Annotated in this window: 56 protein-coding genes (1 of these 56 running past the window's edge); 17 read left to right on the top strand and 39 right to left on the bottom strand. The window is 44.6% G+C overall.

Going from position 1 to position 57,671, the window contains the following annotated elements; translation table 11 throughout:
* The 9 genes from bamA to rpsB all read right to left on the bottom strand — a co-directional run.
* Positions 1-1,926, bottom strand: the 5' portion of a protein-coding gene (bamA, locus tag APB76_RS04660) for an outer membrane protein assembly factor BamA (RefSeq protein WP_049842799.1). Its footprint begins 486 nt before the window's first position; the window shows 1,926 of its 2,412 coding nt (coding positions 1-1,926); it begins with the start codon at positions 1,924-1,926; the stop codon falls past the left edge of the window.
* 37 nt (positions 1,927-1,963) lie between these two features.
* Positions 1,964-3,322: a sigma E protease regulator RseP gene (gene rseP, locus APB76_RS04655; RefSeq protein ID WP_049842800.1), complete on the bottom strand. Its 1,359-nt coding sequence runs from the start codon at positions 3,320-3,322 to the stop codon at positions 1,964-1,966.
* Positions 3,319-4,527: a 1-deoxy-D-xylulose-5-phosphate reductoisomerase gene (gene ispC, locus APB76_RS04650; protein WP_049842801.1), complete on the bottom strand. Its 1,209-nt coding sequence runs from the start codon at positions 4,525-4,527 to the stop codon at positions 3,319-3,321. Before ispC ends, rseP begins: the two co-directional genes overlap by 4 nt.
* Positions 4,528-4,568: 41 nt before the next feature.
* On the bottom strand, positions 4,569-5,411 hold the full coding sequence (locus tag APB76_RS04645) for a phosphatidate cytidylyltransferase (RefSeq protein ID WP_049842802.1): 843 nt from the start codon (positions 5,409-5,411) through the stop codon (positions 4,569-4,571).
* Between the two features lie 11 nt (positions 5,412-5,422).
* Entirely contained in the window at positions 5,423-6,178 is a 756-nt protein-coding gene (locus APB76_RS04640; RefSeq protein ID WP_049842803.1) for a polyprenyl diphosphate synthase, read from the bottom strand.
* A gap of 96 nt (positions 6,179-6,274) precedes the next feature.
* On the bottom strand, positions 6,275-6,832 hold the full coding sequence (frr, locus tag APB76_RS04635; protein ID WP_054961977.1) for a ribosome recycling factor: 558 nt from the start codon (positions 6,830-6,832) through the stop codon (positions 6,275-6,277).
* 101 nt (positions 6,833-6,933) lie between these two features.
* Entirely contained in the window at positions 6,934-7,665 is a 732-nt protein-coding gene (pyrH, locus tag APB76_RS04630) for a UMP kinase (protein ID WP_038139540.1), read from the bottom strand.
* 150 nt (positions 7,666-7,815) lie between these two features.
* Positions 7,816-8,658 (bottom strand): translation elongation factor Ts, encoded by an 843-nt coding sequence (tsf, locus tag APB76_RS04625; RefSeq protein ID WP_054961978.1) that lies wholly within the window; start codon positions 8,656-8,658, stop codon positions 7,816-7,818.
* Positions 8,659-8,789: 131 nt separating this feature from the next.
* A complete protein-coding gene (gene rpsB, locus APB76_RS04620) occupies positions 8,790-9,518 on the bottom strand; it encodes a 30S ribosomal protein S2 (protein WP_049842806.1) in 729 nt (242 codons plus the stop codon).
* 354 nt (positions 9,519-9,872) lie between these two features.
* Between rpsB and map the strand changes: the two genes are divergently transcribed.
* From map to APB76_RS04605, 3 genes are all read left to right on the top strand, one after another.
* Entirely contained in the window at positions 9,873-10,751 is an 879-nt protein-coding gene (gene map / locus APB76_RS04615) for a type I methionyl aminopeptidase (protein ID WP_049842807.1), read from the top strand.
* 104 nt (positions 10,752-10,855) lie between these two features.
* Complete coding sequence (gene glnD / locus APB76_RS04610; RefSeq protein WP_054961979.1) at positions 10,856-13,477, top strand: bifunctional uridylyltransferase/uridylyl-removing protein GlnD; 2,622 nt, start codon at positions 10,856-10,858, stop codon at positions 13,475-13,477.
* A gap of 140 nt (positions 13,478-13,617) precedes the next feature.
* Entirely contained in the window at positions 13,618-14,001 is a 384-nt protein-coding gene (locus tag APB76_RS04605; protein ID WP_049842809.1) for a DUF3461 family protein, read from the top strand.
* A 200-nt stretch (positions 14,002-14,201) separates the two neighbouring features.
* Here APB76_RS04605 and pgpA read toward each other — a convergent pair whose 3' ends face one another.
* From pgpA to APB76_RS04535, 14 genes are all read right to left on the bottom strand, one after another.
* Entirely contained in the window at positions 14,202-14,708 is a 507-nt protein-coding gene (pgpA, locus tag APB76_RS04600) for a phosphatidylglycerophosphatase A (protein WP_054961980.1), read from the bottom strand.
* 12 nt (positions 14,709-14,720) lie between these two features.
* Positions 14,721-15,686 (bottom strand): thiamine-phosphate kinase, encoded by a 966-nt coding sequence (gene thiL / locus APB76_RS04595; RefSeq protein ID WP_049842811.1) that lies wholly within the window; start codon positions 15,684-15,686, stop codon positions 14,721-14,723.
* Between the two features lie 74 nt (positions 15,687-15,760).
* Positions 15,761-16,228, bottom strand: a complete 468-nt coding sequence (gene nusB / locus APB76_RS04590) for a transcription antitermination factor NusB (protein WP_049842812.1) — start codon at positions 16,226-16,228, stop codon at positions 15,761-15,763.
* Positions 16,228-16,698, bottom strand: a complete 471-nt coding sequence (ribH, locus tag APB76_RS04585; protein ID WP_004415274.1) for a 6,7-dimethyl-8-ribityllumazine synthase — start codon at positions 16,696-16,698, stop codon at positions 16,228-16,230. The genes nusB and ribH overlap by 1 nt, the downstream gene beginning before the upstream one ends.
* A gap of 208 nt (positions 16,699-16,906) precedes the next feature.
* Complete coding sequence (ribBA, locus tag APB76_RS04580) at positions 16,907-18,016, bottom strand: bifunctional 3,4-dihydroxy-2-butanone-4-phosphate synthase/GTP cyclohydrolase II (protein ID WP_054961981.1); 1,110 nt, start codon at positions 18,014-18,016, stop codon at positions 16,907-16,909.
* Positions 18,017-18,075: 59 nt separating this feature from the next.
* Positions 18,076-18,729 (bottom strand): riboflavin synthase, encoded by a 654-nt coding sequence (locus APB76_RS04575; protein WP_049842814.1) that lies wholly within the window; start codon positions 18,727-18,729, stop codon positions 18,076-18,078.
* A 2-nt stretch (positions 18,730-18,731) separates the two neighbouring features.
* Positions 18,732-19,838 (bottom strand): bifunctional diaminohydroxyphosphoribosylaminopyrimidine deaminase/5-amino-6-(5-phosphoribosylamino)uracil reductase RibD, encoded by a 1,107-nt coding sequence (gene ribD, locus APB76_RS04570; RefSeq protein ID WP_054961982.1) that lies wholly within the window; start codon positions 19,836-19,838, stop codon positions 18,732-18,734.
* Between the two features lie 12 nt (positions 19,839-19,850).
* On the bottom strand, positions 19,851-20,300 hold the full coding sequence (gene nrdR, locus APB76_RS04565) for a transcriptional regulator NrdR (protein ID WP_049842816.1): 450 nt from the start codon (positions 20,298-20,300) through the stop codon (positions 19,851-19,853).
* A gap of 104 nt (positions 20,301-20,404) precedes the next feature.
* Positions 20,405-21,655, bottom strand: a complete 1,251-nt coding sequence (locus tag APB76_RS04560) for a glutamate-5-semialdehyde dehydrogenase (protein WP_054961983.1) — start codon at positions 21,653-21,655, stop codon at positions 20,405-20,407.
* Between the two features lie 11 nt (positions 21,656-21,666).
* Complete coding sequence (gene proB, locus APB76_RS04555) at positions 21,667-22,800, bottom strand: glutamate 5-kinase (protein WP_054961984.1); 1,134 nt, start codon at positions 22,798-22,800, stop codon at positions 21,667-21,669.
* Positions 22,801-22,965: 165 nt separating this feature from the next.
* Positions 22,966-23,355, bottom strand: a complete 390-nt coding sequence (gene crl, locus APB76_RS04550) for a sigma factor-binding protein Crl (protein ID WP_049842819.1) — start codon at positions 23,353-23,355, stop codon at positions 22,966-22,968.
* 103 nt (positions 23,356-23,458) lie between these two features.
* Positions 23,459-24,706 (bottom strand): esterase FrsA, encoded by a 1,248-nt coding sequence (gene frsA, locus APB76_RS04545; protein ID WP_049842820.1) that lies wholly within the window; start codon positions 24,704-24,706, stop codon positions 23,459-23,461.
* A gap of 100 nt (positions 24,707-24,806) precedes the next feature.
* Entirely contained in the window at positions 24,807-25,271 is a 465-nt protein-coding gene (gene gpt / locus APB76_RS04540) for a xanthine phosphoribosyltransferase (protein WP_049842821.1), read from the bottom strand.
* Positions 25,272-25,506: 235 nt separating this feature from the next.
* Positions 25,507-26,796 carry an NCS2 family permease gene (locus tag APB76_RS04535; RefSeq protein WP_054961985.1) on the bottom strand — a complete coding sequence of 430 codons (1,290 nt, stop codon included), beginning with the start codon at positions 26,794-26,796 and terminating at the stop codon, positions 25,507-25,509.
* Positions 26,797-27,827: 1,031 nt separating this feature from the next.
* Between APB76_RS04535 and APB76_RS04530 the strand changes: the two genes are divergently transcribed.
* From APB76_RS04530 to APB76_RS04515, 4 genes are all read left to right on the top strand, one after another.
* Positions 27,828-29,300 carry an aminoacyl-histidine dipeptidase gene (locus APB76_RS04530; protein WP_054961986.1) on the top strand — a complete coding sequence of 491 codons (1,473 nt, stop codon included), beginning with the start codon at positions 27,828-27,830 and terminating at the stop codon, positions 29,298-29,300.
* Between the two features lie 543 nt (positions 29,301-29,843).
* Complete coding sequence (locus APB76_RS04525; protein WP_049842824.1) at positions 29,844-30,284, top strand: ATP-dependent zinc protease family protein; 441 nt, start codon at positions 29,844-29,846, stop codon at positions 30,282-30,284.
* On the top strand, positions 30,284-31,189 hold the full coding sequence (gene rimK / locus APB76_RS04520; RefSeq protein ID WP_049842825.1) for a 30S ribosomal protein S6--L-glutamate ligase: 906 nt from the start codon (positions 30,284-30,286) through the stop codon (positions 31,187-31,189). Before APB76_RS04525 ends, rimK begins: the two co-directional genes overlap by 1 nt.
* Entirely contained in the window at positions 31,149-32,240 is a 1,092-nt protein-coding gene (locus APB76_RS04515) for a succinylglutamate desuccinylase/aspartoacylase family protein (RefSeq protein ID WP_054961987.1), read from the top strand. The genes rimK and APB76_RS04515 overlap by 41 nt, the downstream gene beginning before the upstream one ends.
* 57 nt (positions 32,241-32,297) lie before the next feature.
* Here the strand turns inward: APB76_RS04515 and APB76_RS04510 are convergent, their stop codons facing one another.
* The 3 genes from APB76_RS04510 to APB76_RS04500 form a co-directional block, all read right to left on the bottom strand.
* Complete coding sequence (locus APB76_RS04510; protein ID WP_054961988.1) at positions 32,298-33,662, bottom strand: sodium-dependent transporter; 1,365 nt, start codon at positions 33,660-33,662, stop codon at positions 32,298-32,300.
* A gap of 251 nt (positions 33,663-33,913) precedes the next feature.
* Positions 33,914-34,657 (bottom strand): YggN family protein, encoded by a 744-nt coding sequence (locus APB76_RS04505; RefSeq protein ID WP_054962066.1) that lies wholly within the window; start codon positions 34,655-34,657, stop codon positions 33,914-33,916.
* A 55-nt stretch (positions 34,658-34,712) separates the two neighbouring features.
* Positions 34,713-35,189, bottom strand: a complete 477-nt coding sequence (locus APB76_RS04500; protein WP_049842828.1) for a GreA/GreB family elongation factor — start codon at positions 35,187-35,189, stop codon at positions 34,713-34,715.
* Positions 35,190-35,268: 79 nt separating this feature from the next.
* Between APB76_RS04500 and APB76_RS04495 the strand changes: the two genes are divergently transcribed.
* Entirely contained in the window at positions 35,269-37,206 is a 1,938-nt protein-coding gene (locus tag APB76_RS04495) for a RecQ family ATP-dependent DNA helicase (RefSeq protein ID WP_054961989.1), read from the top strand.
* Here APB76_RS04495 and dinB read toward each other — a convergent pair.
* Entirely contained in the window at positions 37,203-38,267 is a 1,065-nt protein-coding gene (gene dinB / locus APB76_RS04490) for a DNA polymerase IV (RefSeq protein WP_049842934.1), read from the bottom strand. The two genes, APB76_RS04495 and dinB, sit on opposite strands and share 4 nt — an antisense overlap.
* A gap of 153 nt (positions 38,268-38,420) precedes the next feature.
* On the opposite strand from dinB, the gene APB76_RS04485 reads away from it, so the two are divergent.
* On the top strand, positions 38,421-39,635 hold the full coding sequence (locus APB76_RS04485) for a GGDEF domain-containing response regulator (RefSeq protein WP_054961990.1): 1,215 nt from the start codon (positions 38,421-38,423) through the stop codon (positions 39,633-39,635).
* 69 nt (positions 39,636-39,704) lie between these two features.
* On the opposite strand, the gene nqrM is transcribed toward APB76_RS04485, so the two are convergent.
* The 9 genes from nqrM to bolA form a co-directional block, all read right to left on the bottom strand.
* Complete coding sequence (nqrM, locus tag APB76_RS04480) at positions 39,705-39,938, bottom strand: (Na+)-NQR maturation NqrM (RefSeq protein WP_049842831.1); 234 nt, start codon at positions 39,936-39,938, stop codon at positions 39,705-39,707.
* Between the two features lie 21 nt (positions 39,939-39,959).
* Positions 39,960-40,964 (bottom strand): FAD:protein FMN transferase, encoded by a 1,005-nt coding sequence (locus APB76_RS04475; RefSeq protein ID WP_049842832.1) that lies wholly within the window; start codon positions 40,962-40,964, stop codon positions 39,960-39,962.
* A 245-nt stretch (positions 40,965-41,209) separates the two neighbouring features.
* Positions 41,210-42,436 (bottom strand): NADH:ubiquinone reductase (Na(+)-transporting) subunit F, encoded by a 1,227-nt coding sequence (nqrF, locus tag APB76_RS04470; protein WP_054961991.1) that lies wholly within the window; start codon positions 42,434-42,436, stop codon positions 41,210-41,212.
* Positions 42,437-42,469: 33 nt separating this feature from the next.
* Positions 42,470-43,066 carry an NADH:ubiquinone reductase (Na(+)-transporting) subunit E gene (nqrE, locus tag APB76_RS04465; RefSeq protein ID WP_004744903.1) on the bottom strand — a complete coding sequence of 199 codons (597 nt, stop codon included), beginning with the start codon at positions 43,064-43,066 and terminating at the stop codon, positions 42,470-42,472.
* A 7-nt stretch (positions 43,067-43,073) separates the two neighbouring features.
* Positions 43,074-43,706, bottom strand: a complete 633-nt coding sequence (locus tag APB76_RS04460; protein WP_049842834.1) for an NADH:ubiquinone reductase (Na(+)-transporting) subunit D — start codon at positions 43,704-43,706, stop codon at positions 43,074-43,076.
* Positions 43,706-44,476, bottom strand: coding sequence for a Na(+)-translocating NADH-quinone reductase subunit C (locus APB76_RS04455; RefSeq protein ID WP_049842835.1), 771 nt, complete (start codon positions 44,474-44,476; stop codon positions 43,706-43,708). The genes APB76_RS04460 and APB76_RS04455 overlap by 1 nt, the downstream gene beginning before the upstream one ends.
* Positions 44,466-45,710 carry an NADH:ubiquinone reductase (Na(+)-transporting) subunit B gene (locus tag APB76_RS04450; protein ID WP_049842836.1) on the bottom strand — a complete coding sequence of 415 codons (1,245 nt, stop codon included), beginning with the start codon at positions 45,708-45,710 and terminating at the stop codon, positions 44,466-44,468. The genes APB76_RS04455 and APB76_RS04450 overlap by 11 nt, the downstream gene beginning before the upstream one ends.
* Before the next feature lie 5 nt (positions 45,711-45,715).
* Entirely contained in the window at positions 45,716-47,056 is a 1,341-nt protein-coding gene (locus APB76_RS04445; RefSeq protein ID WP_054961992.1) for a Na(+)-translocating NADH-quinone reductase subunit A, read from the bottom strand.
* Between the two features lie 433 nt (positions 47,057-47,489).
* Complete coding sequence (gene bolA, locus APB76_RS04440; protein WP_049842838.1) at positions 47,490-47,798, bottom strand: transcriptional regulator BolA; 309 nt, start codon at positions 47,796-47,798, stop codon at positions 47,490-47,492.
* 138 nt (positions 47,799-47,936) lie between these two features.
* On the opposite strand from bolA, the gene APB76_RS04435 reads away from it, so the two are divergent.
* The 4 genes from APB76_RS04435 to APB76_RS04420 all read left to right on the top strand — a co-directional run bounded on the left by APB76_RS04435 (position 47,937) and on the right by APB76_RS04420 (position 51,708).
* Positions 47,937-49,067, top strand: a complete 1,131-nt coding sequence (locus APB76_RS04435; protein WP_054961993.1) for a methyltransferase — start codon at positions 47,937-47,939, stop codon at positions 49,065-49,067.
* Positions 49,068-49,129: 62 nt separating this feature from the next.
* Positions 49,130-49,699, top strand: coding sequence for a YajG family lipoprotein (locus APB76_RS04430; RefSeq protein WP_054961994.1), 570 nt, complete (start codon positions 49,130-49,132; stop codon positions 49,697-49,699).
* Positions 49,699-50,244, top strand: a complete 546-nt coding sequence (locus tag APB76_RS04425) for a peptidylprolyl isomerase (RefSeq protein WP_049842841.1) — start codon at positions 49,699-49,701, stop codon at positions 50,242-50,244. The genes APB76_RS04430 and APB76_RS04425 overlap by 1 nt, the downstream gene beginning before the upstream one ends.
* Before the next feature lie 72 nt (positions 50,245-50,316).
* Entirely contained in the window at positions 50,317-51,708 is a 1,392-nt protein-coding gene (locus APB76_RS04420; protein WP_049842842.1) for an AmpG family muropeptide MFS transporter, read from the top strand.
* Between the two features lie 52 nt (positions 51,709-51,760).
* Here APB76_RS04420 and APB76_RS04415 read toward each other — a convergent pair whose 3' ends face one another.
* The 3 genes from APB76_RS04415 to APB76_RS04405 are packed head-to-tail and all read right to left on the bottom strand — an operon-like array spanning position 51,761 to position 53,642.
* On the bottom strand, positions 51,761-52,423 hold the full coding sequence (locus APB76_RS04415) for a ChrR family anti-sigma-E factor (RefSeq protein WP_054961995.1): 663 nt from the start codon (positions 52,421-52,423) through the stop codon (positions 51,761-51,763).
* A 1-nt stretch (position 52,424) separates the two neighbouring features.
* Positions 52,425-53,003, bottom strand: a complete 579-nt coding sequence (locus tag APB76_RS04410) for a sigma-70 family RNA polymerase sigma factor (protein ID WP_054961996.1) — start codon at positions 53,001-53,003, stop codon at positions 52,425-52,427.
* A 57-nt stretch (positions 53,004-53,060) separates the two neighbouring features.
* Positions 53,061-53,642 carry an LON peptidase substrate-binding domain-containing protein gene (locus APB76_RS04405; protein WP_054961997.1) on the bottom strand — a complete coding sequence of 194 codons (582 nt, stop codon included), beginning with the start codon at positions 53,640-53,642 and terminating at the stop codon, positions 53,061-53,063.
* A gap of 343 nt (positions 53,643-53,985) precedes the next feature.
* On the opposite strand from APB76_RS04405, the gene APB76_RS04400 reads away from it, so the two are divergent.
* From APB76_RS04400 to csdA, 4 genes are all read left to right on the top strand, one after another.
* Positions 53,986-54,807, top strand: a complete 822-nt coding sequence (locus APB76_RS04400; RefSeq protein WP_054961998.1) for a nucleoside-specific channel-forming Tsx family protein — start codon at positions 53,986-53,988, stop codon at positions 54,805-54,807.
* Positions 54,808-54,920: 113 nt separating this feature from the next.
* Positions 54,921-55,811 (top strand): 2-dehydropantoate 2-reductase, encoded by an 891-nt coding sequence (gene panE / locus APB76_RS04395; protein ID WP_054962067.1) that lies wholly within the window; start codon positions 54,921-54,923, stop codon positions 55,809-55,811.
* Entirely contained in the window at positions 55,808-56,407 is a 600-nt protein-coding gene (locus APB76_RS04390) for a DJ-1 family glyoxalase III (RefSeq protein ID WP_054961999.1), read from the top strand. Before panE ends, APB76_RS04390 begins: the two co-directional genes overlap by 4 nt.
* Positions 56,407-57,618, top strand: coding sequence for a cysteine desulfurase CsdA (gene csdA, locus APB76_RS04385; RefSeq protein WP_054962000.1), 1,212 nt, complete (start codon positions 56,407-56,409; stop codon positions 57,616-57,618). The genes APB76_RS04390 and csdA overlap by 1 nt, the downstream gene beginning before the upstream one ends.
* Positions 57,619-57,671 lie beyond the last annotated feature (53 nt).

Here is a 57,671-nt window from a genome sequence, read left to right as displayed (position 1 = left end):
ATCATTGCCATCTGTCTTACCGTAACCATTCCCGTAACCTAAGCGGCCACGCATTAATAAGGTAAACTCATGCTTCTTAGTTAACGGCACATACTGTCTAACGTCATACTGCAGCTTAAAGTATTGTGCGTCAGAACTTGGTACGGTTGCCTTAGCAAATGCACGCTGATAGTTACCTGCTGTTGGGAAGTAACCTCGGTTCAAATTGTTGCGCGTCCACGACACATTCAAATCAAAGTCGTTGGTAATAATATCACCGTTCGGCTGACCAATACTTTGGGCAAACAGCTGGGCCTGATCGTAAGTCGGTACATTGCCAATCTTGTTGTGAGTTAAACCCACACCAAATTCGAAACGGTTAAGTTCATCAAATGGGAAACCCCATGTCAGACTCGCGCCATAACTTTCGTTGGTATAGTCAACGATGTTCGCTTCTTTCGCTTCGAATTCGTTGTAGAAGATCTTACCACCCAAACTGACACCATCGAGATTCCAGTATGGATCTCGGTAGTCTAAACTGACATTTTTCTGATAGTCATTCATCATCGCGTTGATACCAACGCGGTTACCACTACCTGCGAAGTTATCTTGCTGCAGACCTACTTGGAAACTAATACCTGATTCAGTACCGTAGCCAACACCAAAGTTGATACTTCCTGAGTTAGCTTCCTTAACGTTGTAAACCAAATCTACTTGGTCTTCACTACCAGGTACGCGTACGGTTTGTACATCCACCGTTTCAAAGTAACCTAAACGGTTAAGACGATTTTTACCTGTTTCAATCGATTTCGAGTTGAGCCAACTGCCTTCCATTTGACGCATTTCGCGGCGCAATACTTCATCTTTAGTTGCATTGTTGCCGACAAAACGAATGTCACGGACATAGATACGTTTACCCGCTTCTACATTCACCACCAAAGAAACTGATTGGTTCTCATCATCAAACTCAGGAATGGTACGCACTTGTGGGTAAGCATAACCCGCTTCACCAAGTAGTCGCTTAACATTCTCTTCTAAACTAGTGACCGCTGAACCGTTATAGGTTTCCCCCGCTTCGAACGTCACCAGTTTTTCAAATTCTTGTTCTTTACCGATTAACTCACCACGGAATTTGACATCTTTGACCGTGTACGGCAGACCTTCATTCAACCCTAGGGTGATATAAACGCCTTTTTTATCGGGTGAAATGGCAACCTGAGTAGAATCGATCTGAAACTTCAGATAACCACGATCTAAATAGTAAGATTTTAGCGCTTCGATATCACCTGCTAAGACTTGCTTTTGATACTTATCATCAGAAAGGAAGTTCCACCAGGCAACATCAACGTTCAGCTCAAAACGGTTTACTAGCTCTTCATCAGCGAACGTTTCGTTGCCAATAAAGTTGATCTGTTTAATCTTCGCCGACACGCCTTCAGTAAAGACAAACTTAAGGTCACTACGGTTACGTGGCAGTGGTGTGACAACGGCTTTTACCGTCGCGTTGTATTTACCAACGCTGTAGTAGAAGTCTTCAAGGCCTTTTTCAATCGTTGATAGCGTTGTACGATCAAGAGCTTCACCCATCCGAATACCTGAAGCATCTAAGTTTTGCTGCAGCTGTTCTTCTTTAATCGCCTTGTTCCCTGAGAAGGAAATACTCGCGATAGTTGGACGCTCTTTTACTTGAACAACAAGTACATCGTTGTCGCGTAGAACTTTAATATCTTCAAAGTTGCCCGTAGCGTATAAAGCTCGGATCATCTCAGAGACATCTTGGTTCCCTACGGTATCGCCAATTCGTACTGGCATTTTCAATAGTGCCGCACCCAGTGCAACACGTTGTAAGCCTTCAATTTTAATATCTTGAACTACAAAGTTCTCGGCACCGTTTGCGCTCACGCTTGTCGCTAACAGGGTCGCAAACAGAATATTTTTCATCGCCATTTTGTTTTAGTTATTCCTTACTTCAACCTTTACTCGGTTATAGACGAGCAAAATCATTGAAAATTGCCACTGCCATAAGAGAGAAGATAATTGCACCGCCCACACGGTAACCCATTTCCTGAAACTTTTCTGGAACTGGGCGTCTTATTACAGCCTCAATAGCAAAAAACAATAAATGTCCGCCGTCCAACATTGGCAACGGTACAAGGTTAATAATCCCTAAGTTCACACTGATTAATGCAAGGAACCCTAGGAAGTAGACTAAGCCATAATCGGCTGTTGTCCCGGCTCCTTTCGCGATCGAAATAGGCCCACTCAAGTTATTAAGACCAACATCACCAACAATCAGTTTTTTCAACATGCTAATGGTTAAGTCAATGACCTGGCCTGTTTTTTCAACCGCCTTTCCGACTGATTCAATTACACCAAATTGCAGATCGAAGCGATAATTTTCTGGCCATTCTGCGACCTCAGGTGTAATTCCAGCAAAACCTATCACTCGTTGATTGGATAGCTCACGGCTATCAGGTGTAATCACTAATGATAAAAGCTCTCCATCACGCTCCACTTCAAGGTTCAATGGCTTGTTTGGGCTTTTGTGAATGCTTTCTACCACCTGCTGCCATTGGCCGATCTCAACACCATCAACCTTGGTCAGTAAATCACCTACTTTTAAACCAGCCCGCTCACCAGCCCCACCTTCTGACACATTAGTCAGCTTGGCTGTCACTGGCGGTGTAAATGGAACAAAGCCCAAGGCTGACATAGCAGACTCTTTCTCTGGGTCAAAGTTCCAATTCGTTAAGTCAAAATACTTAGTTTGCTCTATTCCCACCCCCTCTGCAGGAGCAACAGTCATGGTTAACTGATTATCACCAATATGAGAAATGAGCCCCATATTGACCGATTCCCAATCCGCAGTTTTGACGCCGGAAACGGCTTTAAGTTCCATTCCCGGCTCCAATCCCGCTTCGGCAGCAATAGAGTAAGGCGTAACTTGACCAACAACTGGTTTAACCGCAGGAACGCCAATTAGGAATACTAACCAGTAAGCAAATACCGCAAACAAGAAATTGAAAATGGGACCGGCAGCAACAATCGCCGTTCGCTTCCAAAGTGGCTTACGGTCAAAAGCAAACTCATGCTCACCTTCAGCCAGCTCGTCTAGTCGACCATCGAGCATTTTCACATAGCCGCCTAGAGGGATGACAGAAATGCTGTACTCTGTGCCATCCTTGCCGACTTTACTCCAAATTGATTTACCAAAACCAATCGAGAACTTTTCAACTCGAACGCCACATCGACGCGCTACCCAAAAATGGCCGAATTCATGTACTGCGACTAAAATGCCGAGTGCAATAATAAAGGAAACAAAATTCCAGATGATACCCGTCATAGTGTACGTCCACTTATGATATTGGCTGCTAACTCTCTTGCTATTCTATCTAGCTCAAGAATACTTTCCAAGTCAGCACAATGTGACTGACTGACTGAGGCGCAAAGTTTACTAACTACTTGTTCGTTTACTATTGCAATATCAGTAAACTTAAGTCGATGACTCAAAAAGGCATCGACTGCAATTTCATTAGCTGCATTAAGTAGAGTGGTTGCATGCTGCCCTTCGTAACACGCGTCAATCGCAAGCTTAAGGCACGGGTAACGAGCAAGATCAGGCTCAAGAAAGGTCAGCTCCCCTACCTTAGTAAAGTCGAGTGGTGCGACACCTGCCTTAACTCTCTCTGGATAAGACAGGGTTAATGCGATTGGTGTTGCCATATCGGGCTCGCCCATTTGCGCCAACACGGAGCCATCTCGATATTGGACCATAGAATGGATAACTGATTGAGGGTGAATGAGCACTTTTAGCTGATCACGAGAGGTGTTAAACAACCATTTCGCTTCAATATACTCCAACCCTTTGTTCATCATGGTCGCAGAGTCAACAGAAATCTTTGGCCCCATTGACCAATTAGGGTGAGCAATGGCTTGCTCCGGGGTTACTTCGCTTAAAGCGCTGATATCGCTGTAGCGGAAAGGACCACCAGAGCCAGTCAGTAGTATATTGGAAATCCCATGTTGCGTAAGATCACAGCGGCCTAAATGAGTTTGTACCTCACTAGGTAAACACTGAAAAATAGCATTATGCTCGCTGTCTACAGGGAGAAGTTCAGCGCCATATTCTTCAACCGCATCGATAAACAGTTGCCCAGACATTACCAGCGCTTCTTTGTTTGCAAGCAGCACGCGTTTACCTGCTTTTACTGCCGCCATGGTTGGTAATAGACCCGCAGCACCAACAATTGCTGCCATAACGGTATCAACCTCATCGCAAGATGAAATCTCACACATGGCATCAACACCGGCTCTCACTTCGGTACCAATTTTTAGTTCGATTAACTGAGCTTTTAGTTTCAGTGCAGCTTGTTCATCAACCATGACTGCATACTTAGGCTGCCACTTCTGACACAGCTGACGCATTTTGTCGACGTTCTGCCCGGCAGCAAGCGCTACTACTGAGAACTTTGCAGGGTTTTGCTCAATGACTTTGAACGTGCTTGCTCCAATTGAGCCAGTCGCACCTAAAATCGTTAACTTACGCATAGCAACAAACCATTAATGAATAGGGCAAGCCGAAGCTTGCCTTAAAATGTGAAGTAGAGGAATGCAAACACAGGGAAAGCGGCAGTCAAACTGTCTATACGGTCAAGTACACCGCCATGCCCTGGAATAATGTTGCTACTGTCTTTTATACCAGCTACGCGCTTGAACATGCTCTCAACCAGATCACCAAGCACTGAAATCACTACCGTCACCAGAGTGATACCAACCATAATAAACCCGCTAGCAAATTGAATATCAAACCAGAATGCCGTTCCCCAGCCGACTAGGATTGCAGTAATAATTCCGCCAATTAGGCCTTCTATAGTCTTATTTGGGCTAACGTATGGAGCCATCTTATTCTTGCCCATGCTCTTACCCGCGAAGTAGGCACCACTATCTGCAGCCCAAACAATGAAGCAAACGTACAGGACCAGTTTAGCACCGTGATAAGGGTCTGCATCGATGCCTTCTGCACGCAGAAGAAGCACACTCCAGAAGAATGGCAATAGAGTTAAAATGCCGAACCCATAACGCAAAAAGTTAGAACTTTGCCATAGAGAAGAAGATTTAGGATAAGTAATGGCAAGTGCGCTCGCGACTAACCACCAAATACAACCGATCCCTAGAATAATATAATGCGGTTGGGTGACCAAATTTAGGTTCAATGTATCGGACGGTACAAGCCATACCGTAACAGCACTGACTAACACTGTAGGAATCAGGGCGAACATCCGTGACGATGTATCAACAAATTGAGTCCATTCCCAGAACCCGATCAGCGTTACGGCGCCAATCGCGACCATAAACATAGGTAGAGAAAGTTTGAATATGCCTAATATTACCAATGGCGCTAAGATAAGCGCCGTTATAATTCTTTGTTTCAAGCTTTGATCCTTTATTCGCTTTCCATCAGAGCTTTAACTTGTTCACCTGTGCAACCAAAACGGCGCTCACGGTTTACAAACCAAGTTACGGCTTCAATCAAGCTATTTTCATCGAACTCTGGCCAGTAAATCGGAGTGAAGTACATTTCAGCGTAAGCCATCTGCCACAACATAAAGTTACTGATGCGGCATTCTCCACTGGTTCGAATCATCAAATCAACTTCAGGTAAATCTGCCATAGTGAGATGCTTGGTGATTAGCTCTTCGCTAATATCATCTTGATTCAACTCACCTGCGGCAACCTTAGCTGAAATTGCTTTCGTCGCCTGCATAATATCCCACTTACCGCCATAATTAGCTGCGATATTGATGACCATGCCTGAATTGCCTTCGGTCAAAGCTTCAGCCTGTGCAATCTTCTTTTGCAAACGCTCGTTAAAGCGCGACGTATCACCAATAATACGTAAGCGTAAGTTGTTCTTATGCAGTTTTTTTACTTCAGTTGAAAGTACGGTAATAAATAGCTCCATCAACACACCGACTTCCTCTTCAGGTCGTCGCCAGTTTTCACTGCTAAACGCAAACAAGGTAACGGCTTTGATACCTAGCTTTGCAGAAGTTGAAATCGTTTTACGTACGGCAGCAACACCGTTCTTATGCCCAAAGACACGTGGCTTACCTTGTGCTTTGGCCCAACGACCATTGCCATCCATGATGATTGCGATATGTTTCGGGAGTAAATCAGGAGAGAGTTGTGAGTTTTGCATAAGACGTTGATGAATAATCAGCAGGGGACAGAGAGTAGCATAAAAAAGCGCTGTGCTGCGAGCACAGCGCTCTTTATTGAGAAAGTTTATGGAGAATTAGACTTCCATCAACTCTTTTTCTTTCGCTGCTAACACTTCATCAACTTGTTTCACAGCTGCATCAGTAATTTTCTGAATCTCTTCTTGACCTTTACGATCTTCGTCTTCAGAAATTTCTTTGTCTTTTAGTAGCGTTTTGAGATCACCGTTAGCGTCACGACGAATGTTACGAATCGCAACACGGCCGCCTTCAGCTTCACCACGTACGATTTTAACTAGGTCTTTACGACGCTCTTCCGTTAGCGGTGGAAGTGGTACACGAATGATAGTACCAGCGGACATAGGGTTTAGACCTAGGTCAGACATCATGATCGCTTTTTCAACTTTTTGTGTTAGCTCTTTATCAAATACCGTGATTGCCAGTGTACGAGCATCTTCAGCGACTACGTTCGCAACCTGGTTTAGAGGCGTTGGCGCACCGTAGTACTCCACAGAGATTCCAGACAGTAGACTTGGGTGTGCACGGCCTGTGCGAACTTTAGAAAGGTTGTTTTTTAGCGCTTCTACGCTTTTATCCATGCGCTCTTGAGCGTCTTGTTTGATTTCGTTAATCACAATATCACCTTAATGTGTAAATCTTTCTTGAAGAAAGCTTAATCGGGAGTTTTCAAAAGGCAATACCGCAGTACAATTCATTTATACTGCGGCGATAAGAATTACTCAGCGTCGCTGATCAGCGTGCCTTCTGCTTCACCCATAACCACGCGACGTAGTGCGCCTGGCTTATTCATATTGAATACACGGATTGGCATTTTGTGGTCACGTGCCAATGTAAATGCTGCCAAATCCATTACTTTTAGTTCTTTTTCAAGAACAGCATTGAATGAAAGCTTATCATACAGCTCTGCGTCTGGGTTTGCTACTGGGTCTGCGGTAAATACACCATCAACTTTTGTCGCTTTTAGAACTACATCCGCTTCAATCTCAATTCCGCGCAAACATGCAGCAGAGTCAGTGGTAAAAAATGGGTTCCCCGTACCTGCAGAGAAGATAACCACACGGCCTTGACGTAGTTCGCGAATTGCATCTGCCCAGTTGTAGTCGTCACACACACCCTTAAGAGGAATTGCAGACATTACGCGAGCGTTTACATAAGCACGGTGCAGGGCATCACGCATCGCTAGACCATTCATTACCGTTGCTAGCATCCCCATGTGGTCACCGACAACACGGTTCATACCAGCTTCAGCAAGACCGGCACCACGGAAAAGGTTACCACCACCGATAACCACACCAACTTGAACACCAAGTTCAACCAGCTCTTTTACTTCTTGGGCCATACGATCAAGAACCGCAGGATCAATGCCGAAACCATCTTCTCCTTGAAGAGCTTCGCCACTCAGTTTTAACAGAATACGTTGATACGCTGGTTTAGGGTTCGTAGTCATGGAGTTTACCTTCCAAAAGAGAGTTGTTGATTAACAGTCATGGATTGAGACTTCAAAAGTCTACATCCATCACGGCTAAACGATTGTCCGTTAGTCGTAAAAAGACCGCAGCCTTGGCTACGGTCTAAACTTTGTGCGTATCTCTAAGGATTAACCTTTTTGAGCAGCAGCGACTTCTTCAGCGAAGCTCATTTCTTCTGCTTTCTCGATACCTTCACCTACTTCTAGGCGAACGAATGTAGCAACAGAAGCGCCTTTCTCTTTCAGCATTTCGCCTACAGATTTCTTAGGCTCCATGATGAATGCTTGACCAGTTAGAGAGATTTCGCCCGTGAATTTCTTCATACGGCCAACAACCATTTTCTCTGCGATCTCAGCAGGCTTGCCTTCGTTCATAGCAATTTCAACTTGAACTTCTTTCTCTTTAGCGACTACGTCAGCTGGCACGTCTTCTGGGTTAACGTACTCTGGCTTAGAAGCAGCAACGTGCATTGCAACGTGCTTAAGAGTTTCAGCATCGCCTTCACCAGCAACAACTACACCGATCTTCTCGCCGTGACGGTAAGAAGCAATAGCAGTACCTTCAACGTATTGAACGCGACGGATGTTGATGTTTTCACCGATCTTAGCAACTAGAGCAATACGCTCTTCTTCGAATTTAGCCACTAGCTCTGCAACAGAAGCTTTAGATGCAAGAGCGTCTGCTGCAACTTTCTCTGCAAATGCAGTGAAGTTACCATCTTTAGCAACAAAGTCAGTTTGGCAGTTAACTTCAAGAAGAACAGCAACACCATTTTCTTCTTTGATGATGATTGCGCCTTCAGCAGCTACGTTACCTGCTTTTTTAGCAGCTTTAGCAGCACCTGATTTACGCATGTTTTCGATTGCTAGTTCGATGTCAGCGTTTGCTTCAACAAGCGCTTTCTTACATTCCATCATGCCCGCGCCAGTACGTTCGCGCAGTTCTTTAACTAGAGCAGCAGTAACAGCCATTCTCTATTCCTCAGTTGATTCTGTATTTGGTAAAAAACAGGGGCCTACATTTTCGGCCCCTGCTGATAACTATAACTCAGTTTATGCGACAACTAAGTTGCACATAATCTAAGTGTGACTCGGAGCCGCTATTATTCAGCTTCTACGAAACCATCTTTTTCAGCAGCTACCGCTACGTCTTTGTTACGACCTTCAGTTACTGAAGTTGCAGCAGCGTTTAGGTAAAGCTGAACTGCACGGATCGCATCGTCGTTACCTGGGATGATGTAGTCAACGCCGTCTGGGTTAGAGTTAGTATCTACTACAGCGTAAACTGGAATACCTAGGTTGTTTGCTTCTTTAATCGCAATGTGTTCGTGATCAGCATCGATTACGAATAGAGCGTCTGGTAGGCCGCCCATATCTTTGATACCACCAAGAGATTTCTCTAGCTTCTCCATTTCACGAGTGCGCATTAGAGCTTCTTTCTTAGTTAGTTTGTCAAAAGTACCGTCTTGAGCTTGAGCTTCAAGTTCTTTTAGACGCTTGATTGACTGACGAACAGTTTTGTAGTTTGTAAGCATACCGCCTAACCAGCGGTTGTTTACGTAAAACTGGTTGCTTGCGATTGCAGCTTCTTTAACAGCTTCAGATGCAGCGCGCTTAGTACCTACGAATAGAACTTTACCTTTCTTCTCGCCAACTTTAGCTAGTTCAGCTAGAGCGTCGTTGAACATTGGTACAGTTTTTTCTAGGTTGATGATATGAACCTTGTTACGAGCACCAAAGATGAATGGCTTCATTTTTGGGTTCCAGTAACGAGTTTGGTGACCAAAGTGAACACCAGCTTTTAGCATATCGCGCATTGATACAGTTGCCATTTTAAAATCCTCTATGGGGTTAGGCCTCCACATCCCCCATAACTCCGACTAGGCTTCTGCCCAGCACCCCGGAATATGTGACGGAATGTGTGTGATTTAAAGATAAAAGTTAGTTGGAAGTAATAAGCTTCGCCACTCAATAATTTATTAAGCAAAGAAAACTGACCACATTTCCGGCGCGCTTTATACCATATTTTTACCCTTGGTGGCTAGTAAAAAACGCTCTGCACTGTAGCAAAATACACTAAACCCGGCCTTAAACCTATTAGAAGAATCATTCTCATTATGAGGCGTTCCTGCTAGAATGCGCCCATTCGGCGCCTCAGAGTGCAACCAAATAAGTAGAGAAAGCCAATGTCAATCAAGATTAAAACAGCTGAAGAAATCGAACGTATGCGAGTAGCGGGCGCTTTGGCCGCAGAGATCCTAGAGATGATCGAACCTCACATCAAAGAGGGGGTGACAACAGACGAATTGAATCAGATTTGTCACGACTACGGGATTGAAAAAGGTGCATACTCTGCCCCACTTGATTACCACGGATTTCCAAAATCAATCTGTACTTCAATCAACCATATCGTCTGTCATGGTATTCCCGCCTCTGCAGACGAAGTGGGTAGCAACGGCCAAGTGAAACCTGCGGTACTAAAAAACGGCGATATCATTAATGTTGATATCACAGTAATTATCCCGAATGATACTAATGCGGACCTGTCAGTACGCCCGGAAGGCTACCATGGTGACACATCAAAAATGTTCTTTGTTGGTGATGTTTCACCGGCAGACAAACGCCTATGTATGGTAACTCAAGAAGCTCTTTACGTGGGTATGCGTAAGGTGAAACCAGGCGCGACCGTAGGTGATATCGGCACGTCAATTGAAAAGTACATCAAAGAGAACAACAAAAAGAACCCACGCAACAAGTTCTCTATTGTCAAAGATTTCTGTGGTCACGGCATTGGCAATGAGTTCCATGAAGAGCCGCAGATCGTGCACTACAAGAACCAAGATCGCCGCGTTTTAAAAGAAGGCATGTGTTTTACTATCGAACCTATGATTAATGCAGGCAAGTTTGGTGTTACCGTCGATGCAGAAGACGACTGGACGGTATACACAGGCGATAACAAAAAATCGGCGCAGTATGAGCACACCATCTTGGTTACCAAGACAGGTTGTGAAGTTTTAACATTACGTAGCGACGATACCATTCCACGAATGATGAGCAACGCTTAATCAAAATCAGCCTACAATATCCCCGCTTCGTCGGGGATATTTTTTTATTGGCACCATTTTGTTAGATTAGTTCTCTATAGGACTATTTTGCATGGATTCGCTGTATGCCCTTTCAATCACCACTCACGTTTAAAGACACCCAGATTTCGATTAGCGAGCTAAAAAGCCAACTCGAACACTTTGCTAATTATCAAAAACAAGAGTTCCTCGCTCACCACCCAGTGACTGATTTAGTCTTAGGTAGAGCGGAGTATATTGATTTGCTGCTCAACCGCCTATGGGACCATTTCGGTTTCGCTAACTTACCAAACATCAGTCTCGTCGCGGTAGGCGGATATGGCCGAGGAGAGCTACATCCTCTGTCGGATATCGATATTCTCGTCGTTTCGCGTAAGACTCTTCCTGAGTCACTTGCGGGTAAAGTAAGTGAGTTCATTACCTTACTGTGGGATTTACGCTTGGAGGTAGGTCACGCGGTTCGAAGTGTCGAAGAGTGTGCAGCTATTGGTAAAGACGACCTTACCGTTGCCACAAACCTACAAGAAGCCCGGCTACTGTGTGGCTGTGAAGATACCTTCCACCAACTAAGGGGGGTTATTCACTCCGAGTCATTCTGGCCCAGTGAAGTCTTCTACAAAGCAAAAGTACAAGAGCAACGCGACCGCCACGCGCGATTCCATGATACCACCTACAATTTAGAACCTGACATAAAGTCCACCCCTGGTGGTTTAAGAGATATACATACCCTGAGTTGGGTTGCTCGTCGCCATTTTGGGGCGACCTCTCTACTTGAGATGAGCCAATACGGCTTCCTTACCGACGCAGAGTACCGTGAACTGGTCGAATGTCAGGACTTCCTATGGCGAGTTCGTTTCGCCCTACACATAGAACTAAAACGCTATGACAACCGACTCACATTTGCTCACCAAACACAGGTAGCGGAGAACTTAGGCTATTCGGGTGAAGGCAATCGTGGTGTCGAGATGATGATGAAGGAGTTCTACCGCACTCTTCGTCGCGTTGCTGAGCTAAACAAGATGCTGCTTAAGCTGTTTGATCAAGCGATCCTCAACAATGGCATTGAAGCAGATCCAGAAATCCTCAGTGACGACTTCCAACGCAGAGGGCACTTGATCGAAGCTCGTAAGCCTGCACTATTCCAAGCTCGCCCTGAAACGATTTTGGATATGTTCCTGCATATTGCCAATGACTCTACCATTGAGGGCGTAGCGCCGCCGACAATGCGCCAATTGCGTACCGCACGCCGACGACTGAATAAGTTTCTGCATACCATTCCTGAAGCAAGAGAGAAATTCCTCGATCTATGCCGACACCCAAATGCGCTGCACAAAGCCTTTAGCTTGATGCACAAACTTGGTGTCTTGGCGGCTTACCTCCCACAGTGGAGCCAAATCGTCGGTCAGATGCAGTTTGACCTGTTCCACGTTTACACCGTTGATGAGCATAGTGTGAGGTTGTTAAAACACATCAATACCTTTAGTGATCCTAGTAATCATGGCAAGCACCCTATCTGTTGCGAGGTATATCCGCGTATTCACAAGAAAGAGTTGCTCATCATCGCCGCTATTTTCCACGATATAGGTAAAGGTCGAGGTGGTGATCACTCTGTGATTGGTGAAGGTGAAGCTTACGATTTCTGTATCGAACATGGCTTATCGAAGCCAGAAGCTAAGCTGGTCGCATGGTTAGTAAGACATCACTTACTGATGTCTGTCACCGCACAGAGACGTGATATCTACGATCCAGAAGTGATCACCGAGTTTGCGAAACAAGTGCGCGACGAAGAGTACTTAGAGTATCTGGTCTGTTTAACCGTTGCCGATATCTGCGCGACAAACCCTGAGTTGTGGAACAGTTGGAAGCGTACCTTGCTTGCTGAGCTGTACTATTCCACTCAGCGTGCTCTGCGCCGCGGGTTAGAGAACCCCGTCGACGTCAGAGAGCGTATTCGTCATAACCAACATCTTGCTTCAGCCCTGCTGCGCAAAGAAGGCTTTAACTCACGAGAAATTGAAGTTCTTTGGCAAAGGTTTAAAGCCGACTACTTCTTACGCCATACCCATAAACAAATTGCTTGGCACTGTGCACACCTATTGCGTCATCAAGACCACTCACAGCCGTTGATCTTAATATCGAAAAAAGCCACCCGCGGCGGCACTGAAGTTTTTGTTTACAGCAAAGACCAACATGCCCTGTTTGCGAGTGTGGTAGCAGAGCTTGACCGCAGGAACTTTAACGTTCACGACGCCCAAGTTATGACCAGTAAAGATGGCTATGTGCTCGATACCTTTATGGTGCTGGACCAAAATGGCGATGTTGTCGATGAAAGTCGACACAAAGCAGTTATCAAGCATCTTGCTCACGTTTTGGAAGACGGACGCCCAACCAAAATCAAGACCCGACGTGTGCCGCGAAATTTACAGCACTTTAAGGTCAACACGAAGGTTGACTTCCTACCGACCAAGAGTAAGAAACGCACCTTGCTAGAGTTTGTCGCTCTTGATACCCCAGGCTTGCTCGCTACAGTCGGCGCCACCTTCGCTGATTCGGGGGTTCACCTCCATGCCGCTAAAATTACCACTATCGGCGAACGCGCCGAGGATCTATTTATTATCACCAGTGAAAATGGTGGCAAATTGAGTGAAGAGCAACAGCAAGAACTCAGAGACAAACTAATAAAAAACGTCGCAGAACTAGCACCTTGAGAGATCTCGACCACAAGTTACTAACTTGAAAAAAAAAGCACTGTCTACCACGATCATAGGCTGCTACATTAATAGTGAATTGTTCATTCCCTGCTCATTTTGGGGTGGGGATAATTACTGCAACACAATAGAGGTAGCCTATGTATCCACACCTCACAGGTTTAGGTATACACGATCCTAAACAAATTGAGCGCTATTCCCTTCGCCAAGAAGCGCACAAGGATGTGTTAAAGATCTATTTTCGTAAGCAAAAAGGTGAGTTGTTTGCGAAAAGCGTCAAGTTCAAATACCCGCGACAGGTAAAAAATGTGCTTGTCGATAGCGGCAGTCACAGCTATAAAGAAGTCACTGAAATAAACCGCAACCTGACTTTAGTCATCGACGAACTTAATAAGATAACTAAACCAGTGAAGACTGCAGAGATCGACATTAAAGAGAAGATTTTGTCGGATCTACGCCATCTTGAGAAAGTCGTCTCAAGTAAAATTGCTGAGATTGAGTCGGATTTAGATAAGCTTAAATAACGAACGCCGCGATTCGGGGTTCGAGAAGCGAGAAGGGTTAGCACTAGTGCTAACCCTTCTTGTATTGTCGTCATCCTCAAGAGTGAGGAACGAACGAGTTGGGGAGCTCTGAAACGAGTAGAACATCTTACGAGATTCCCTACTCCTTCCTGCGTCAGTCTATGGAATGACGAGGCCTTTACGCCGTTTCCAGATCGGCCTTAAACCAGCCAGCCTGCGTATTTGCCGACTAGATAGAGAGCCACACCCGCCATAACGCCAGCAACGATATCATCGAGCATGATACCCAAGCCGCCATGAACCCGCTTATCTAGCCAGCCAATTGGCCAAGGTTTAACCATGTCGAAGAAACGAAACAGAACAAAGCCCGTGACTAGCCACTTCCAGTCCGTTGCCGACAAGTTAAATATAGGCACCACCAACATGGTAATCCAAAAACCTGCGAATTCATCCCAGACAATTGAGCCGTGGTCGTGCACGCCCATATCATCTGAGGTGACTTGGCAGATCTTAATACCAACGATACAAGAAACAGCCACTGCAACAATGTAAAGTGGCAATGGCAGTTGCACCAGCAGCAAATAGAAAGGGATAGCCGCTACCGTACCCATGGTGCCCGGTACGACGGGGGATAATCCGCTGCCGAACCCCGTCGCCAATAAATGCCAAGGATTTTTTAAAGAGATAAGTGATAAAGGGTTAGTCATAGTCAGTACTGTTTACTTAAAGTGATCGTAGCCACTCAGATCCCAATCAATCGGTTGGCCATGGTTGTGAAGTTCGAACGTCCCCTTAGGGCGAATCTGTCCTATACAGGTAATCTTAGTGCCACAATGAGCCAGAGCACTCTCGATAGAGCCTTTGTTTCGTTCTGGCACAGTGAAACATAACTCGTACTCTTCACCACTCGACAACGCATACTGTTGAGCATGAGGCACAGAGCCTAAGAACTGAACCAGTTCATTAGAGACAGGTAAAGTAGAAACGTCAAGACTTACACCAACGTGAGAACGTTGCAAAATATGTTTGATATCAGAGATAACACCATCGGAGATATCAATTGCAGCACTCGCTAAATCAAGTAATGCTTGACCGACTAAAACCCTTGGATTCGATAAATAGTGACGCTTTTCTAGCTCCTCCGCACTCGGTTTGTTACCTAAGCTTGGGTCAAGAATGACATCAAGCCCTGCTTGGCTATCGCCTAAATATCCTGTTACATAAACCCAGTCACCAACTCGTGCCCCATCGCGTCGCAGTGCTTTATCGGCATCCACTAAACCTTGTACGGTTAACGTTAAGCTCAGCGGACCTTTCGTCGTATCGCCACCTATCAACTGAATACCGTAGTAATCTGCCAGTGCAAAAAACGCATCACAAAATGGCGCTAACCACGCTTCATCAGGCTTTGGCATGGTTAGGGCGAAAGAAACCCAAGCCGGTGTTGCTCCCATTGCCGCTAAATCACTAATATTAGAGGCTAACGCTTTATGTGCCACCCAAGCGGGATTGGCACTGGAAAGGAAGTGCGTGCCAGCAACTAAAGTATCCGTACTAATGGCAACAGAGAGATTATGAGGGACTTTCACTAGTGCGCAGTCATCACCAGCGGCCAGTATTACATCTTTGCGCTGACTTTGGCGCCCAACAAAGTACTTGTCGATTAAATTAAACTCACCTGACATATCTTTATTTTTCTGAATTGGCTTAGGCTATAAAAAAGGCCAGCAATTGCTGACCTTTTCATAATCTGAATCGATTATTTCTTACGTACGTGCGGTGCCGCTTTATCTAGCACACCATTGACGAATTTGTGGCTTTCTTCTGCTGCAAATACTTTTGCAAGTTCAATCGCTTCGTTGATAACCACTTTGTAAGGGACATCTTCACGACGAGTCATTTCATACATCGCAAGACGAAGCAATGCTAGCTCCATCATGTCCAAATCTTGCATTGGACGTGCTGTGTATGGGCGAATCTTACAATCTAGCTCGGTGTGACTTAGCACAACACCTGTTAGTAGGTCACGGAAGTATGCAACGTCTGTGTCAGGAGTAGAAAGTGCTGGTTCTGCAGCATGATGTTCTTCTTCATCATACTTACCACCAGACAAAAATTGCTCCTCAATTGTAGCAACATTTTCTTTAGTAATTTGCCAAGAGTAGATCGCTTGTAGAGCGAATCGACGTGCATTACGACGTGCGGCTGGTTTCACACTGGCCCCCATTAGGAATCGATTTCTGAAAGAACGTTTATCATCTCAAGTGCGCTTAGTGCAGCCTCTGCACCTTTATTACCAGCCTTGGTTCCTGCGCGCTCAATTGCTTGGTCAATTGTATCAACGGTGAGTACGCCGAATGCAACTGGAAGGCTGTATTCCAGAGAAACTTGCGCAAGACCTTTGTTACATTCACTACAAACATAGTCGAAATGCGGAGTACCGCCACGAATAACAGTACCAAGAGATACAATTGCATCAAATTTTCCTGTTTTAGCTACGCGTTGAGCAACAAGTGGAAGTTCTACTGCACCTGGGCAGCGAACTACTGTGATGTTATCTTCGCTAACTTGGCCATGACGTTTTAAAGTATCGATTGCACCAGACAATAGACTTTCGTTAATAAAACTGTTGAAACGAGAAATAACGATAGCAATTTTTGCGTTTGGCGCTGGGAAGCCACCCTCGATCACTTTCATAAGCCTTCCTTTAACTATGTTCATCAAGTGAGAATCGCCGGATTCTAGCACAAATCTGTGAGCAATATCTAATAGAAATTAGCACAAATGGGTTTGTAGAAAGTTTCCAAGCGAGAGAAGAAATTCCGCTTCCTTGCTAGGCAACGAAGCAACAGAACGAAAGCTTCAGCTAAAGTTTTGATTCAGTGAAGCTCCCTACAATAAGTCGTTATTCGCAAACGTACTCAACAACGTTCAAACCAAAACCACCCAATGCGTGGTATTTTTTATTGGTTGAAGAGAGCAAGCGCATATCGTGCACTCCAAGGTCTTGCAAGATTTGTGAGCCAACACCAACGCGGCGTGAAGTCCCTTGTTTCTTCGCCAAAGTTGGAGCTTCGCCTTTATCTTGCGCTTCAAACATCTTCACTCGGTGGATCAGGAGATCGGTTGACTCTTCATTACCAAGAATAACCAGCACCCCTCCCTCTTTACCAATACGCGCCATGGCATTGTCAAGTGTCCAACTGCGTTCGACATTGCGGTCACTGTGCAAAAGGTCGGTAAAAGTGTCTTGTAAATGCACTCTGACCAATGGCGCCTGATCAGTTAGCTCGCCTTTACACAATGCATAGTGGACTTGATTGTCTATGGTATCTCGGTAGGTCACTAACTCGAACTCACCAAATTCTGTGGGCAGTTTACATTCAGCTACACGTTCGATCGTCGTCTCGGTGTTATTTCGATACTCGATGAGATCAGCAATAGTACCAAGTTTGATGCTGTGCTTTTCTGCAAATATTTCTAGATCTGGACGACGCGCCATCGTGCCATCGTCATTGAGAATTTCAACAATCACACCAGAAGGTTCTAAGCCAGCGAGTCTTGCTAAATCACAGCCAGCTTCAGTGTGACCCGCACGAGTCAAAACACCACCTTCTTGAGCGGCCAATGGGAATATATGCCCTGGCTGAACCAAATCAGCCGCTTTTGCTTCTTTAGCAACCGCTGCTTGAACCGTTCGCGAGCGATCGGCAGCCGAAATCCCCGTTGTTACACCTTCCGCCGCTTCAATAGATACCGTAAAGTTGGTTGTATATTGCGCATTATTGTCTTGTACCATAGGTGGCAAACCAAGACGCTCACAACGCTCTTTAGTCATGGTTAAACAGATCAAACCACGACCATGTGTCGCCATAAAGTTGATCGCCTCAGGAGTCACTTGCTCGGCAGCCATAATGAGATCGCCTTCATTTTCACGATCTTCATCATCCATCAAAATGACCATTTTCCCTAAGCGGATATCTTCGATAATTTCTTGTGGCGTACTAATTGGCATCTTGGTATTCCTATTGTTATAGCTTAAGCAGATATGTTTTATCGTCGTCAGCAACTATTCTATGCAAAACCGTTCTGCTGTAAAAAGTCTAGGGTAATTCGGGACTCTGGCTGCTGTTCTTGTTGGCTGGTTAGCAGTCGCTCCATGTAACGAGCAAGTACATCAACTTCTAAATTCACTTTCCGCCCAATATGAAAATCAGCGATAGTTGTCTCTTCACCAGTATGAGGAACAATAGTCAGCTTGAAAGCATTTTTACGTAAATCGTTTACAGTCAAGCTAATACCATCAACTGTGATTGAGCCTTTCTCAGCAACATATTTAGCAATCTCAGCCGGCATCGCGATCCAAAACTCTATCGCGCGTCCAACCTGATTTCGTTCAACAACCTCTCCAACGCCATCGACATGACCAGAAACGATGTGCCCACCAAATCGAGTGGTGGGTAGCATGGCTTTCTCAAGGTTAACTTTGTCACCAGCTTGATAATCTGTAAAACCTGTTTTTTGCAACGTTTCGAGTGACAAGTCCGCGGTATAACTTGTGTCGCTGTAGTCAACTACAGTTAAGCACACACCGTTAGTGGCGATACTGTCACCGAGTTTTACATCTGACATATTCAGCTTACCGACTTCAACGGTAACGCTGATATCTTCGCCTTTTGGCGTTATCGCAGTTAGGGTACCAACTGCTTCTACAATACCTGTAAACATGATTACGATTCTTTTCTGTTTAACTTGGCAACAATGCGGATATCTCTCCCCACCTGCCGTACATCTTGAATGTCTAGATCGATGGCTTGTTCCATCGACGCCAAGCCTAGCGCGCCAAAAAGACCACGCCCATCGCTACCCATAATTTTAGGTGCGAGATAGACAATTAGCTCATCAACGAGATTGTCCTTGATTAGACTACTTGCCAGTGTTGAACCGGCTTCAACCCATAAATGATTGATATTGTGCTGCTCAGAGAGTGTTTTGAATGTCGCTTCAAGGTCGATTTGCTGATCAGCGTTAAGCTTAGGGGTAATGTCTCCACTTGGAGCGACAATAATACGCTCACCAGGGGTAGAAAATAACTTCAAAGCGGGATTAAGCTGTTGCTGTCTATCGAGAATCACTCGAGCAGGCTGGCGTATATTAGTCTTATCGTATTGAGCTCGAACCTTGTTTGGCAAATCGTCCCAGCGAACATTGAGGGATGCATTGTCTTCAATCACGGTCTTACTGGTAGATAGAATTGCACAACTTTTAGCGCGGAACATTTGTACATCATGTCGTGCTTGCGAAGAGGTTATCCACTGGCTTTGACCATTACTCAATGCCGTTTGCCCATCAAGACTCGCCGCCATTTTTAGCTGTACAAAAGGCATTCCTGTTTTCATTTTTTTAATAAAAGCGGGGTTAAGCTCCGAGGCATCTTGCTCTAGTAAACCAACCTCGACGTCGATACCCGCGTCACGCAACATCTGAATACCGCGCCCAGCCACCTTAGGGTTTGGGTCTTGCATTGCACAAATCACTTTTGCCACTTTGGCTTTAATCAAACCTTCAGCGCATGGAGGCGTGCGCCCATAGTGAGAACAAGGCTCTAAAGTCACATAAGCAGTCGCACCGATAGTTTTCTCACCAGCCATGTGCATCGCGTGAACTTCCGCATGGGCCTCACCGGCACGGTAATGAAAGCCCTCTCCGACAACCTGACCATTTTTTACGATCACGCAGCCCACATTGGGGTTCGGTGGAGTGGTATAGATGCCGCCTTTCGCAAGTTGTATCGCTCGCGACATCATTTTGAAATCTTGGGGGGTAAATGTTGCCATTGAGATTCGTTTTTAATCCTCTAACCGAGCGATCTCTTCGCCAAATTCACGAATATCTTCAAAACTACGATAGACGGAAGCAAAGCGAATATAAGCGACCTTATCGAGCTCTTTGAGCTGATCCATCACTAAATTACCAATCATCTCGCTTGGCACTTCTCGCTCACCTGTCGCTCGAAGCTGAGACTTAATTAGGCTAATAGCAACGTCTACCGCGTCTGCGCTCACTGGGCGCTTTTCTAGGGCACGCTGTAAGCCACCGACCATTTTATCTTCATCAAATGGTTCACGGTTGCCATTCGACTTGATCACCCTTGGCATCACCAACTCTGCTGTTTCAAAGGTTGTAAAACGTTCGCTACATGCCAAGCACTGGCGACGGCGACGAACTTGGTGGCCGTCAGCTACTAAACGAGAATCGATCACTTTCGTGTCATTCTCTGTACAAAAAGGACAATGCATATCACCTCCATATAAGTGACAGACAGTTTACCGGATTAAACAAAGCTAGCAAAAGTAAAAGGGGCTAGATAGCCCCTTTTTCAAACAATCACTTGCAGTTTTTGTTAACTGCGCGGCAAGTAGTTTGCTTTACCCACCCACTTGTAGCTGGTTAACTCTTCTAGTCCCATAGGACCGCGAGCATGTAATTTCTGCGTAGAAACCGCAACTTCAGCCCCAAGACCAAACTGAGCACCATCAGTAAAACGTGTCGATGCATTAACGTATACCGCAGCCGAACCAACTGAGTTAATAAACAGCTCTGAATTTTCAAGGCTGTTAGTCATGATCGCATCAGAATGGCTCGCATTGTGTACGCGCATATGGTCAATTGCTTCTTCAATACCTACCACCACTTTTACGCCGAGGGTAAAGCTAAGCCACTCGGTGTCAAAGTCACCTTCAGCAGCATCACGTAACTCTTTGGCATCGCTTAGTAGCGCCTTAGCTTTAGGCTCTGCGACCAATGCCACCTTGTCATTTAAGCGTGCAGCTAACATAGGTAAAAACTCTGCCGCTACCTTTTCATGTACCAGCAGTGTATCGAGTGCATTACATGCGGAAGGTCGCTGTACTTTCGCGTTCTCTACCACCTCTAAAGACTTGGCTAAATCAGCACTTTGATCGACAAAAATATGACTGATGCCAAAGCCACCAATAATCACAGGAATAGTACTGTTTTCCTTACACATTTTGTGCAAGCCAGCACCTCCACGCGGAATGATCATATCCACATAGTCATCAAGCCTAAGTAACTGAGAAACTAGCTCTCGATCTGGCTTTTCAATGTACTGAACCGCAGCCGCAGGTAGCTCGGCTTTCGCCAATGCAGATTGAATTACCTTCACCAGCTCCATATTTGAAAAGAAAGTCTCTTTGCCACCACGTAAGATACTCGCGTTACCCGTTTTTAAGCACAGTGCGGCAATATCGATCGTCACATTTGGACGCGCTTCGTAAATAACGCCAACCACACCTAGTGGCACACGGCGACGCGACAATGACATACCATTTTCAAGTACTTTACTATCTAGCTCGCTACCAACAGGATCATTTAGGCTAATAACATTACGGACATCATTAGCAATACCCGTTAAGCGCTCAGTATTCAACAGTAGACGGTCAAGCAGTGCTTCCGTCAGGCCCGCTTCACGGCCTTTAGCAATATCTTTCGCATTGGCTGCTAAAATGTTTTCGGCATTGGCTACGAGTTCGTCAGCGATGATAGCCAAAGCTTGGTTTTTTTGCGCTGTAGATGCTGTTGCTAGTTGGAAAGCCGCCTCTTTGGCAGCTTTGCCCATTGAAATCAATTCCACGTTTTCTTTCCTTACTCTTGGATAACAACCATATCATCACGGTGAAGCACTTCATTACCGTAGTCGTACCCTAAAATTCCAATAATATCTTTGCTGTGTTTGCCAACGATTTTTGCCATATCTTGACTTGAGTAGCTTGCAATACCGCGTGCAATCAAGGTGCCTTTATTGTCGGTGACTCGAACAACATCACCACGTGCAAACTGACCACTGACTTTAGTTAAACCTTTAGCTAACAAGCTACTACCTTTACCCATCACTGCATTAACGGCACCATCATCGATCACTATATCACCTGAAGCCGCGGGGCCGGCGAGAATCCAACGTTTCCGGTTTTCCAATGCTTCAGCACACGGTAAGAATCTTGTGCCGTGTGGCAGCTCACCGAGTGAATCAAATACCACGTTTGGCGCACTTCCAGCAGCGATAATTACTTCAATACCAGCACGACGAGCAATATCCGCAGCTTGCAGTTTAGTTGCCATGCCACCTGTCCCCAGCGTGGTGCCACTACCACCCGCAATTTTACGCAGCGTATCGTCAATGGTTTTGACTTCTTTGATTAACTCAGCGTTAGGGTCTTTACGCGGATCAGCAGTAAATAGACCTTTTTGGTCAGTTAACAGCAATAGTTTGTCCGCACTGCACAAGATACCCACCAAAGCCGATAAGTTATCGTTATCACCAACTTTAATTTCACTGGTCGCTACGGCGTCATTTTCGTTTACTACTGGGATAATATCATTGTCGACCAATGCATTAATGGTATCGCGAGCATTCAAAAATCGTTCGCGATCTTCAAGATCGGCGCGAGTTAACAACATTTGACCAATTTTCAGGCCATAAATTGCAAACAGTGATTCCCAAGTTTGAATAAGTTGGCTCTGGCCCACTGCGGCCAATAACTGCTTGCTCGCCATAGAGTTGGGCAGTGCGGGGTATCCTAGATGTTCACGCCCTGCTGCAATTGCACCAGACGAAACCATAACCACTGAGTGGCCTTGTTTTTTAAGCTCAGCACATTGACGAACCAACTCAACCATATGAGCACGATCCAATTCCAATGTACCTCCAGTTAAAACACTAGTACCTAGTTTAACCACCACTGTCTGAGACTGAGGTGCTTTTCCGCTTTTTTTAGTCATTGCCTTTCTACTATGAAAAAATAAAAATCATCACAATCAAGAATCGCTTTCATTGGCGAGAAAGATTGATTAGACCTGATGTTTTAGCAATCTACTGATAAATTCACAAGCAGAAAAGGCGCGAAAAGCGCCTTTTTGGTTAAGAAGAATGATAAGCAAAGAAATTTAGACGAATTCGACAGATTCTTCGTGCATATTAACGGAGATTTCAAACTCGTTGGCTAATGTGTCCACTAGCTTTTGATGAAACACTTCTTGAGTACGAGTGACATCTTCAACGGCTTTTTTGGGTAGTGATTTCGCTTGCCAGTCTCCTGTAGCATCGTAAAGACCAGATCGATAACGCGCTTCAAAAGCTTCACCATTTCGCTCTAACTCTAACCACCAGCCCCAAAATTCACGCTGCTCTGGTGATTTTTTGTCGTTAACGCATACGGACAAGCAATCAAATAAATACGCACCATCTTTACTTTGCGATTCGCGCAAGTAAGGTCCAATAGCTCTCAGTGTCGACAATAAGCGGTAATGGGTCGGACTTTTCGTCTGTTCAGACATAATGAATCTCCATATTCATTTACTTATTTTTATATAGAGCGACTTAGGACTAGAAAGTCTGGGTAGCTCATATAATTAAGTGTTGTCTAAATTAGTCGAAATGTCATCTAATTAGCTCCTCCTCCAACCACTTGATCGCTAAATCGAGGGATTGCTCATACCCTTGTGTAACTGTCTTAGCACTAATTTTCTTGGCTTTCCCGTAATCACTAAACAAAGCGACTAACTGGTTATCACTGTATGGCGAGACCGGATCGTGCTCTAAACTCATCGCCAAAATTGGCACACGCGTCTTGCGGCTTCCAAGAATCCCTTGCACTTTGAGCGACCAAGCCATTAATTGACCCGCTAAGCTATGGATATCTACCGCACTCTTACCAAGCCGTGAAGCCAGAACATCTAAATACATCTTGGGCATTTTCTTCAGCTTCTCTGGGGAGGAAAGTACATCGTGGATAGGTGCACCAAGCGTGACACAAGCTTTGATTTTCTCTTGTTCCATAAAAGACAAACGCACCATGGCATTACCACCAAAACGGAAGCCAATCAAACCAACACGATGGTGATCGACCCAAGGAAGGCTTTTTAGCTCATTGAGGACGGCCTGATGAAGACAAGAGGTATCTTCGGTCAGGTTCCAGTGAGTATTGTGGCCTATCGATGGCATATCAACGGTTAACATAGCGATGTTTTTCTCAGCTAAGTAATCTCTAAACAGGTTCCACAGATCGGTTTGAAGACTATCTAGACCAGCAGTAACCATAACTACAGGTTGTGGTTTCTCAGTGCTAGTTAAATGGAGGTGAGCAACAATCGTTTTGCGCTGATAAGGCACTTCGATACGTTTGACGATATATTTGGTTTTATTTGCCGCTTCTGAATAAGCGTTGCTCGCCAACACTTGTGCTTGGATGGCTAAGCTATCGTTTTTGAGATGAGGGTAGCCTGCAATGCTAAAACACAAAGATGCGTTGAACATTTCATCCGCCACAGCTTCGCCTTTTAATTCAGAAGAGCGCTTTTGATGCAGCATTCCAAGCTTTATCCACTCATAAGTCCAGTTACCACTGTGGTAACCCATCACGGTATCAAGCCACTCCTCATGTGTTCGAGAATGCTTTGAGGCCGCAATTTTTGCGAGGACTGACTCAATCTCGATAGGGTCAAGACCTTGCCATGCCCACTGAAGGCGGCGTAAGTTTCGATACCACTTAAAACCATCCGCTTTTTGCTTTTCCTCTAAGAAGGTTTCGCTTGTTGGCATGTATTGCGTGAGTGCAGAAGTTTCTTTCGCTTGCTTATGATTAGCAAACAGAGACTCCGAGAGGTTCTTACTGACTTCCTCAGGCATGTATTCTGACCTAAATAGTTGCGTTTATTAAATAGTAATAAAAAAAATGACCCAATAAAGGGTCATTTATCAAGAAACTGTCGCTATATTGTTCAATCAGTTATTTTTGCTTGCGATTAATCGGCTCAATGTACTGAATCGACATATCCCATGGCTGTTCAATCCAAGTATCTTGAGCAATATCGACAACGTAATCATCAAGCAGCTCAACACCAGCAGGCTTCGCACATACAGCAATCAATTTTGCTTTCGGATACATTTCACGCAGTTGGCGCGCGGTGTCACCACTATCTACTAGGTCTTCTACAATTAGGAAGCCTTCACCATCACCTTCTGGTGCTTTTACAACCGTCATATCACGTTGGTGGTCGTGGTCGTAGCTAGAAATACAAATGGTATCAACATGACGAATACCCAGCTCACGAGCCAAGATCGCTCCAGGGACAAGACCGCCACGGCTTACCGCCCAAATGCCTTTCCATTGCTCCGCTGGCATCTGTTTTTCCGCCAATTCACGACAAAGTGTGTGCATTTGGTCCCAAGTGATAATGAATTTTTTACTCATTGTAATAACCTAATAGTTTTAAAATCTGCATCCCCTCAACACGTCAATGAAACTTGGACGATTGCAACAGGCAAGTCTGGGGAAAAGCTACGCAAACGTTTATTTTAACGCAGGCGCTATACAATACCAATGGGGAATTTATCCCAATAACAAAAATAATCGCCATAACAGATGTGCTGTTATGGCGAAAATAGCGAACTGACAACAGTTAGCGAACGAAACCGCTAGCTGTCAATTAGGCGACTAGATACTTAATGATGAAGACTGCTGACAGCACCCATACACTGATCGACACTTCACGACCGCGGCCACTCAGTAACTTGATTGCCGCGTAAGAGATAAAGCCAAGTGCGATACCTTCTGCGATTGAGTATGTCAGAGGCATTAGTAGACAGGTGACTACAACAGGTGCCGCTTCTGTCAGGTCGCGCCAGTCTACACTGACTAAACCAGACATCATTAGAATTGCCACGTAGAAAAGGGCGCCCGCAGTAGCGTACGCTGGAATCATGCCGGCTAATGGCGAGAAGAATAGCGCCAGCAGAAAAAGAACGCCAACTACAACGGCAGTCAGGCCAGTACGACCACCGGCTGCAACACCTGCCGTCGACTCGACGTAAGAAGTCGTGCTAGATGTACCAATCATGGCACCTACAGATGTTGCGGTTGAATCAGCAAGTAGCGCTTTGCTTAAGCGCGGAAGCTTGCCATCTTCTTTAATAAGATTCGCTTTTGTCGCCACACCGACTAACGTCCCCGCAGTATCGAATAAATCGACAAACAAGAAAGCAAACACAACCGAGATCATACCCACTTCAAATACATCGACAATATTCATTTGCATAAAGGTTGGCGCAACACTTGGTGGCGTTGACATAATACCGCCCCACTGAACATCACCTAGAATCAAACCGAGCGCTGTAATAATCAGAATCGCTATCATCACTGCGCCGCGTACACCGCGGTAAACCAAACCTATAGTTAGGAAAAAGCCTAGCGCCGCTAGTGCTGGCTGCAAACCGGTAATGTGGCCAAGGCCGACTAAGGTTGCAGGGTTATCAACAACAATACCTGAGTTTTGTAGGCCAATGAACGCAAGGAAAAGGCCAATACCAGCAGAGATTCCCGTACGCAGTGACATAGGAATCGAGTTGATGATCCATTCACGTACCTTGAAAATACTCAAAGCCATAAAAATGATACCCGAGACAAATACAGCACCCAAAGCCACCTGCCAAGAATGCCCCATACCTAGGACAACCCCATAGGTAAAGAAGGCGTTAAGTCCCATACCTGGCGCCAGTGCAATTGGGTAGTTGGCAACAAAGCCCATAATAAAACAGCCGATTGCTGCTGCAAGACAAGTGGCAACAAATACAGCGCCTTTATCCATACCGGCGTCGGCAAGCATCGCAGGGTTGACAAAGATGATGTAAGCCATCGTCAAAAAGGTAGTAATACCTGCAATGACCTCAGTTTTGACGTTTGTGCCGTTCTCACTGAGTTTGAACAGTTTTTCGAACATGATCGAATCCTAAAGGGTAAAAAGTAAACGGTTGCGTAATCGATTGGCTCGAATTATAAAGTCATCAAATAGTAAATTCCAGATAGAATTACGACTCTAATCTATATTTCTGGTAATCATAGCCTCTTTCAAACACCAACAATGGTGGGTGATAACTAAAAAAACCTTATATTTCATAGATAAAAATCATTTATTCCTTAAATTTCAAAAAGGTGTTTTTTTATACCATGTTATAAACTTTCAACGACATTTAGGATATTTATGCGGGATGCGATATGTGTTTATGCGAATAAAGCAGAGAGATATGAGTTAGCGGTGGGAAACTACAGAGTTTGTGGGCAAATTGTGAGCGCACCTTTACTTAGATAAAAAAACGCCACTCAATTTGAGTGGCGGTTGAATCATGTCAGCTATACAGAGCTGTAAAAAAATTCCAATAATAGGGGTGAACATACTGTTCGAGAATCACAAGCTTGAGGTTAGTAACCAAAGCTTGTTGGGTAAGTAAAGCTGCCTGTGTAAACAGAGTTGTTTAGCCAGAATGCTGCACTTGGTAAACCTTTCATAACTATCACCTTCTAAATCAATTAAAACGGATTACAAATATTGATTTCTCGGTTCCTTGGAGGCGACAAATCGGACTCATCCTTTGAGCATTTTCTCTTCGCTTTGGAAGTTGGTTATAAATATACCTCAAAGAAATTAAATTACAAGCACAAAAGTGATTAAAGTCACAAATAATTTATAAACTGATTTAGATCAATTAAATTCTGTAATTAAATTACAGATATATCAATTTATTGTTTAAGTTTAATACAAAGGCGAGCAATCTTGTTGCACAAGCATCGTCAAACGAAATCTACAATTTGTGATTACACCGAAACATTTGCTTTCCGCTTTTACTACACCCTTTAATCAGGGAGTGCTATTCTGTGCTCCTCTACCCAATAAGTCAGATTTAGGTTTTTGTGCCAGATGAATAGCATAAACCAAACACATAATCTGGCATTATTCTTTTTAAGGAGTCATCCGTGTCTGAATTCCATTCTGAAATCAGCAGCTTATCACCTGCTCCACTTTGGCAGTTTTTCGATAAGATCTGTTCTATTCCTCACCCTTCAAAACACGAAGAAGCCCTAGCACAATACATCGTTGATTGGGCTAAAGAGCAAGGCTTAGACGTGCGCCGTGATCCTACAGGCAACGTTTTCATTAAGAAGCCAGCTACGCCGGGCATGGAAAACAAGAAGGGTGTCGTACTGCAAGCACACATCGATATGGTGCCACAGAAGAATGAAGATACAGATCATGACTTCACAAAAGATCCGATTCAACCATACATTGATGGTGAGTGGGTAACAGCGAAAGGAACCACGCTAGGCGCTGACAATGGTATGGGCATGGCATCTTGTCTTGCGGTACTGGCTTCAACAGAAATCAAGCATGGTCCAATTGAAGTACTGCTAACGATAGACGAAGAAGCAGGCATGACCGGTGCGTTCGGCCTTGAAGCGGGTTGGCTAGAAGGTGATATTCTTCTTAATACCGACTCAGAGCAAGAAGGTGAAGTCTACATGGGCTGTGCTGGCGGTATTGATGGTGAAATGACTTTCGATATCAAACGCGAAGCGCTTCCAGCAGGCTTTACAACTCGCCAGCTGATCCTAAAAGGTCTAAAAGGTGGCCACTCAGGCTGTGACATTCATACTGGTCGTGGCAATGCCAACAAACTACTTGCTCGATTCCTAGCGGGTCACGCGCAAGAGCTAGATCTTCGCCTTGTCGAGTTCCGAGGTGGTAGCCTACGTAACGCGATTCCTCGTGAAGCGTTCGTTACCGTAGCAGTACCAGCGGAAAATGAAGCTAAACTGGCAGAGTTATTCGAGTTCTACACTAACCTACTTCGTACTGAGCTAGGTAAAGTGGAAACAGACATCGTTTCGTTCAATCAAACGATCGACACAGATTCACAAGTTTTAGCTATTGCAGACCAGCAACGTTTTATCGCGGCATTAAATGCTTGCCCCAACGGCGTGATTCGCATGAGTGATGAAATTGAAGGCGTGGTTGAAACGTCTCTAAACGTTGGTGTCGTGACTACTGAAGTAAACCAAATCCAAGTCTTGTGCTTAGTTCGCTCTCTGATTGATTCTGGCCGTCAACAAGTAGAAGGCATGCTGACTTCTGTCGCTGAACTGGCTGGCGCTCAAATTGAGTTCTCAGGTGCTTACCCAGGTTGGAAACCAGACGCAGACTCAGAGATCATGGCTATCTTCCGTGACATGTACGAAGGCATCTACGGTCACAAGCCAAACATCATGGTTATTCACGCTGGTCTTGAGTGTGGCCTGTTCAAAGAACCTTATCCAAACATGGATATGGTGTCATTTGGCCCAACCATCAAATTCCCACACTCACCAGATGAGAAAGTGAAGATTGATACGGTTGCCCTATTCTGGGATCAAATGGTTGCCCTATTAGAAGCGATTCCTGAAAAAGCGTAATTCTCATTACTAAATCTAATCCTAAAAGCCAGCTTACATTAGCTGGCTTTTTTTATTGCCCCCTAATTCCTATCCATAAATATTTTTTGTCGTCACGGTGATTTCTTTTCGTTAGTCAGTGGGAATCATGGTTGCTAGAGTCGCCCTCGTTGAAGCACCTAAGGGTAAATTCTCTGCCCTCTTCAGGCACTACACTCGGCATAAAACGACCGTGTTAAGTTGGGGATGCTCACTTCAATCGAGCATCTTAATTACTCTCTAGGGTCTGTTGATCTTTCGAGCTGATTTTTGCAGCTGTTTGTGGAAAATTTATACAAGGCAGAGGCTTTGAAGTGTAGCTAGCCTACATGAAAAGCCGATAACGCAGTAGAAATGAACCACAAACGCTGCCCGAAGGGTTCGGCTAAAATCGTTTTATGCTTTGTTAAGGGGTATTTACTTAGAATGACTAAGCTACACACCCCTTGCCGCGCCTAAAACGATTTTATCTCGAACAAAATTTAACCGCGAAAGACCAACAGACCCAAACTTATTATTACTGCGATGAAAGAAAAACTACTTGTTGGTTGGCGAGAGACCCTCAGCCTACCGAGCCTTGGTATTGATAAAATTAATGCAAAAATCGATACCGGAGCCAAAACCTCGTGTTTACACGCATTCAAAGTAGAGAGCTTTAACAAGGACGAAGCTCAATGGGTTCGCTTCTGGATCCACCCAATTCAGCATAATACGGACATAGAAATTATGTGTGAGTCTGAAGTCATTGATGAGCGTATTGTTCGCGACTCAGGTGGCCATGAAGAATCGCGTTATGTGATCAGCTCTAGTTTGAGCATCGGTGGCGAAACTTGGCCAATTGAAATTACCTTAACTAATCGCGAAAACATGACTTTTCGTATGTTGTTAGGCCGTACAGCCATGCACAACCGCATCGTTGTCGACCCTGTTGAATCGTTTTTAGTCCCTTTCGAGGAAAGCAAATAATGAAAATTGGTATTTTATCTCGTAACGCTAGCTTGTACTCAACCAAGCGTTTGATTGAAGCGGCAAAAAACCGTGGTCATGAGGTAAAAGTCATCGATGCACTTCGTTGCTACATGAACATCAACTCAGACAAACCTGAAATTCACTTTAAAGGTGAAGAACTGTCTGGTTTCGATGCCATCATTCCTCGCATTGGCGCTTCTGTCACTTTCTATGGCACAGCGGTACTGCGTCAATTTGAAATGATGGGCGTTTACCCAGTTAACGAGTCGGTAGCCATCACTCGCTCTCGCGATAAGTTACGCTCCATGCAACTGCTATCTCGCAAGGGTATCGGCATGCCAATCACTGGCTTTGCCAGTAAACCTGATGACGTGAAAGACCTGCTTGAAATGGTTGGCGGTGCGCCAGTTGTTATTAAGTTACTAGAAGGGACCCAAGGTATCGGCGTGGTACTGGCTGAAACTCGTAAGGCCGCAGAAAGTGTTGTTGAAGCCTTTATGGGCCTGAAAGCCAATATCATGGTTCAGGAATACATTAAAGAAGCGGGAGGTGCTGATATTCGTTGCTTTGTGATTGGCGACAAAGTGATCGCTGCGATGAAGCGTCAAGGTGCAGAAGGCGAGTTTCGCTCTAACCTCCACCGTGGTGGCAGCGCATCGTTAATTAAGATTACTCCAGAAGAGCGACGCACTGCGGTCGCGGCTGCGAAAATAATGGGTCTAAATGTGGCCGGGGTTGATCTACTAAGATCAGAACGCGGTCCATTAGTCATGGAAGTAAACTCATCTCCAGGTCTTGAAGGTATTGAGGCCGCAACTGGTAAAGACATTGCTGGAATGATTGTCGAATTTATTGAGAAAAATGCGGCAAGCAAAAGGACTAAAACTCGTGGCAAAGGCTAAAAAGAATAGCGCATTCGAATTTCTCGGCGAGTCTATCCCGCCGGGAGAGCGTATGGTGATTGAGTTAGAAGCGGCAAAGCTTTACACCCATTCACCCTTATCGATCCCGGTCGAGATCATAAACGGAAAACAAGCTGGGCCCGTTCTTATGGTCAACGCAGCAATTCATGGTGATGAGCTTAACGGCGTTGAGATTGTTAGACAGTTAATCAACACTCTTGATGCTAACAAGCTCAAAGGCACCTTCATTGCTGTATCCATTGTTAACGTATTCGGCTTTATTCATAAATCGCGTTATCTGCCAGATAGACGAGACTTGAACCGCTGCTTCCCAGGTAGTGAAAAAGGATCGCTTGCTTCACGCATGGCAAACACCTTTTTCTCTCAGGTCGCTAAGCGCTGTGACTACATTTTGGATTTACACACAGGTGCAATTCACCGCACCAACCTGCCACAGATTCGCGCAGATTTAAGTAATCCAGGAACACTTCGTATTGCTCAGGCGTTCGCTACGCCAGTGATCGTTGATGCTCCACTACGAGACGGCTCTCTGCGTAGCGAGGCTGAACGCCTGGGCATTCCGGTTTTAACCTATGAAGCGGGAGAAGCGCTAAGGTTTGAGCCTATTTGTATCAGTGCGGGCTTCATCGGGGTTCAGCGTGTCATGCAGGCAATTGGTATGCTGCGTTCAAGTCGCAAAAAGTTGCCAACACCGATGATCGCTAAGTCCACCAGCTGGTTGCGCGCGGAAAGTGACGGCATTCTTCGAACTGTGGTGACGTTAGGCGAAAAAGTAGAAAAAGGTCAGGTGCTGGCTTACATCAGTGCGCCGTTAGGCCACAGTGAGATAGAACTCACCGCTCGCAAAGGCGGGATTGTTATCGGTCAGCAAACTTTACCTTTGGTTAACGAAGGTGACGCCATCTTCCATTTGGCTTACTTTGAACAAGACGATCAAGAAGTTGAGCAGGTGGTTGAAGAGTTTATCGAAGAAGTGATCGATGCTGATTTGGAGCCCTTAACCACAGGTCAGATCAACTCTCCGTCTTAGTCTGGGTATTGAGTAAAAAAATAGCCCGCATTTTTGCGGGCTATCTTATTTATTCGTTTATCCAAAAGAGGCCCAAATCACTGTGGCGACTAAGATAGGACATACGAACTTCACGTAGGCAGGCCACAGTTTGCCAAACCAGCCTTGAGTAAATTCGGGACAGCCTTGCTCTAGCTCTTTAATCTTAGAGTGACGATTCCATACCCAACCGCCAAATAGGCAGAATAACAGTGCTGCTGCTGGCTGAAGGTATTGGGTTGCTACCATCGCCACCAAACCAAACATAGCCGTAAAGTTGTAGACAATCACCACACTGAACAGTGCAATAAAACTACCTAGCACCCAGCTTGTTGGTATTCTCTTGGTATTAAAGCGCTCACTCACTAAAGCAACCGGACACTCCAGCATAGAGATAGATGATGTTAGTGCGGCAATGGTTAGTAGTAAAAAGAATACAATCGCGAACAACTGGCCGAGCAAGCCTAAGCTATCGAACATTAGCGGTAATACAGTAAACACTAGGGTATCTGAGCTAAGCAGTGAGCCATCCTCCGCGTAAATCTGTACCCCTTTTTGCATCGCGACAAACATAGCAGGCATAACAACAAGGCCTGCAATAAAGGCGACTGCGGTATCCACTAAGGTGACGTTCATTGCCATCTTAGGCAGATTCTCTTTTTTGCTTAGATAAGAACCATAGATCAGCATCGAACAACCACCGATAGTTAGCGAGAAGAAGCCCTGCCCCATCGCCGCTAAGATCAGTTTACGATCCATCACTTTTTCAAAATCTGGAATCAAGTAGTGCTTCAAGCCTTCCATCGCACCATTTTGCGTCATGATGTAGATGAATAGCAGAGCAAACAAGACAAATAGCGCTGGCATCAATCGAGTAGACCACTTTTCAATCCCCTGTTTAACGCCACCTTGAACAATAAGCACAGTGAGAATGTAAAAAGTAATCGTACCGAACAGATTACGCTCGACACTAAAGCCTTTAAACCAAGCAGTCGCGGCTTCCATACCTAAAACATCGGTAATGGCACCAAGCAAAAAGCAAATCAACCAACCGCCGACGATACTGTAGAAAGCAAGCACGGCACTTGGCACAGTCAAGCCAATCCAACCAACGGCGGCACCGACTCTTTTTCCTGCCGGATTAGCCGTTAAAGATCGCATACTATCAACAGGGTTAGCCTGACCATGACGACCTATCGCCATTTCAACGACCAACATAGGAAAAGCGACCACTAGGATCATCACCAAATAAACAAGCAGGAAGGCACCACCACCGTTGCTTGCCGCTTGAGTAGGGAAACCCCATATATTGCCTAAGCCAACCGCAGCGCCTGCTGCGGCAAGAATAAACCCGAGACGAGAACCAAAGTGTTCGCGAGATTGAGAATTGTCTACTTGTGCCATACCATTTAAATTGCACCAATGAACTAGTTAGCTAGTACATTAATACAAAACACCATCATTGACAATAAAAATGGTTTATAGAGGAATGAAAATGATTAATTAGCAGCCTGTTTAACTTGAAAATTCAGGTTTACAGGTCAGTTTCACTGAATGGAGACTAATCTTAGTTTGATTTCTATCACTTTGTTTCGCTTCATAGAGAGCGACATAGCCGCTCTTTTCTATGATCGAATTCCTTGAGCAATCATTACCTAGATAGTGAAAATCTGATAATCCTTGAGCTGAGGGATTTTCTTATGCAGTTGCTGCTCTTGTTCCGCCATTTGTTCAAGAGAATCACAGAATTCTTCACTCTGCTGCTCAACCTCAACTGCGTGTTGCTTTAATCGCTCCGCAATACGCTCTTTTAGCTCACTCATTGAGTTCGCCATTTCAGTTAAGTTTAAGCCACCCTCAGCTTTCATCTTTTCAGACATCGCATTGAATGCGCTAGTAATAAACTCTTCGTTGAACAGTGCTTTCGCTTTTTCGAAATCTTCAGCCCATGTTTCACTCAGTGAACCAAAGCTATTTGCTGGCAGCACAAGATCGCCATTGTTGTAGTAGCGCGCTTCAATATCAGCATAGAATTGCGTCATTGATTGTTTAACGCTATCGAACGCTTCTGGCGCATCAAAACTTACCGCCACATCATCGATAATGTCATTAGCAAGGGCTAAACCATCCTGAGCAATCTTTTTTGCACGCGGCAAATAATCATTCAAGCTTTCACGATATTGCGCAATTGCTTGTTGCTGGTCACCATCAAGCTCAATTTTCTCACCATGAATCAATAAGTTGTTACCAGCGTCGAAAACTGCTCTCTCACCACTGTTTTGTAAAATTTCCAAGCGTTCACCATTGAGATGAATCTCATTCTTTAAATCCACTTTACATTGTGCCGCGTAAACGTGGCTTGAAAGCAACAGAGGTAAAACAAATAATACCTTTTTCATTGTCATCCCACTCAATTCATTGACTGTTAGCATAGCAAAGTTGTTTTTTAGTTTGTCAGCTAATGGTTTCTATCTCGTAGCTATGTTCGATTTCACCAATTTTATAGCTGACTTCATCACTGACACACTTAGACTTTAAAGCCTGACCAAGTGGGGATTCAAACGTAACCAGCACGACAACATGCTCTTTAGCTGCCACCTTTAGTCCACCAGCACACGGCGATAAAAAGAACCAATGGCGATGGTCATCAAGGTCGAGCAATGAAACTAAGCAACCCAGTCCAACGACTTGTGGCTCATGCGGCAACACTAAATTGTTCATGATCTGAATTTCTTGCTCACACTCTTGAACGCGTATCGCTTGCCCATGTGCCAAATACGAAGCTTCGAGCGCCAACGTGTCATACTTGTGTTCAGGAACCGTCTCTTCATCGGTCGCAGACTCGATCGCCCTTTGCGCAGAACTGACTGCAATGTCTAATTTACTCTGCAATTGGGAGAGAATTAATTGCCACAGCTCCAGTTTATTCATACTAATATCATATTCCTTTGTTGTAATTACCTTTAGAATACCCGTGACTACAGCAGAAGAGAATAGCGGGAATGGCCTTATGAACACGTCCACTCATCAACCCATAGTGGAACAAACACTTGGGCAAACTTTTGGATTTAATCACCTAAGGTTAGGTCAGCAACAAGCAATTGAAACGATTCTTGAAGGTCGTTCTTGCGCCGCTATTTTTCCAACCGGGTCAGGTAAGTCTTTGTGCTATCAGCTACCCGCAATCCTTTTGCCACACCTGACTTTGGTGGTCTCTCCTCTTCTCGCGTTGATGAAAGATCAGCTCGCTTTTTTACACAGCAAAAACATCGCTGCCGCTTCGATAGATTCAAGCCAAACTCGCGAAGAAACTCAGCAAGTAATGGAGCGAGTCCGGTGTGGTGAAGTCAAAATACTGATGATCTCAGTAGAAAGATTAAAAAACGAACGTTTCCGCCAATTCATATCGCAAGTTCCTATGTCTCTACTGGTTGTTGATGAGGCACACTGTATCTCAGAATGGGGGCACAACTTTCGCCCCGATTACTTAAAACTTCCTCAATATCTTAAAGAGTTCAATATCCCGCAAGCTCTACTACTCACAGCGACAGCCACTCAAGCCGTTATCAAAGACATGAGTGAGAAGTTTTCCATCGCTAGCGAAGACCTTGTTGTCACAGGTTTCTATCGTTCCAACCTAGATATAAGCGTTATTCCGTGTGAAGAAGACAACAAAGCCGACGGATTACTAGACCTTCTTCGTCCCACTCCGACAGCTCCCACAGTTGTCTATGTGACTCTCCAACAAACAGCCGAGTCTGTGGCTAAAGTTCTGCGCAAAGGGGGGATCAATGCGCAAGCTTACCATGCAGGTATGAAGCCTAATATTCGTGAATCCATCCAAGATCAGTTTATGCATGGAGAAATTGACTGCATTGTCGCTACCATTGCATTCGGCATGGGCGTCGATAAATCAGATATTCGCCGTGTCGTCCACTTTGACCTGCCAAAATCTATCGAGAACTATGCTCAAGAAATTGGTCGAGCTGGTCGAGATGGCAAGCAGTCTCAGTGTATTTTGCTCGCCAATCAAAACGGCCTCAGCACGTTAGAAAACTTTGTCTATGGCGATACTCCTGAATTAGGCGATATTCACTCTGTACTCGAACAAGCACTAAACAATAGTCCACAGTGGGAAGTGGTACTTTCAAGATTGTCTGCGGAAACCAATATTCGTCAACTGCCATTAAAAACGCTGTTGGTTTATATGGAGATGGCTGGTGTTATACAAGCCAAGTTCAGTTACTTTGCCGATTATCGATTCAAATTTATCAAAGACAAGCAATTTATCATCAATCAGTTTGATCCAGCTCGTCAGCAATTTGTATCCGCTCTGTTTGATTGCTCAAGCCAAGCCAAAGTGTGGTGTCAGGTCGATTTCGACTCATTGTTGAATCATTTCCAAGGTGAACGTCAAAGAGCCGTTGCTGCTCTCGATTATTTTAATGAAAAAGGCTGGATTGAGCTTGAAAGCAAACTCATGACAGAGGTGTATAAAGTGATTACACCGACGCAGAACATTGCGGAGTTATCTCAAAGCTTGTGGTCATTGTTTAAAGAAAAAGAAAATAGCGATGTGAAACGGATTCACAACCTGCTTAGTTACTTTCAGTCAGAGCAATGCTTAAGTTCTGAACTAGCACGCTATTTCGCTGACTATAACGCACCATCTCGATGTGGTCACTGTAGTGTTTGCCGTGGCGATAAAGCGATTCTTCCTCAACCAAACGTAGAGCTGCACAACAACGAGCAACTTTCTAACTGGTTAAATGAACTCAATCATAAAGCAGGAGAAAACCTCTCACTACATCTGCAAGCTAAATTCTTGTGCGGCATCGCTACACCTAAATTTACTAAGATCAAAGCGCGTTCTTTATCTGGATTTGCACAGCTAGAGTCGACCCCATTTGCCCAAGTACTAGAGCAAATTGATCATTTAGGCAATTAAAAGAAGCTGAGTTGTTTCGCCTGTTCTTCCGGTTTAAGCATAACATTTAACCCCAACAGCCGGATCTCTCTGCCCTGTTGGCGCTTCAAAATATCACTCAATAACTGCTTAAAATATTCCAGTTCAAGGTACGGGTGAATATGTTCAATCGTGGTTAACTGGAAATCAGCGAATTTGAGTTTGATTCCTTGCTTGATGATTGCCTTATCAGGAGAGACCTTTTGCAATCGTTTTTCCAGTTCAGGAAAGAGCTTTTCTTCTATTACTTGCCAACACTCCTGAAAAGAAGAAATGTTTTGGCTAAAGGTTCTCTCTACACCGACTGATTTTCGCTCTCGTTCAATCACCACCTCACGATTATCCACTCCATGGCTCTTATTCCATAAAGAAGCTCCTAAACGACCGAACTTCAGCAACAGCTCGCGGTAATTACTGTTCTTAATATCCTCACAGGTAAAAAAACCAGACTGGTGCAATTTCTCTAGACTGACTCTCCCTACTCCCGGTATTTTTTCTAAGGGCAGTTTATCGACAACCTGTTGGACCTTATCTGGTGGGATCACATATTGGCCATTAGGTTTGTTCATATCAGAAGCAACCTTAGCCAAAAACTTAACCGGAGCAATTCCAGCCGATGCCGTCAGTGAGAGCTCATTGTAAATATCTCTTCTGATCGCTTCAGCAATCAAAGTCGCCGACCCCTGACACTGGGTACTGTTTGTCACATCTAAATATGCTTCATCCCAAGACAAAGGCTCAATGAGTGAAGTATAGCGAGAGAAAATGTCGCGAATTTGCTTGGAGACTTGTTTATAAACTTGCATTCGACCAGGAACCACTAATAACTGAGGGCATAGCTGCAACGCTCGCGCCGTCGGCATCGCGCTACGAATACCAAACTTCCTTGCCTCATAGTTGCAAGTACTAAGCACACCACGTTGTTTTTCATGCCCACCTACGGCAAGTGGTCGCCCACGATAGGATGGGTTATCCCTCATTTCGACCGCTGCATAAAAGCAGTCCATATCGACATGGATGATTTTTCTCACTTTTTCGCTCATCACCACCGATAAAAACCTACAAATAACTGTATATAGATACAGTTTAATTTATATAATGAAGTTCTCATAGAGAAAATTGTCGCTAAATTATCCGCGCAAGCTCGAAAGATAGGTTTATTATTAAAGCTATAGCGACGATTAAGAGGCAGGACTTTGAACAATAAAGTACTGGTTGTAGAAGATAGCCGTGCGTACCAAAACTACCTGACGCAGCAGTTAACAGCTATCGGTTGTCAGGTTTATAGTGCCGAGACCCTAGCTGAAGCAAAGCACATCCTAGAGCAACACCGCGAGTTTCGATTTGCCGTTTTAGACTATACCTTGCCTGATGCTCAGAATGGAGAAGTCATCGATTTCGTTCTTGAACATAAACAAAAAGCCATCGTCCTTACGGCGACCTTTAATGAAGATGTAAGAGAGCGTTTTCTCGCCAAAGGCGTTGTAGATTATCTGCTTAAAAATAGTATGGCCTCGGTCGCTTATCTTATTCCTCTCGCTAAACGACTACTAAACAACGATAAACATCACGCCCTTGTCGTTGATGACTCGGCCACCGTTCGCAGACATGTCACCCAACTATTGGAGCATCAATATATAAAAACAACTCAAGCAGAAAATGGTCAAATTGCAATTGAGAAACTAAACCAAGATCCATCGATTACTTTTGTCATTACCGATCATGATATGCCTGAAAAAGATGGCATTACAATGATTCAAGAGATACGCCAGACGTATGACAAGAATGCTCTGGGTATCATTGGCCTATCTGGCAGTGACTCTAAAACCTTAACGGCTCAGTTTCTTAAGGCAGGAGCCAATGATTTTTTAACTAAGCCTTTCAACCAAGAAGAGTTCTACTGTCGAGTCCATCAATTGCTAAATATGAAAGAAGCGACAGAAGAGCTGTATAAACTCGCCAATCAAGACGCTCTAACCGGGCTTTGGAATCGTCGATTTTTGTTCGGCCAAGCCTGTGCTTCTTGTACTAATCGCAACATCGCTATGATTGATATCGACCATTTCAAAGCAGTCAATGACACTTATGGTCATGATGGCGGTGATGCAGCGTTAAAAGTAATCGCCAACATTTTGAAGATCTACTTTCCAGATGAAGTCGTCGCGAGATTTGGCGGTGAAGAATTCTGTATTCAGTCTAACATCCCATTTGATGATTTTATTACTCGCATCGAAAATGTCCGAGTGAGAATCGAGAAAACGATGATCAAACACAATTCAAATACCATTCAAGTAACGGTAAGTGTTGGAGTTTGTAACAGCAATGCAAGTTTAGATGAGCAAATTAAAATCGCTGACGATCGACTCTATACAGCTAGAGAGGCTGGCAGAAACCGCACTATTTACAGTTAATGTGCTTCACTCTTTGAATACAAAAACACCGACATAATGTCGGTGCTTTACTCCGATTAAGACGTAGCGTTAAGCGATACGATCTTTCTCCCAAGCGGCAAGTTTCTCAGCACGAATAGCCTCACGTGCTTCGCGCTTCTTACGCGCATCACAAGGTTCAGGACAATTGCAGACTTTGTCGATGCCCACTGCACCTAGACCGCCACAGCTACCTTTTACTACTTTTTTCTGGATGATATAGCCGATTGACATAGCGGCAATCACAGCCATAAACACACCAAAGGTAATTATAAATGTACTCATAATGACATGCTCATAATTATATTATTGATTCATAAACGGCTTGTAAGCTTCAGAAGCTAACTCTTTAAAGCCATCTTGGGTTTTCACAATCATAAACGCAGGAATGTTATTGTCGTTAGCAACCTGCATACCTAGCTCTTCACCAAGAACCATCAAGCCCGTAGCCAACCCATCTGCAGTCATAGATGATTTATCCAGTACCGTCACTGATACCACCTTGTGGCGAATCGGTTTGCCTGTTTGAGGGTTGATGATGTGCGAGTATCGTACGCCATCACGCTCAAAATAGATACGGTAATCGCCTGACGTCGCTACTGCCATATCTCCAGGTTCAATAATCTCTTGGATAGCACGCTCATCCGTAGACGGTTTTTCAATCGCGATACGCCATTTAACCCCTTCACGGTTGAGACCTTTCAGGCGCATTTCACCACCGACTTCAACCATGAAGTTCTCAACACCTTGAGATTGAATGTAGTCTGCAACGACATCCACACCCCAGCCTTTTGCGATCGTGGATAGATCAACGTACAAGTTAGGAATATCTTTTTTAAGTGTATTACCTTCAACAGAAAGGTGTTCAATACCCGTCATCGCTTTACGCGCTGCGAGCTCTTCATCGGTAGGGACAACTTCAGGTCGAGCTTCTGGGCCAAAGCCCCAAAGGTTAACCAATGGACCCACCGTCACATCTAATGCACCATGAGTAAGACCGTTTAAACGAATCGCTTCTTTCACAACGGTAACCGTTTGTGGAGATACGGCGAATGATTCTGATGACTGAAGCTGGTTAAAGCGACTTAACTCAGAGTCCTTACGGTAGGTCGACATCTGGTCATTGACCTCTTCAAGCAGTCGATCGACTTCTTGCTGAAGCACCTCTGGTGAAGGGATACCCTCCGCTGAGATGTATTTAATGTTGTAAGTTGTGCCCATTGTTGGGCCACTTAGATGAACCTGCTCCGCGGGCTTTTCACAGCCAGCTAAAACGAGTAGAGAAGCAAATGCAACAAGCCATTTTTTCACTTGTTAGACTCCTTAAATTCGAAACGGGAATAGCACATACGTTTTATATAGAACGCATCGACTATTACCACTCTTTAAAAAATAATGGCTGACTTATAGCAGTCAGCCATCTTATATACGTAATTTCAATTAGTTGGAGTTGTAGCTAGGCGGTAAATAAACCCAAGCCTATGAGCATAGATCGTCTATGTGATTAGGTTGGGTTTATGAAACCAACAACGCTACAGCTTCAAATACGCTGAAATTTAGCCGCCGAAGTCATCCAGTAGAATGTTCTCGTCTTCTACACCTAGATCTTTAAGCATGCCGATAACAGCTGCGTTCATCATCGGTGGACCACACATGTAGTACTCACAATCTTCAGGTGCTTCGTGATCCTTCAGGTAGTTTTCGTACAGTACGTTGTGGATGAAGCCTGTGTAACCATCCCAGTTATCTTCTGGCATAGGGTCAGACAGTGCACAGTGCCACACGAAGTTCTCGTTTTCAGCTTGTAGGCCGTCGAAATCTTCTACGTAGAACATTTCACGCTTAGAACGCGCACCGTACCAGAAAGACATCTTACGAGTAGAGTTTAGACGCTTAAGCTGATCGAAGATGTGCGAACGCATTGGAGCCATACCAGCACCACCACCAACGAAGACCATCTCGTTGTCTGTGTCTTTCGCGAAGAACTCACCAAATGGACCAGAGATAGTACACTTGTCGCCCTCTTTAAGAGACCAGATGAACGAAGACATAATACCTGGCGGTACTTCAGGATTATTAGGCGGCGGCGTAGCGATACGCACGTTCAGCATAATAATACCTTCTTCTTCTGGGTAGTTAGCCATAGAGTAAGCGCGGATTGTTTCTTCGTTTACCTTAGACTCGTAGCGGAACAGGTTAAACTTGTCCCAATCTTCGCGGTACTCTTGTGGTACATCGAAATCAGCGTATTTCACGTGGTGAGCAGGAGCTTCAATCTGGATGTAACCACCAGCACGGAAAGGTACTGATTCGCCATCTGGAATTTGTAGTTTAAGCTCTTTGATGAATGTTGCTTTGTTATCGTTAGAGATAACTGAACATTCCCACTTCTTAACGCCGAAGATCTCTTCAGGAAGTTCGATGTCCATGTCAGTTTTCATTGCAACCTGACACGCTAGACGCTCACCTTCACGCGCTTCACCTTTAGTAATGTGGTCAAGCTCGGTTGGTAGAATGTCACCACCACCTGATTTAACTTTTACGCGACACTGGCCACATGAGCCACCGCCACCACAAGCAGAAGATACGAATACACCAGCACCAGCTAGAGCACCCAGAAGCTTACTGCCTGGTTGTGTAACGATCGCCAGATTTGGGTCGTTATTCACAGAGATTGTAATGTCACCTGATGGTACTAGTTTAGATTTAGCGAATAGAATCACTAAAACTAGCGCCAAGATAATCAGGGTAAACATCACTACACCAAAAATAATAGTATTCATGACTATTCCTTTAATTGCTGCCGTTTACCCGACTTACAGTTGAACACCAGAGAAAGACATAAAGCCTAACGCCATTAGACCAACTGTGATGAACGTGATACCAAGACCGCGTAGACCTGGAGGTACATCAGAGTACTTCATCTTCTCACGAATACCTGCAAGAGCAACGATAGCTAGCATCCAACCCACACCTGAGCCGAAGCCGTATACTACTGACTCTGCAAAGTTGTAGTCACGTTGTACCATGAAAGATACACCACCGAAGATCGCACAGTTTACTGTGATCAGCGGTAGGAAGATGCCTAGTGCGTTGTACAGAGGTGGGAAGAAGCGATCTAATATCATTTCTAGAATCTGTACTAGAGCCGCGATTACACCGATAAAGGTAATGAAGTTTAGGAAGCTTAGATCCACACCTTCAAGTAATGCATTCTCTTTTAAAACTAGGTTGTAAAGTAGGTTGTTCACAGGTACTGCAACAGTCAGTACGAAAACAACGGCAACGCCAAGACCGAAAGAGGTCTTAACTTTCTTAGATACAGCAAGGAATGTACACATACCTAAGAAGAACGATAGTGCTAAGTTTTCGATGAAAATCGATTTAACTAGCAAGCTAATGTAATGTTCCATGACGTCCTTACTCCTTCGCTTCTACTTGCTCTGGTTTCAGAATACGGATTGCCCAGATAAGGAAACCGATTAGGAAGAATGCAGATGGTGCTAGAAGCATCAGACCGTTAGGCTGGTACCAACCACCATTGCTCACTAGAGGTAGAACTTCCATACCAAACAATTTGCCAGAGCCAAATAACTCACGGAAGAAACCAACAGTGATAAGAACGAAACCGTAACCAAGACCGTTACCAATACCATCGATTAGCGATGGAAGTGGCTCTGACTTCATTGCGAATGCTTCAGCACGACCCATAACGATACAGTTCGTGATGATTAGACCTACGAATACCGATAGCTGCTTTGAGATATCGTATAGGTAAGCTTTTAGCACTTGGTCTACCACGATTACTAAAGATGCGATGATCGCCATTTGAACGATGATACGCACACTGTTAGGAATGTGGTTACGGATGATTGAAACGAAGAAGTTAGACAATGCAGTTACGAAGATAACCGCTAGTGTCATTACAAAAGCCGTTTCTAGTTTGGTTGTTACTGCCAATGCAGAACAAACACCAAGAACCTGAAGCGCGATTGGGTTGTTATCCAATACGGGTGCTAACAAGCTCTTCTTAACGTTTTGTGCGCTAGACATTAGTTCAGACCTCCGTCACGAACTTTTGCTAGGAATGGACCAAAGCCCATGTCGCCTAACCAGAAATCAAATGTACCTTGAACACCGTTACCTGTTAGTGTCGCACCTGATAGGCCATCAACACCGTGTTCAGAACCTGCTGGAGCACCACCTTTGACAATCTTGATTGCTGGTTTGTGGTTTTCATCAAACAGTTTCTTGCCTTCAAACTGAGCACGCCAAGATGGGTTCTCAATTTCACCACCAAGTCCAGGAGTCTCACCCTGTTCGTAGTAAGTGAGAGCAGATACAGTGTTACCGTCAGTTTCTACTGCAACAAAAGCGTACATCATTGACCATAGACCAGTGCCGTGAACAGGCAAAATGATCTTAGATACTGAGTCACCGTCTTTAACTAGGTAAACCACACCCGTGTTTGCACGACGAATAATCTTCGCTTTGTCTTGATCAGCCGTTAGCTTGATTGACTCTGCTGGATCTTTTGCAGCTTTGCGTTGGTCATAAGTCGCAGCGTCGCCGTCGACAAAAGCGCCAGTGTCAAAGTCGACTAGACGAGGCTCAATGTACTGAGCGAATAGCTCTGGTACTTTCTTGCCTGCCGCATCGATGCCTGCAACTTCAACGATTTTGGTCTGCTTATCTAGTACAGCGTTCGCTTTTTGTTTGTCGCGTAAACCTACAGCTGCTGTTGATACGATGATTGAACAAACAAGGCTCAACCCGATAACAACACCCAGCGTTTTTTTAATGCTGTCGTTATTACTTGCCATAGCGTGCTTGTCTCCGCTTGATGTTCTTCTCGATAACTAAATGGTCGAATAGAGGTGCAAACAGGTTCGCGAACAGAATCGCCAGCATCATACCTTCTGGATATGCTGGGTTTACCACACGAATAAGTACACACATCACACCGATTAGCGCGCCGTACCACCATTTACCTTTGTTAGTAAATGAAGCAGATACAGGGTCTGTCGCCATAAAGAACATACCGAATGCAAAGCCACCTAGAACTAGGTGCCAGTGCCATGGCATGTTGAACATTGGGTTAGTATCCGAACCGATGACATTAAACAGCGTTGCTGTTGCAATCATACCGATCATCACACCTGCAATAATGCGCCATGAAGCAATTCTCATGTAAACGATCATTGCAGCACCGATCATTAGTGCCAATGTAGATACTTCACCAATCGAACCAGGAATGTTACCGATGAAAGCATCCATCCAAGTGATTGGAGCGCCTGTCACTGTATTGACTAGTGCACCGTTGCCACCTTGTGCCCATTGGCTAAGCGCCGTTGCACCAGAGAAGCCGTCAGCAGCTGTCCAAACTACGTCACCTGAGATTTGCGCAGGGTAAGCGAAGAATAGGAAAGCACGGCCAGCAAGTGCTGGGTTAAGGAAGTTACGACCAGTACCACCAAAGATCTCTTTAGCAACCACAACACCGAAGGTAATACCTAGCGCCGCTTGCCATAAAGGAAGTGTTGGTGGAACAATAAGTGCAAATAGGATAGAAGTAACAAAGAAACCTTCGTTAACTTCGTGCTTACGCACCATACAGAACAGCACTTCCCAGAAACCACCAACGATGAAGACCGTTGCATAGATTGGTAGGAAGTAAGTTGCACCTAGGATTATCTTACTGCCAACGCCGGCATCGGCGGCTAAAGTGCCCCCAAGCATTTCTGTTAGCCAGTAGTGCCAGTTACCAGCAACAACCGCTGCTAGCTGATCACCTACATACATATGGTTAAGTGCTGATATAGCTTGGCCACCCGCATTGTACATACCCCAGAACATTGCAGGGAATACCGCGAACCAAACCATGATCATGATACGTTTTAAGTCAACGCTATCACGAACGTGCGAGCTTTTCTTCGTTACTAAGCCTGGCGTGTAGAAAAGTGTTGCTGCTGCTTCATATAAAGCAAACCACTTCTCATGCTTACCACCTGGCTCAAAATGATGCTCGATGTCTTCAATAAACTTTTTAAGAGCCATGAAAATTACCCTTCCTTCTCGATGGTATCTAGGCATTCACGAAGGAGTTCACCGTACTCGTACTTACCAGGACACACAAAGGTACACAATGCTACATCTTCTTCGTCTAGTTCTAGCGCACCCAGTGCTGCTGCACTGTCAGTATCGCCTGCACATAGATCACGAAGTAGCAGAGTCGGTTCCATATCTAATGGCATAACACGTTCGTAGTTGCCGATTGGAACCATTGAACGATCACTACCGTTAGTGGTGGTTGTCATATTGAACAACTGACCTTTAAAGATATGACCAAGGAATGAGCGAGTCACAGAGAACTTGTTTTTACCAGGCATAGCCCAGCCAAACAGTTCTTTTTCACGGCCTTCACGTAATACAGAAACCTGTACGTGGTAACGACCAAGGTATGCGTGAGGTCCAATTGCATGAGTACCAGTTAGTACTGAACCAGAAATCACACGAACTTCACCTGGCATTAGCTCGCTATCCGTTACGTCATCAAGGCATGCACCTAGAGATGTACGTACTAGACGAGGGTTATTCACTACTGGGCCTGCCAGAGAAATAATACGATCAGTGTAAAGTTCACCAGTTAGGAACAACTTACCGAAGGCGATAACGTCTTGGTAGTTGATACTCCACGCCACATTTTCTGCATTTACTGGGTATAGAAAATGCATGTGGGTGCCAGCAAGACCTGCTGGGTGAGGGCCATCAAATACATGCTCTTCAACATTTGATTGAGAAGAACGAGGAAGACTTGTACCAGATTTACATACGTAAACCTTGCCATCAGTCAGAGTTGAAAGCAGATCTAAACCTGCAACGAACGCTTCTTGTTGCTCATTGATGATCAACTCAGGCTGAGCCGCCAATGGATTGGTATCCATAGCAGTAACGAAAATAGCCTTAGTAGAAGATTCGATTGCTGGAACCTTGCTAAACGGACGAGTACGTAAAGCGGTCCAAAGACCTGATTCAACCAGTTGAGTTTTCACCGCTTCACGGTCAATACTTGCTAGTTGATCAGCTTCAAACTTATCGAACGTCACCTGCTCTTCACCTGCAACTTCAATCACAACTGATTGAAGTACACGCTTAGCGCCACGGTTAATCTCGATCACTTTACCAGCTGCTGGTGAAGTAAATTTCACACCTGAGTTCTTCTTATCTTCAAAAAGAACTTGAGCTTTCTTTACTTCATCGCCTACGCGGACATGCATAGTAGGACGCATGCCGACGTACTCTTCGCCAAGCAAGGCGACTTTTTTGATGGTCTTACCATCATTAATCACCTGGGTAGGAGTTCCTGCTACAGGAAGGTCCAAACCCTTCTTTATTGTAATCATACGCACTTGCACTACTTTTATCGGGAAAAAGATTCTTTGTTTGCGTAACTTTTAGACACGACACTAGTGTCCGGTTTTGGTGAAGTTTTAAACACCAAAATCGCAACATCCTATTAAAAATCTCGCTACAAGAATTCAGCGAGATTTATCAGGTGCGGTAGTCTATCATCTTTTTTGAAGTTGATGCCATGATGAATGCTATGATTAACAGAGATATTTCGAGCGAATAGGGTTTAAAGGCTATGGAATAGTCATAACTTTGAGCCACCGCACAAACACAAATCTGAGCGCTATTTCCTATTTTTCTAATTCATTCACATCATGAAACATTCTGTTTTAAAACCAACCATTGCATTTATTTGTTTCTACCTTGTTAACATCAAAACTATCGCTACCAATAAAAAGGGTAGCAAACGCTACCCCTTTTTGTGGCTTATTTTGAGCCGCCGAGACACATAGGGCTATCGGGTGCGAGCTGATTCTGCTCTTTCCATTCACCAGCCGTATAGGTATGCATCGATAATGCGTGGATTTGGTGAGCAAGCTCTTGTGCAAGCACTTGATTTACTTGGCGGTGTCGCGCAATCAAACGCGCCCCTTCAAATTCCTCGCTGACAATGACCACTTTAAAGTGGCTTTCTGAGCCTGGTGGAACATTATGCATGTAACTCTCATTGACGACATTGAGATAGTCAGGGCTGAAGGCTTCAGTCAGTTTATTTTCAATAACTTCTTGTATCATCGGTTTTTACCATCAGATATTAACAACTTTATAAGGTTAGATAATAATCGCCTCTAGCATAAAGCTAAAGGTTTTAGTTTCCTCAACCTTCAGCTTTTGCGACAATTTGACCATTACTGACTTGCTTGCATTCCAAATATGAAAACTGAGCTTACTTTGCATCAGCGCACCCTCTCTTTATTCCGCTACCCGAAAAGAAACAACGAAACTCTTCAAGCATGGGATGCTGGAGACGAATACCTGATAAATCATGTTAAAGAACTAGAGTTACCAAATGATCAGAACATTCTGATTATTAACGATAACTTTGGTGCTCTAAGCTGTTGGTTTAGCAAACGACATAAAATCACTTTGATGAGTGACTCGTTTATCTCTCATCAAGGTGCACACGTCAATCTTAAGGCAAATGACTGCCCGACGATCACTTACTTGACCACGATGGATCAGATTCCGAGTAACATAGATCTAGTACTGTTTCAGTTACCTAAAAGTAATCGCCACTTAGCCTGGCTGCTCAGTCAGCTGCGCGATACGCTAGATTGCTCAGTCCCTGTGATTGCTGTCAACAAAGCCAAAGAAATTCACACTTCGACACTCAAGCTGTTCGAAAAATACCTTGGCGAAACCAAAACATCGCTGGCTTGGAAAAAACATCGCCTTGTCTTCAGCAATGCCAACAGTCAAACACCAATCAAAGTCTCTCCTGACACTCGTTGGTCTGTTGATGACGAACAGATTGAGCTTAACAATCTGCCTAATGTTTATTCTGGAGAGAGCTTAGATCTCGGCGCTCGTTTTATGCTTGAACACTTACCGCAAAATCCTCAACTAAAACACGTACTCGATTTAGGCTGTGGTAATGGCGTGTTATCGGTAAAAATGGGCCAACTGAATCCCCAGATAAAACTCACTTGTGTCGACGAGAGCTTTATGGCGGTGGAATCCGCGCAACAAAACCTTATCTCAAACTTAGGAAAAGAGAGAGAGGTAGACTGCATCGCCAACAATTGCCTCGATGGAATGCCCGCGAAAAATGTCGATTTAGTGATGTGTAATCCCCCTTTTCATCAGCAACAAGCGATTACGGATCACATTGCATGGCAGATGTTCTGTGATGCAAAGCAAATTCTTAGTGTCGGTGGACAATTATTAGTTATCGGCAACCGTCACCTCGGCTACGATGGAAAGCTAACTAGACTGTTTGGCAAGTCGAACGTAAAAGTTGTCGCTTCCAATAAGAAATTTGTTATTTTACAAGCGACTAAATAGTCCACTATTATCTGTCTATACGTTTCAGTAGGCTCGCAGAGTTAACAAGAAAGGAAATTACAATGAGAAAACTGGTTCTAGCCGCGTCAATGGCATTACTCACTGCGTGTTCGGCGCCGCAGCAAGAGCAAATCAACTTCATGCCTAAGGCGGTATTGAGCAACAGCGATATTGTTCAAGATGCAAGTTTTACTCTAACCAGTAAAGACATGCGTTCAGCTCAGTATGTTGCTTTAGTAGACAGTGGACGTTCAAACATTGAACCGATTCACTCCAAGCAAAACGTGCGTATCTCGATTGAAAACGCTCTATTGGATCAGTTTAAGTCGCAAGGTTTCCGTAGTACTGTCAATAGCGAAAACTCAATTGAAATAGAAGTTCAAGAAGCGCTAGTGTCCGTTAAGCATACTGTTATGGAAAACCAGATGGACGGAAAAGTGGTACTTGAAATCACTGCAGAAACGCCGCAGGGCAAACTTGTTAAGACTTACACGGGTACAGCAAAACGTACTGGAGCACTTAGCGCATCAAACGAAGAGATCGAAGAAGTGCTCAATGATGTTATCAACCTTGTACTTCAAGAAGTTTCTAACGACCGTGAACTTCAAAACTACATGCAGGAGCGATTCTAATGTGGAAATTAGCAATTGCCTCACTTGCGTTAGTTAGCAGTCTAGCATTTGCAGGTCCCAAGGTAGAGTTCGAAACCAATCTTGGTTCTTTCACTGTTGAGCTAAACCAAGATAAAGCACCAATCACCGTGGCAAACTTTTTAAAGTATGTCGACGATGGCAGTTATGTTGGGTCTCAATTTCATCGCGTGATTCCTAACTTTATGGCGCAAGGTGGTGGATTTGATAAAGATATGAAACCGCTGGCCACCTATTCTCCAATTAAGAACGAAGCGTCTAATGGGTTGAAGAATAGTACCGCGACCATTGCCATGGCACGTACCAACAACCCGAACTCGGCAACACGTCAGTTCTTCATCAACTTTGTCGACAACAATTTCCTCGACTACGACCAGCGTCCACCGGGTTATGCTGTATTTGGCAAAGTAACCCAAGGCTTTGACGTAATTAAAAAAATGGGTAAAAAGCCAACCCACTCAGTAGGACGTTACCGCGATGTTCCTGTTGAACCAATCATAATTACAAAAGCAACTCTTCTAAAATAACTTTCTAGGCTCTAACCACTTCGGTTAGGGCCTTTCTTCTTGCACACCGGAAACTCAAACAAGGAATAGTGTATGTCTTTTGACTCTCCTTCCATGTCTTGGCGAGAAACTATTCAAAGCTACATGGATAAACGCCTGATGTGGGTGTTCATGCTTGGCTGTTCAAGTGGTTTTCCCTGGGTATTGATCGGTTCAAATATGTCGGGTTGGCTCAAAGATGCTGGTCTGACTCGCGCTGCAATTGGCTACTTTGGTAGTGTCTTTGCTGTCTATGCAATCAACTTTTTGTGGGCTCCTCTAGTCGATAGGGTACGAATCCCGCTACTACACGCTATGCTGGGGCAGCGCCGAAGTTGGGTGTTCTTATGTCAGTCTGTGGTTCTGGTTTGTACTTTGTTTATTGCAGGTGTCGACCCCTCACAGAACCTAATGCTGACATCCATGCTTGCTCTCGGTATTGCCATCTCTTCGGCAACACAAGATATCGCCATTGATGCTTATCGAATTGACACTTTCCCTAAGTCAGAACCATCAAAGCTGCCGCAAGCTTCCGCTATGGCAGTGATTGGTTGGTGGACAGGCTATTCAGTTCCAGGCTATCTAGCCTTTATTAATGCTGATGCGATTGGTTGGAACGGGGTTTACTATGGTATGGCTGCAATTGTTGGTCTTCTGATGGTATTCACCCTACTGGTCGGCGAGCCAAAGACTCAGCGAGATTCATTGCAAGCGCAAGCTGAACAGCGTCATAATAAGGTGGTCGGCAATCGAGCTGTTGCTTGGTTAACAGTAACCGTTGTAGAGCCATTCTTAGACTTTTTCAAACGTAATGGCTTTCGCGTTGCACTGACGTTATTACTCTTCGTCTTCCTATTTAAGATTGGTGAAGCGTTCCTTGGCAGAATGTCAATTACCTTCTATAAAGAGATTGGTTTTAGCAATGAGCAGATCGGCTACTACTCTAAGTTGATTGGCTGGGGCTTAACCATTCTATTCACTTTGATCGGTAGTATGGTCAATGTTAAGTTTGGTATCGTACGCGGTCTTATGATTGGCGGTATCGCAATGGCCTCGAGTAACCTAATGTTTTCTTGGATTGCTAACGTGGGGCCAAATGAGAAGTTATTCTTAGCCACCTTAGTGGTTGATAACTTTACCTCTGCTTTCTCTACTGTAGCCTTTGTTTCATTCTTAACAGTGGTCACAGGTCAAGCCTTCTCGGCAACTCAGTATGCCTTGCTAGCATCGCTCGGAAACTTTGGTCGAACTACCCTAGCTTCTTTCTCGGGTGAGTTAGTCGACTACCTCAATGATTGGTCAACCTTCTTTATCCTGACCGCTGTAATGGTCATCCCAAGCTTGATCATGCTCTATTCACTAAGGCACTATTTCACCGATATGCTAGACAGAGCAAGAGAGCGCGATAAACAAGAAATGCAGCAGCAAAACGCAGAAAATACATAAACAAAAAAGGCTTGGGTTTACCAAGCCTTTTTACCACCTCTATTCCAAGTTGTTAAGGGTACATACCTTTCCCGAACAAATTAAAGACTCTCGCCACACCTTGGGTAAATAGCATAGGCTCAGTCAGTACGGTTAAGCATAAACAATCTTCTCCTTGACGGGTGAAAGGACTATGTTTTACCGAGCCATCTTTAAGTAAGTAGTCACCTACTTGATAATGTCCCTCTTCATCACTGAACCCCCCGTGCAATACTAATGTAGACTCTAGCCCCTTATGAGTGTGCTGGGGTATAGTTACATCTTCGGCGATGTACATCAGGTTGACTCGAGCTTGCTCTGATATATCAATCGAAGCGCTATAGACCTTACCGCCATAATTTTTCCACTCACTTATTCGATCTCTAAAGCGAGTTAAGGAAAGGGGTAACCTAAAGTTTTTTCCATTGACTTCAATAAAGGTCGGTAAGCGAGGGGGTCGCAAAGGTTCGCAGTTTTGCTCTAAGCTAACGATCTGTTCAAACATGGAGTCTAAACCCTGAGTCGAATCGATGCTCTCGTTAAACAATTCTTCACCGCACTGAGCTTCAAAATGCTGAACCATCTGTCGACACTTAGGACAACTTTCAATATGAGTGGCAATGGTAAAAGCACTCACATCATCAAGCATACCCTGTACATACGCTTGTAACATAGATGTTTGTGGGTGGTAACTCATACTATTCTGCCTCTATAGAAATACGAAGTTTCTCTACGGCTAATCGAAGCCGCGACTTGACGGTGCCCAATGGTATATCGAACATTTCTGCAACCTGCTGATGAGGTAGCTCTTCGAGATAAACTGCCTTCACTACCTTTTTTTGTGCCTCAGGCAAGATATCGAGATATTTAATAATTTGCTGCTTGAGTCGCTCTGTTTCCGGAGAGTAATGCTCAACCATATCCGGCGGACAATAATCATTGGGCCAAAGGTCTTCAGAATGAAGGTGCATATCTCTACCCTTCTGCTTTCTGAGAGTGTCAAAGCAAAGGTTTCGGACTATCGTATATATCCACGTCGATAGGGAGCTTTTATCTCCGTCGAAAAGACTGCTTTTCTGCCAAACTGTCGCCATCGCTTCTTGAACGATCTCTAGTGCAATTTGCTCATTCCCCATATGGCGATAAGCGAATTGCTTTAAACGTGGGGAAAAGTGCGTGAAAACAAGCGCAAATGCCTGCTTGTCTTGCTGTTGAACCTTTTCCATGCACGATGCCCAGTCATTTTTATTAAAAGCTTGGGTATCCATGTCGGCCATTTCGATATCCTTAATAACGCCCTTTGTAATAGGTATACGACAAAAAGCACTACTCGATCACTGCGTAAGTTCATTACCCAGTGTTTTTTTCAGAAAATTGATAGCGTCGCTACAATCCACTTGCGCCACCAAGTGATCAAACTGCTGGTTGGTGAGGGGGAGAATCTCTAACCAGCGCTGGCTTACCCAGCTCGCGTCATCAAAAAATTTCTGTTCATATAAATTGCCGATATCGGGAAACTGTTGATAGACGCGATTTAGATAGTGACACAATGGTTCCGCCTCAGAATCAACATTAGCTACTTCCCAATTCGGTAGCCATTTCACTCGCGCATAGCGCAGACCGTCAAACTCGACTCTAAGATGCTTTATCTCAAACTTGGTTAAACCGGTAACAGAGATCCCTAACAGGCCATCATCGAGTTGTTCAAAATCAACCACCTTGACCAGAGTGCCAATTTTAGACAACTCACTGCAGGTTGCCGCTCCTGCTTTATCAAACAGGCACACGCCAAACGTGCCATCTGACTTTAGAGCTTGTGAGATAAGCCTCTTATACCTTGGCTCAAAAATTCTTAGGCGCATTTTACCTTCTGGCAACACAAAAGAGCTCAAAGGAAAAAGCATAATCTCGGACATAAATATAACTCCAAATATATTTATTAACAGTTACGTTACAACACGCCAACCCGATCATTCACCAAATATGTTGAATACATGACAAGCATAAAAATATAGGGGAACGTTTGCGTAAACGATACCCGCATCACTTTTTGTGCAACGCAATGAAAGTTCCGTTACATTTAAAAATTTAGTTTACGAATGAGAACCAGATCACCTGTTTTATGTTTTTTTACACACGTTGCACATGGCTTTTGAGATTTTTGTCGATATTATTCTCCCCATAAAGCACAACTAAGATCGTGCAACTAAGTAAATATCTACTGAATATTTGAATTAACAAACATAGAGAGTTCCCAATATGCGTAAATCACTTTTAGCTCTAGGTGTTGTTGCAGCGATGTCTGCACCAGCAATGGCAGCCGACTACTCAGACGGTGACATTCACAAGAACGATTACAAATGGATGCAGTTCAACCTAATGGGTGCATTCAATGAGAAAGGCGCAGGCAAAGAGTCTAGCCACGACTATCTAGAAATGGAATTTGGTGGTCGCTCTGGAATCTTCGATCTTTACGGTTACGTTGACGTATTTAACTTAACTTCAGATCCAAGCAGTGATAAAGCTGGTGCAGAGAAGATCTTTATGAAGTTCGCACCACGTATGTCTCTAGACGCGCTAACAGGTAAAGACCTATCATTTGGTCCAGTTCAAGAACTGTATGTCGCAACGCTTATGGAGTGGGGTGGTAATGCTGGTGTTAACAATCAAAAAATTGGTATCGGTTCTGACGTAATGGTGCCTTGGTTAGGAAAAATTGGCCTAAACCTATATGGATCTTACTACGGAAACAACAAAGACTGGAACGGTTTCCAGATCTCGACTAACTGGTTCAAGCCTTTCCATTTCTTCGAGAATGGTTCATTTATCTCTTACCAAGGTTACATCGATTATCAATTCGGTATGGATGACAAAGCGGGCAACAAGTTCAATACAAATGCCTCAAACGGTGGAGCAATGTTTAACGGTATCTACTGGCACTCTGATCGCTTTGCAGTAGGTTACGGCTTAAAACTATACAAAGATGTTTACGGTTTCAAAGATGGCGAAGCACTGCCTTGGACTCAAACTGTCGACTCATCAGGTGTAGCTCACTACGTAGCTGTAACTTACAAGTTCTAAGCGAATTCTATTTAGTGAATTATAAAAATGGCACCTTCCGGTGCCATTTTTTATTTGCTTTCCAATTCGCCGCCATTATCCTTGGTGCAAAGTAATCTACTTGCGTGATTTCGGTGAATATTATTATCTTAGGCCCTGGGGCAATAGGCTCCTTATGGGCAGCCAAATTTAAAGCAGCAGGTCATAGTATTTCTGTCTGGTCTAAATCGCCAGATCAAACCCTAACGCTGCAACTTGACCAGCAAACTGCGCATAGTTTTACCAATGGCAATATCAGTCGCATTAAACAAGCGGATCTGATTTTGGTGACGGTCAAAGCATGGCAAGTTGAGCAAGCACTTAGCCCACTGAGTACTCATATCAACCCTGATGCCATCATTGTATTGATGCACAATGGTATGGGATCCTCAAACTCAGTCGAACGGTTATTACCCGCAAACCCACTAGTATTAGCCACGACAACGCATGGCGCGTATAAACCAACTAAGCAGCAAGTCCTGCATACTGGCAGCGGGCAAACACAGCTAGGTGGTTACAACTCAAAAGGTAAGCAATGTGCATTTCTCCAAGAGGTGTTTTCACACGCCCTGCCCCCAGTTAATTGGAATGAACATATTCAACATGCCCTGTGGACTAAACTCGCGATCAACTGTGCAATAAATCCACTGACTGCGATTCATCAAGTAACTAACGGTAAACTCGCCTCGAACGAATATCAGCAAGAAATCAGAATTCTACTCAATGAAATTCACAGCGTACTTTCCGCTGAGCAGGTGCCATTATCACGCGATAAGCTATCTCAAACCGTGAACCATGTTATTGAGGCTACCGCAGCTAACCACTCTTCAATGCAACAGGATATTTTTCATCATCGCCAAAGCGAGATAGACTTTATTACTGGATATTTACTTGAACGTGCTGCGGCTCATGGTATCTCAACACCCAAAAATCGCGAACTGTATCAAGCTATCAAACAAATCGAACAAAATTGGAATTTACAATGACTAAAAAAGTACTCGTCCCAATTGCTCCTGGTAGTGAAGAAATGGAAGCCATAACTATTATTGATATGATGGTACGCGCGGGCTATGAAGTCGTTGTAGCCAGTGCTGACTTTGATGGCAATCTAACCTGCAAAGCTTCGCGAGGTGTAACCCTAACCGCCGATTGCAAACTGGTAGATATTGCTGACGACGAGTTTGACGCAGTGATTTTACCCGGTGGCATAGGTGGCGCTGAAGTTTTTCGTGATAGCACTGTTCTGGTCGAAATTGTTAAACAGCAGATGTATGAAGGCAAGCTAGTCGCGGCGATCTGCGCAGCTCCGGCCTTGGTATTAGCACATCATGATCTTTACTCAGATGCCCTTATGACCTGTCACCCAAGCTTTGAAAGTCATATTGCAAAGAAAAATTGGCGCGTAAAACGAGTGACATACGATATCAACCACAATCTACTCACTAGTCAAGGGCCTGGTACCGCACTTGAGTTCGCGATGGAAATCATCATTAACTTATCCGGCAAAGCTCACGCTTGGACAGTGGCAGAGCCTATGGTGACTATCCCCACTCTGCAATACCATAAATTGGGTGACGAATAATGTTCAACGCCAATAGTATCGCAACTCAATTCCCAGCTCTAAACCAACAAGTGAATGAGCAACGATTGGTTTATCTTGATAGCGCCGCGACTAGCCAGAAACCACAATGCGTTATCACTGCCATCTCAGACTACTACAGTCAACAAAACGCCAATGTCCATCGAGGCAGCCATAGCTTAACGGCTAAGGCGACCAGTGAATTTGAAAACGCACGCGAGACGGTCGCAAACTTTATTGGTGCAGCCTCAAGTAAAGAGATCATTTGGACTCGCGGGGCTACAGAAGCATTGAACCTAATCGCTCAAACCTATGCCCGCTCACTACTTCAGCCCGGTGATGAGATACTGGTCAGTGAAATGGAGCATCATGCGAATATTGTCCCTTGGCAAATTGTCGCTGAGCAAACCGGAGCCAAAGTCATCAAAATCCCGATGACAAACCAGTGTCTATTTGATTTAGCTGAGTTCGAAACATTACTAAATCAGAATACTAAGATAGTCGCACTCGCTCATATCACTAACGTAACTGGAACAAGACAGCCTATCGAGCAAGTCATAGAGCTTGCCCACCAGCACGATGCCATTGTGGTTGTCGACGGCGCTCAAGGCGTCGTACATGAGAGAGTCGATGTGCAAACGCTTGGCGCGGATTTCTATGTCTTCTCAGGGCACAAACTCTTTGCTCCTGCGGGGATTGGCGTGCTCTACGGTAAACTTAGCTTACTAGAGTCCATGCCGCCTTGGCATGGCGGCGGGAAGATGGTTGAAAAAGTCTGTTTCAGTGGTACAACTTTCACTGGCGTACCAGGTAAGTTTGAAGCGGGAACCCCAAATGTAGCTGGAGCAATCGCTTTGGCTACCGCGATCAATTGGTATTCATCATTGGATCAGGTTCAAGTTGGGCAACATATCCACCAGCTTGTCGAACGAGCTCACCAAAAACTGAGCCAAATTGAAGATGTGCAAATCTTAGGTTTTCAGCATGGTGCATCGGTTATCTCTTTCGTGATTGACGGCGTACACCATCAAGATGTCGCCACCCTATTAGATCAGCAAGGTATCGCTGTCAGAGCGGGCAACCACTGTGCCCACCCGCTAATGGATGCGTTAGGCGTGAAAGGCACTATCCGCGCCTCTTTTGCGGTTTATAACACCATGCAAGACGTTGATAGATTAGTCGCTGCGGTTGAGAAAGCGGTGGATATGCTTTAGCGAGAAGCGAGAAGCGAGAAGCGAGAAGCGAGAAGCGAGAAGCGAGAAGCGAG

Source organism: Vibrio bivalvicida (assembly GCF_001399455.2).
GTDB classification, from domain to species: Bacteria; Pseudomonadota; Gammaproteobacteria; order Enterobacterales; family Vibrionaceae; genus Vibrio; species Vibrio bivalvicida.
The sequence above is the reverse complement of the archived record's forward strand: the minus strand, read 5'-3'. Positions and strand labels throughout refer to the sequence as shown.

What these genes read in the sequence shown, in the direction of transcription:
- nqrM (WP_049842831.1), bottom strand. Translation starts at nt 39,938, where the DNA reads ATGAGTACATTTATAATTACCTTTGGTGTGTTTATGGCTGTGATTGCC.
- APB76_RS04515 (WP_054961987.1), top strand. Translation starts at nt 31,149, where the DNA reads ATGCGGCAAGCAAAAGGACTAAAACTCGTGGCAAAGGCTAAAAAGAAT.
- rseP (WP_049842800.1), bottom strand. Translation starts at nt 3,322, where the DNA reads ATGACGGGTATCATCTGGAATTTTGTTTCCTTTATTATTGCACTCGGC.
- gpt (WP_049842821.1), bottom strand. Translation starts at nt 25,271, where the DNA reads ATGAGTAAAAAATTCATTATCACTTGGGACCAAATGCACACACTTTGT.
- APB76_RS04435 (WP_054961993.1), top strand. Translation starts at nt 47,937, where the DNA reads ATGAAAACTGAGCTTACTTTGCATCAGCGCACCCTCTCTTTATTCCGC.
- APB76_RS04505 (WP_054962066.1), bottom strand. Translation starts at nt 34,657, where the DNA reads ATGAAAAAGGTATTATTTGTTTTACCTCTGTTGCTTTCAAGCCACGTT.
- rimK (WP_049842825.1), top strand. Translation starts at nt 30,284, where the DNA reads ATGAAAATTGGTATTTTATCTCGTAACGCTAGCTTGTACTCAACCAAG.
- APB76_RS04415 (WP_054961995.1), bottom strand. Translation starts at nt 52,423, where the DNA reads ATGAGTTACCACCCACAAACATCTATGTTACAAGCGTATGTACAGGGT.
- dinB (WP_049842934.1), bottom strand. Translation starts at nt 38,267, where the DNA reads ATGAGCGAAAAAGTGAGAAAAATCATCCATGTCGATATGGACTGCTTT.
- rpsB (WP_049842806.1), bottom strand. Translation starts at nt 9,518, where the DNA reads ATGGCAACTGTATCAATGCGCGATATGCTAAAAGCTGGTGTTCACTTT.
- APB76_RS04425 (WP_049842841.1), top strand. Translation starts at nt 49,699, where the DNA reads ATGTGGAAATTAGCAATTGCCTCACTTGCGTTAGTTAGCAGTCTAGCA.
- APB76_RS04510 (WP_054961988.1), bottom strand. Translation starts at nt 33,662, where the DNA reads ATGGCACAAGTAGACAATTCTCAATCTCGCGAACACTTTGGTTCTCGT.
- APB76_RS04445 (WP_054961992.1), bottom strand. Translation starts at nt 47,056, where the DNA reads ATGATTACAATAAAGAAGGGTTTGGACCTTCCTGTAGCAGGAACTCCT.
- APB76_RS04535 (WP_054961985.1), bottom strand. Translation starts at nt 26,796, where the DNA reads ATGTTCGAAAAACTGTTCAAACTCAGTGAGAACGGCACAAACGTCAAA.
- thiL (WP_049842811.1), bottom strand. Translation starts at nt 15,686, where the DNA reads ATGTCAGGTGAGTTTAATTTAATCGACAAGTACTTTGTTGGGCGCCAA.
- APB76_RS04605 (WP_049842809.1), top strand. Translation starts at nt 13,618, where the DNA reads ATGTATCCACACCTCACAGGTTTAGGTATACACGATCCTAAACAAATT.
- APB76_RS04640 (WP_049842803.1), bottom strand. Translation starts at nt 6,178, where the DNA reads ATGCAAAACTCACAACTCTCTCCTGATTTACTCCCGAAACATATCGCA.
- glnD (WP_054961979.1), top strand. Translation starts at nt 10,856, where the DNA reads ATGCCCTTTCAATCACCACTCACGTTTAAAGACACCCAGATTTCGATT.
- ribD (WP_054961982.1), bottom strand. Translation starts at nt 19,838, where the DNA reads ATGGCAACATTTACCCCCCAAGATTTCAAAATGATGTCGCGAGCGATA.
- APB76_RS04495 (WP_054961989.1), top strand. Translation starts at nt 35,269, where the DNA reads ATGAACACGTCCACTCATCAACCCATAGTGGAACAAACACTTGGGCAA.
- bolA (WP_049842838.1), bottom strand. Translation starts at nt 47,798, where the DNA reads ATGATACAAGAAGTTATTGAAAATAAACTGACTGAAGCCTTCAGCCCT.
- pgpA (WP_054961980.1), bottom strand. Translation starts at nt 14,708, where the DNA reads ATGACTAACCCTTTATCACTTATCTCTTTAAAAAATCCTTGGCATTTA.
- APB76_RS04455 (WP_049842835.1), bottom strand. Translation starts at nt 44,476, where the DNA reads ATGGCAAGTAATAACGACAGCATTAAAAAAACGCTGGGTGTTGTTATC.
- APB76_RS04525 (WP_049842824.1), top strand. Translation starts at nt 29,844, where the DNA reads ATGAAAGAAAAACTACTTGTTGGTTGGCGAGAGACCCTCAGCCTACCG.
- ribBA (WP_054961981.1), bottom strand. Translation starts at nt 18,016, where the DNA reads ATGCCAATTAGTACGCCACAAGAAATTATCGAAGATATCCGCTTAGGG.
- ribH (WP_004415274.1), bottom strand. Translation starts at nt 16,698, where the DNA reads ATGAAAGTGATCGAGGGTGGCTTCCCAGCGCCAAACGCAAAAATTGCT.
- map (WP_049842807.1), top strand. Translation starts at nt 9,873, where the DNA reads ATGTCAATCAAGATTAAAACAGCTGAAGAAATCGAACGTATGCGAGTA.
- proB (WP_054961984.1), bottom strand. Translation starts at nt 22,800, where the DNA reads ATGACTAAAAAAAGCGGAAAAGCACCTCAGTCTCAGACAGTGGTGGTT.
- frsA (WP_049842820.1), bottom strand. Translation starts at nt 24,706, where the DNA reads ATGCCTGAGGAAGTCAGTAAGAACCTCTCGGAGTCTCTGTTTGCTAAT.
- ispC (WP_049842801.1), bottom strand. Translation starts at nt 4,527, where the DNA reads ATGCGTAAGTTAACGATTTTAGGTGCGACTGGCTCAATTGGAGCAAGC.
- nqrF (WP_054961991.1), bottom strand. Translation starts at nt 42,436, where the DNA reads ATGAATACTATTATTTTTGGTGTAGTGATGTTTACCCTGATTATCTTG.
- APB76_RS04405 (WP_054961997.1), bottom strand. Translation starts at nt 53,642, where the DNA reads ATGTCCGAGATTATGCTTTTTCCTTTGAGCTCTTTTGTGTTGCCAGAA.
- APB76_RS04400 (WP_054961998.1), top strand. Translation starts at nt 53,986, where the DNA reads ATGCGTAAATCACTTTTAGCTCTAGGTGTTGTTGCAGCGATGTCTGCA.
- nrdR (WP_049842816.1), bottom strand. Translation starts at nt 20,300, where the DNA reads ATGCATTGTCCTTTTTGTACAGAGAATGACACGAAAGTGATCGATTCT.
- APB76_RS04390 (WP_054961999.1), top strand. Translation starts at nt 55,808, where the DNA reads ATGACTAAAAAAGTACTCGTCCCAATTGCTCCTGGTAGTGAAGAAATG.
- nqrE (WP_004744903.1), bottom strand. Translation starts at nt 43,066, where the DNA reads ATGGAACATTACATTAGCTTGCTAGTTAAATCGATTTTCATCGAAAAC.
- csdA (WP_054962000.1), top strand. Translation starts at nt 56,407, where the DNA reads ATGTTCAACGCCAATAGTATCGCAACTCAATTCCCAGCTCTAAACCAA.
- APB76_RS04450 (WP_049842836.1), bottom strand. Translation starts at nt 45,710, where the DNA reads ATGGCTCTTAAAAAGTTTATTGAAGACATCGAGCATCATTTTGAGCCA.
- nusB (WP_049842812.1), bottom strand. Translation starts at nt 16,228, where the DNA reads ATGGGGGCCAGTGTGAAACCAGCCGCACGTCGTAATGCACGTCGATTC.
- pyrH (WP_038139540.1), bottom strand. Translation starts at nt 7,665, where the DNA reads ATGACTACGAACCCTAAACCAGCGTATCAACGTATTCTGTTAAAACTG.
- APB76_RS04460 (WP_049842834.1), bottom strand. Translation starts at nt 43,706, where the DNA reads ATGTCTAGCGCACAAAACGTTAAGAAGAGCTTGTTAGCACCCGTATTG.
- APB76_RS04575 (WP_049842814.1), bottom strand. Translation starts at nt 18,729, where the DNA reads ATGTTTACAGGTATTGTAGAAGCAGTTGGTACCCTAACTGCGATAACG.
- APB76_RS04430 (WP_054961994.1), top strand. Translation starts at nt 49,130, where the DNA reads ATGAGAAAACTGGTTCTAGCCGCGTCAATGGCATTACTCACTGCGTGT.
- crl (WP_049842819.1), bottom strand. Translation starts at nt 23,355, where the DNA reads ATGTCTGAACAGACGAAAAGTCCGACCCATTACCGCTTATTGTCGACA.
- APB76_RS04500 (WP_049842828.1), bottom strand. Translation starts at nt 35,189, where the DNA reads ATGAATAAACTGGAGCTGTGGCAATTAATTCTCTCCCAATTGCAGAGT.
- APB76_RS04410 (WP_054961996.1), bottom strand. Translation starts at nt 53,003, where the DNA reads ATGGCCGACATGGATACCCAAGCTTTTAATAAAAATGACTGGGCATCG.
- APB76_RS04420 (WP_049842842.1), top strand. Translation starts at nt 50,317, where the DNA reads ATGTCTTTTGACTCTCCTTCCATGTCTTGGCGAGAAACTATTCAAAGC.
- tsf (WP_054961978.1), bottom strand. Translation starts at nt 8,658, where the DNA reads ATGGCTGTTACTGCTGCTCTAGTTAAAGAACTGCGCGAACGTACTGGC.